This is a genomic window from Paraburkholderia sp. J63 (assembly GCF_905220245.1).
In the GTDB taxonomy this organism is placed as follows: Bacteria; Pseudomonadota; Gammaproteobacteria; order Burkholderiales; family Burkholderiaceae; genus Paraburkholderia.
Map to the genome: position 1 here is coordinate 1 of NZ_CAJMZF010000025.1, position 56,609 is coordinate 56,609.

54 protein-coding genes and 1 pseudogene (1 of these 55 running past the window's edge) are annotated in these 56,609 nt (G+C 65.4%); 25 read left to right on the plus strand and 30 right to left on the minus strand.

Annotated elements, in window-relative coordinates; genetic code table 11:
* Positions 1–85 precede the first annotated feature (85 nt).
* From U5775_RS24145 to U5775_RS24160, 4 genes are all read right to left on the minus strand, one after another.
* Entirely contained in the window at positions 86–1,414 is a 1,329-nt protein-coding gene (locus U5775_RS24145; protein ID WP_322060619.1) for an MFS transporter, read from the minus strand.
* A gap of 61 nt (positions 1,415–1,475) precedes the next feature.
* Positions 1,476–2,699, minus strand: coding sequence for a tricarballylate utilization 4Fe-4S protein TcuB (gene tcuB, locus U5775_RS24150; RefSeq protein WP_322060620.1), 1,224 nt, complete (start codon positions 2,697–2,699; stop codon positions 1,476–1,478).
* On the minus strand, positions 2,686–4,113 hold the full coding sequence (tcuA, locus tag U5775_RS24155) for an FAD-dependent tricarballylate dehydrogenase TcuA (protein ID WP_322060621.1): 1,428 nt from the start codon (positions 4,111–4,113) through the stop codon (positions 2,686–2,688). Before tcuA ends, tcuB begins: the two co-directional genes overlap by 14 nt.
* 74 nt (positions 4,114–4,187) lie before the next feature.
* Positions 4,188–5,129 carry a LysR family transcriptional regulator gene (locus U5775_RS24160; protein WP_322060622.1) on the minus strand — a complete coding sequence of 314 codons (942 nt, stop codon included), beginning with the start codon at positions 5,127–5,129 and terminating at the stop codon, positions 4,188–4,190.
* 257 nt (positions 5,130–5,386) lie between these two features.
* On the opposite strand from U5775_RS24160, the gene U5775_RS24165 reads away from it, so the two are divergent.
* Positions 5,387–6,445 carry a porin gene (locus U5775_RS24165; protein ID WP_322060623.1) on the plus strand — a complete coding sequence of 353 codons (1,059 nt, stop codon included), beginning with the start codon at positions 5,387–5,389 and terminating at the stop codon, positions 6,443–6,445.
* Between the two features lie 137 nt (positions 6,446–6,582).
* Positions 6,583–7,248, plus strand: a complete 666-nt coding sequence (locus U5775_RS24170; protein ID WP_322060711.1) for a GntR family transcriptional regulator — start codon at positions 6,583–6,585, stop codon at positions 7,246–7,248.
* A 60-nt stretch (positions 7,249–7,308) separates the two neighbouring features.
* Here the strand turns inward: U5775_RS24170 and U5775_RS24175 are convergent, their stop codons facing one another.
* The 8 genes from U5775_RS24175 to U5775_RS24210 all read right to left on the minus strand — a co-directional run bounded on the left by U5775_RS24175 (position 7,309) and on the right by U5775_RS24210 (position 14,307).
* On the minus strand, positions 7,309–8,496 hold the full coding sequence (locus U5775_RS24175; protein WP_322060624.1) for a porin: 1,188 nt from the start codon (positions 8,494–8,496) through the stop codon (positions 7,309–7,311).
* Positions 8,497–8,517: 21 nt separating this feature from the next.
* On the minus strand, positions 8,518–9,081 hold the full coding sequence (locus U5775_RS24180) for a flavin reductase family protein (RefSeq protein ID WP_322060625.1): 564 nt from the start codon (positions 9,079–9,081) through the stop codon (positions 8,518–8,520).
* Between the two features lie 58 nt (positions 9,082–9,139).
* The gene (locus U5775_RS24185) at positions 9,140–9,814 is read right to left on the minus strand and encodes a 4-carboxy-4-hydroxy-2-oxoadipate aldolase/oxaloacetate decarboxylase (protein ID WP_322060626.1); all 675 of its coding nucleotides are present in this window, start codon (positions 9,812–9,814) and stop codon (positions 9,140–9,142) included.
* Complete coding sequence (locus tag U5775_RS24190; protein ID WP_322060627.1) at positions 9,811–10,497, minus strand: RraA family protein; 687 nt, start codon at positions 10,495–10,497, stop codon at positions 9,811–9,813. Before U5775_RS24190 ends, U5775_RS24185 begins: the two co-directional genes overlap by 4 nt.
* Positions 10,498–10,500: 3 nt before the next feature.
* Complete coding sequence (locus U5775_RS24195) at positions 10,501–11,163, minus strand: RraA family protein (RefSeq protein ID WP_322060628.1); 663 nt, start codon at positions 11,161–11,163, stop codon at positions 10,501–10,503.
* A 16-nt stretch (positions 11,164–11,179) separates the two neighbouring features.
* Positions 11,180–12,184 (minus strand): protocatechuate 3,4-dioxygenase, encoded by a 1,005-nt coding sequence (locus tag U5775_RS24200; RefSeq protein ID WP_322060629.1) that lies wholly within the window; start codon positions 12,182–12,184, stop codon positions 11,180–11,182.
* 25 nt (positions 12,185–12,209) lie between these two features.
* Positions 12,210–13,223 (minus strand): amidohydrolase family protein, encoded by a 1,014-nt coding sequence (locus U5775_RS24205; protein WP_322060630.1) that lies wholly within the window; start codon positions 13,221–13,223, stop codon positions 12,210–12,212.
* Between the two features lie 121 nt (positions 13,224–13,344).
* A complete protein-coding gene (locus U5775_RS24210; protein WP_322060631.1) occupies positions 13,345–14,307 on the minus strand; it encodes a PDR/VanB family oxidoreductase in 963 nt (320 codons plus the stop codon).
* A gap of 214 nt (positions 14,308–14,521) precedes the next feature.
* On the opposite strand from U5775_RS24210, the gene U5775_RS24215 reads away from it, so the two are divergent.
* From U5775_RS24215 to U5775_RS24285, 15 genes are all read left to right on the plus strand, one after another.
* Positions 14,522–15,661: a glycosyl hydrolase gene (locus tag U5775_RS24215; RefSeq protein ID WP_322060632.1), complete on the plus strand. Its 1,140-nt coding sequence runs from the start codon at positions 14,522–14,524 to the stop codon at positions 15,659–15,661.
* Between the two features lie 130 nt (positions 15,662–15,791).
* Complete coding sequence (locus U5775_RS24220) at positions 15,792–17,009, plus strand: acyl-CoA dehydrogenase family protein (protein WP_322060633.1); 1,218 nt, start codon at positions 15,792–15,794, stop codon at positions 17,007–17,009.
* 13 nt (positions 17,010–17,022) lie between these two features.
* Positions 17,023–17,361 carry a hypothetical protein gene (locus U5775_RS24225; RefSeq protein WP_322060634.1) on the plus strand — a complete coding sequence of 113 codons (339 nt, stop codon included), beginning with the start codon at positions 17,023–17,025 and terminating at the stop codon, positions 17,359–17,361.
* A 69-nt stretch (positions 17,362–17,430) separates the two neighbouring features.
* A complete protein-coding gene (locus U5775_RS24230; protein WP_322060635.1) occupies positions 17,431–18,684 on the plus strand; it encodes a Rieske 2Fe-2S domain-containing protein in 1,254 nt (417 codons plus the stop codon).
* A 7-nt stretch (positions 18,685–18,691) separates the two neighbouring features.
* A complete protein-coding gene (locus U5775_RS24235; protein WP_322060636.1) occupies positions 18,692–19,486 on the plus strand; it encodes an amidohydrolase family protein in 795 nt (264 codons plus the stop codon).
* 25 nt (positions 19,487–19,511) lie between these two features.
* Positions 19,512–20,615, plus strand: coding sequence for a zinc-dependent alcohol dehydrogenase (locus U5775_RS24240; RefSeq protein ID WP_322060637.1), 1,104 nt, complete (start codon positions 19,512–19,514; stop codon positions 20,613–20,615).
* A gap of 58 nt (positions 20,616–20,673) precedes the next feature.
* Positions 20,674–21,522: an amidohydrolase family protein gene (locus U5775_RS24245; RefSeq protein ID WP_322060638.1), complete on the plus strand. Its 849-nt coding sequence runs from the start codon at positions 20,674–20,676 to the stop codon at positions 21,520–21,522.
* Position 21,523: 1 nt separating this feature from the next.
* Positions 21,524–22,276 carry a GntR family transcriptional regulator gene (locus tag U5775_RS24250; RefSeq protein ID WP_322060639.1) on the plus strand — a complete coding sequence of 251 codons (753 nt, stop codon included), beginning with the start codon at positions 21,524–21,526 and terminating at the stop codon, positions 22,274–22,276.
* 216 nt (positions 22,277–22,492) lie between these two features.
* Positions 22,493–23,542, plus strand: coding sequence for an aromatic ring-hydroxylating dioxygenase subunit alpha (locus U5775_RS24255; protein WP_322060640.1), 1,050 nt, complete (start codon positions 22,493–22,495; stop codon positions 23,540–23,542).
* 30 nt (positions 23,543–23,572) lie between these two features.
* Positions 23,573–25,144, plus strand: coding sequence for an FAD-binding protein (locus U5775_RS24260; protein WP_322060641.1), 1,572 nt, complete (start codon positions 23,573–23,575; stop codon positions 25,142–25,144).
* A gap of 57 nt (positions 25,145–25,201) precedes the next feature.
* Positions 25,202–26,575: an MFS transporter gene (locus U5775_RS24265; protein WP_322060642.1), complete on the plus strand. Its 1,374-nt coding sequence runs from the start codon at positions 25,202–25,204 to the stop codon at positions 26,573–26,575.
* A 107-nt stretch (positions 26,576–26,682) separates the two neighbouring features.
* Positions 26,683–27,819, plus strand: a complete 1,137-nt coding sequence (locus U5775_RS24270; RefSeq protein WP_322060643.1) for a mandelate racemase/muconate lactonizing enzyme family protein — start codon at positions 26,683–26,685, stop codon at positions 27,817–27,819.
* Between the two features lie 143 nt (positions 27,820–27,962).
* Positions 27,963–28,463: a hypothetical protein gene (locus U5775_RS24275; RefSeq protein ID WP_322060644.1), complete on the plus strand. Its 501-nt coding sequence runs from the start codon at positions 27,963–27,965 to the stop codon at positions 28,461–28,463.
* A gap of 20 nt (positions 28,464–28,483) precedes the next feature.
* Positions 28,484–28,672: a hypothetical protein gene (locus U5775_RS24280; protein WP_322060645.1), complete on the plus strand. Its 189-nt coding sequence runs from the start codon at positions 28,484–28,486 to the stop codon at positions 28,670–28,672.
* Positions 28,673–28,802: 130 nt separating this feature from the next.
* Positions 28,803–29,468, plus strand: a complete 666-nt coding sequence (locus U5775_RS24285; RefSeq protein ID WP_322060646.1) for a GntR family transcriptional regulator — start codon at positions 28,803–28,805, stop codon at positions 29,466–29,468.
* Positions 29,469–29,496: 28 nt separating this feature from the next.
* On the opposite strand, the pseudogene U5775_RS24290 reads toward U5775_RS24285, so the two are convergent.
* The 4 genes and pseudogenes from U5775_RS24290 to U5775_RS24305 all read right to left on the minus strand — a co-directional run.
* Positions 29,497–29,745, minus strand: a pseudogene (locus U5775_RS24290) (porin); the annotation flags it as partial.
* A gap of 37 nt (positions 29,746–29,782) precedes the next feature.
* The gene (locus tag U5775_RS24295; protein ID WP_322060647.1) at positions 29,783–30,385 is read right to left on the minus strand and encodes a HutD family protein; all 603 of its coding nucleotides are present in this window, start codon (positions 30,383–30,385) and stop codon (positions 29,783–29,785) included.
* Positions 30,382–31,311 carry an agmatinase gene (locus U5775_RS24300; RefSeq protein WP_322060648.1) on the minus strand — a complete coding sequence of 310 codons (930 nt, stop codon included), beginning with the start codon at positions 31,309–31,311 and terminating at the stop codon, positions 30,382–30,384. Before U5775_RS24300 ends, U5775_RS24295 begins: the two co-directional genes overlap by 4 nt.
* A 51-nt stretch (positions 31,312–31,362) precedes the next feature.
* Complete coding sequence (locus U5775_RS24305) at positions 31,363–32,682, minus strand: MFS transporter (RefSeq protein ID WP_322060649.1); 1,320 nt, start codon at positions 32,680–32,682, stop codon at positions 31,363–31,365.
* 199 nt (positions 32,683–32,881) lie between these two features.
* Between U5775_RS24305 and U5775_RS24310 the strand changes: the two genes are divergently transcribed.
* Entirely contained in the window at positions 32,882–33,835 is a 954-nt protein-coding gene (locus U5775_RS24310; RefSeq protein WP_322060650.1) for a LysR family transcriptional regulator, read from the plus strand.
* 46 nt (positions 33,836–33,881) lie between these two features.
* Here the strand turns inward: U5775_RS24310 and U5775_RS24315 are convergent, their stop codons facing one another.
* From U5775_RS24315 to U5775_RS24340, 6 genes are all read right to left on the minus strand, one after another.
* Positions 33,882–34,628: a glucose 1-dehydrogenase gene (locus tag U5775_RS24315; RefSeq protein WP_322060651.1), complete on the minus strand. Its 747-nt coding sequence runs from the start codon at positions 34,626–34,628 to the stop codon at positions 33,882–33,884.
* Positions 34,629–34,856: 228 nt separating this feature from the next.
* Complete coding sequence (locus U5775_RS24320) at positions 34,857–35,669, minus strand: IclR family transcriptional regulator (protein WP_322060652.1); 813 nt, start codon at positions 35,667–35,669, stop codon at positions 34,857–34,859.
* 9 nt (positions 35,670–35,678) lie between these two features.
* Positions 35,679–36,548, minus strand: a complete 870-nt coding sequence (locus tag U5775_RS24325; RefSeq protein ID WP_322060653.1) for an IclR family transcriptional regulator — start codon at positions 36,546–36,548, stop codon at positions 35,679–35,681.
* 139 nt (positions 36,549–36,687) lie between these two features.
* Positions 36,688–37,635: an alpha/beta hydrolase gene (locus U5775_RS24330; protein WP_322060654.1), complete on the minus strand. Its 948-nt coding sequence runs from the start codon at positions 37,633–37,635 to the stop codon at positions 36,688–36,690.
* The gene (locus U5775_RS24335) at positions 37,632–38,417 is read right to left on the minus strand and encodes an SDR family oxidoreductase (protein WP_322060655.1); all 786 of its coding nucleotides are present in this window, start codon (positions 38,415–38,417) and stop codon (positions 37,632–37,634) included. The genes U5775_RS24330 and U5775_RS24335 overlap by 4 nt, the downstream gene beginning before the upstream one ends.
* Before the next feature lie 69 nt (positions 38,418–38,486).
* Positions 38,487–39,059, minus strand: a complete 573-nt coding sequence (locus tag U5775_RS24340) for a nuclear transport factor 2 family protein (protein ID WP_322060656.1) — start codon at positions 39,057–39,059, stop codon at positions 38,487–38,489.
* A gap of 250 nt (positions 39,060–39,309) precedes the next feature.
* Between U5775_RS24340 and U5775_RS24345 the strand changes: the two genes are divergently transcribed.
* The 3 genes from U5775_RS24345 to U5775_RS39520 all read left to right on the plus strand — a co-directional run bounded on the left by U5775_RS24345 (position 39,310) and on the right by U5775_RS39520 (position 42,428).
* On the plus strand, positions 39,310–40,968 hold the full coding sequence (locus tag U5775_RS24345) for an NAD(P)/FAD-dependent oxidoreductase (RefSeq protein ID WP_322060657.1): 1,659 nt from the start codon (positions 39,310–39,312) through the stop codon (positions 40,966–40,968).
* The gene (locus U5775_RS24350) at positions 40,965–41,735 is read left to right on the plus strand and encodes an SDR family NAD(P)-dependent oxidoreductase (RefSeq protein ID WP_322060658.1); all 771 of its coding nucleotides are present in this window, start codon (positions 40,965–40,967) and stop codon (positions 41,733–41,735) included. Before U5775_RS24345 ends, U5775_RS24350 begins: the two co-directional genes overlap by 4 nt.
* A 156-nt stretch (positions 41,736–41,891) precedes the next feature.
* On the plus strand, positions 41,892–42,428 hold the full coding sequence (locus tag U5775_RS39520; RefSeq protein WP_415913641.1) for an MmgE/PrpD family protein: 537 nt from the start codon (positions 41,892–41,894) through the stop codon (positions 42,426–42,428).
* 221 nt (positions 42,429–42,649) lie between these two features.
* Here U5775_RS39520 and U5775_RS24360 read toward each other — a convergent pair whose 3' ends face one another.
* Positions 42,650–42,928 (minus strand): hypothetical protein, encoded by a 279-nt coding sequence (locus tag U5775_RS24360; protein WP_322060716.1) that lies wholly within the window; start codon positions 42,926–42,928, stop codon positions 42,650–42,652.
* A gap of 62 nt (positions 42,929–42,990) precedes the next feature.
* Between U5775_RS24360 and U5775_RS24365 the strand changes: the two genes are divergently transcribed.
* Both U5775_RS24365 and U5775_RS24370 read left to right on the plus strand, forming a co-directional pair.
* A complete protein-coding gene (locus U5775_RS24365) occupies positions 42,991–43,773 on the plus strand; it encodes an SDR family oxidoreductase (protein ID WP_322060659.1) in 783 nt (260 codons plus the stop codon).
* Positions 43,770–45,740, plus strand: coding sequence for an FAD-dependent oxidoreductase (locus U5775_RS24370; RefSeq protein WP_322060712.1), 1,971 nt, complete (start codon positions 43,770–43,772; stop codon positions 45,738–45,740). The genes U5775_RS24365 and U5775_RS24370 overlap by 4 nt, the downstream gene beginning before the upstream one ends.
* A gap of 208 nt (positions 45,741–45,948) precedes the next feature.
* On the opposite strand, the gene U5775_RS24375 is transcribed toward U5775_RS24370, so the two are convergent.
* From U5775_RS24375 to U5775_RS24400, 6 genes are all read right to left on the minus strand, one after another.
* A complete protein-coding gene (locus tag U5775_RS24375; protein WP_322060660.1) occupies positions 45,949–47,187 on the minus strand; it encodes a CaiB/BaiF CoA-transferase family protein in 1,239 nt (412 codons plus the stop codon).
* Between the two features lie 16 nt (positions 47,188–47,203).
* The gene (locus U5775_RS24380) at positions 47,204–48,370 is read right to left on the minus strand and encodes an acyl-CoA dehydrogenase family protein (protein ID WP_322060661.1); all 1,167 of its coding nucleotides are present in this window, start codon (positions 48,368–48,370) and stop codon (positions 47,204–47,206) included.
* A gap of 22 nt (positions 48,371–48,392) precedes the next feature.
* Positions 48,393–48,854 carry a MaoC family dehydratase gene (locus U5775_RS24385; RefSeq protein WP_322060662.1) on the minus strand — a complete coding sequence of 154 codons (462 nt, stop codon included), beginning with the start codon at positions 48,852–48,854 and terminating at the stop codon, positions 48,393–48,395.
* A gap of 29 nt (positions 48,855–48,883) precedes the next feature.
* Positions 48,884–49,771 (minus strand): CoA ester lyase, encoded by an 888-nt coding sequence (locus U5775_RS24390; RefSeq protein ID WP_322060663.1) that lies wholly within the window; start codon positions 49,769–49,771, stop codon positions 48,884–48,886.
* Between the two features lie 279 nt (positions 49,772–50,050).
* Positions 50,051–51,685, minus strand: a complete 1,635-nt coding sequence (locus tag U5775_RS24395) for a GMC family oxidoreductase (protein WP_322060664.1) — start codon at positions 51,683–51,685, stop codon at positions 50,051–50,053.
* Positions 51,686–51,735: 50 nt separating this feature from the next.
* Positions 51,736–53,232, minus strand: a complete 1,497-nt coding sequence (locus U5775_RS24400; protein WP_322060665.1) for an aldehyde dehydrogenase family protein — start codon at positions 53,230–53,232, stop codon at positions 51,736–51,738.
* 186 nt (positions 53,233–53,418) lie between these two features.
* Between U5775_RS24400 and U5775_RS24405 the strand changes: the two genes are divergently transcribed.
* The gene (locus tag U5775_RS24405; protein WP_322060666.1) at positions 53,419–54,342 is read left to right on the plus strand and encodes an AraC family transcriptional regulator; all 924 of its coding nucleotides are present in this window, start codon (positions 53,419–53,421) and stop codon (positions 54,340–54,342) included.
* A 71-nt stretch (positions 54,343–54,413) separates the two neighbouring features.
* Here U5775_RS24405 and U5775_RS24410 read toward each other — a convergent pair whose 3' ends face one another.
* Entirely contained in the window at positions 54,414–55,343 is a 930-nt protein-coding gene (locus U5775_RS24410) for a LysR family transcriptional regulator (RefSeq protein ID WP_322060667.1), read from the minus strand.
* Positions 55,344–55,560: 217 nt separating this feature from the next.
* On the opposite strand from U5775_RS24410, the gene U5775_RS24415 reads away from it, so the two are divergent.
* Positions 55,561–56,609, plus strand: partial view of an MFS transporter gene (locus tag U5775_RS24415; RefSeq protein WP_322060668.1) — the 5' portion only. It continues 334 nt past the right edge of the window; only the first 1,049 of its 1,383 coding nucleotides appear in the window; the start codon lies at positions 55,561–55,563; its stop codon lies off the right edge, out of view.

Sequence of the window (56,609 nt, forward strand, 5' to 3'; positions counted from 1 at the left end):
CGTGTCTTGCGAAACGGGCCGCCCGAAACCGGGCGGACGCCCGTTAGGCCGGCCCGTTGGGCCGATATCCTGGGGAGTGACAGCATCAAGTCCCGTCGATCGCATGTCGGGCTGCGCGCCGGGCGGTATCGCTTCGCCGGTATAGCGCGAGTGTGGCGGCCAGTCCGCAGACGGCCGCGAAGCTGAGCCAGTAGCCCGGCGCGGCCTTGTCGCCGGTCGCTTCGATCAGATAAGTCGAGACGGCCGGCGTAAAGCCTCCAAACACTGCGGTCGCCAGGCTGAACGCGAGCGAGAAGCCCGCAACGCGCACCTCGACGGGCATGATCTCCGCGAGCGCCGCGACCATCGCGCCGTTGTACATCCCGAAGAAGAACGAGAGCCAGAGCAGCACGGCGAGCATACGCCCAAAGCTCGGCGCGGCGCAGAGCCAGTGGAGCGCCGGATACGAGGTGCAGATGGCCAGCACCGGGATGGCGATCAATATCGGCTTGCGTCCGACGCGATCGGAAAGTGCACCGCCGATCGGCAGCCAGAGAAAGTTCGAGAAGCCTACGCAGACCGTTACGATCAGGCTGTCTGCAGTACTGAGTTTCAGGACGGTTTTTCCGAACGTCGGCGTGTAGACGGTGATGAGGTAGAAGGTAGTCGTTGTCATCGCAACTAGCAGCATGCCCGCGAATACCGCCCGCCAGTTTTTCAGCGTCGCGTTCCAGATTTCGCGCGTGCCGGGATGGCGCGGCCTGGCTTCGAATTCCGCGGTTTCCTTGAGGGTTCGCCGCAGCAGGAAGATGACCGGCACGATCGCGCAGCCGACGAAGAAGGGGATGCGCCATCCCCAGGCACCAATCTCCTGCGTCGTCAGCCAGTGATTGAGCAGGTAGCCGAGCGCCGCGGCGACGACAATCGCCACCTGCTGGCTCGCCGATTGCCAGCTCGTATAGAAGCCCCTGTGCCCAGGCGTCGCCATTTCCGCGAGGTACACGGAGACGCCGCCCAGTTCCGCGCCGGCCGAGAAACCCTGCAGCAATCGCCCGAGCAGCACGAGGGCGGGCGCGAGCAGGCCGATCGTGTCGTAGGCGGGCACGCAGGCGATCAGGATGGTCCCGCTCGCCATGATGGTGAGCGTGACGATCAGCCCTTTGCGGCGGCCCACTTCGTCGATATACGCACCGAGAACGATGGCGCCGAGCGGTCGCATGAGGAAGCCCGCGCCGAACACGGCGAAGGTCAGCATCAGCGAAGCGAACTCGCTGCTCGACGGAAAGAAGATGCGCGAGATATAGGTCGCGTAGAAACCGAAGAGGAAAAAATCGAACTGTTCGAGAAAGTTTCCGCTGGTCACGCGAACGACCGCGCCGAATGTCGACGATCTCGTGTGAGTCCCGCTTCGCGCGGCGGGCGTTGACGAATGCATGTTGTGTCTCCGTGGACTTCTTTATGGAACCGCAAGGCGGGGATGCCAGGCGCCTGGGCGCTCAATCCGGGCCGGTTTGCAGTCTGTTCGCCTGACGCTTTTCGATCGACGATTTGAGCAATGCCGCGCAGCGGTAGATGCCGTGTGCGAACTTGCCGTAAGGCAGCGTGGCGAAAAGCGCCAGGACCACGCCGAGGTGCACGGCGAGCAGCCACGCCATTGCCGGAGTGTCACGCCACGTGAGGAGGCTCAGGCCAGTGGCGCTCGTGAGCAGCAGGAGCGCGATGAACCCCCGGTCCATGGGGCGCTGCTTGGGATCGCCATGATCCGGATGGCGGCGCAGATTGAGCCAGAGCAGTCCCGCCGGTCCAATCAGCAAGCCGATGCCGCCTGCCGTACCGAGCAGCACCGGCAAGCTGAGGAACGGGTACGGGGCGCGCAGTTGCAGCACGTAGTCGTAGATCGTCGCAACGGCAGTGGCCGCGAAGCACAGCATAAAGCCATAGAACGTGAAGTGATGGAAGCGGCGCCGCGCGAGCGTGAACGCGTCGTTCGATTCGTTGCAGCCGTCGCCATGTCCGCCGTCGAGATAGGTCAGCGCAAGCGCGTGCTTCGTCGCTTCGGCGAGCGCGGGCGCACTCGGTGCACTGGGAGTGCCCGCCGACAAGTCGCGCCAGAACCGCGTCACGCCAACACCCAGCGCCAGCACCGCGAATCCGAAAACGGCGCCGAACATCGTCGCGAGCCAGTCGTGCGGAAACACGGCGTAGAAGTTGCCGCCCAGCGACTTGGCGAGCAGCGAGCCCTTCAGTGCGATGCCGAGCAGCAGGAACACCGCCAGCCCGACGGCGAGCGCGAGCGCGACGGTCAATCCGTTGCGCTTGTAGAGCACGCCCATCGCGGGAGGCCATGCGTACTCGGCGTAGGTTTCGGCGCGTACCTGGGCCATCGCTTTGGGGACATTCACGGCGAATTCGTGAGGCGGCGCGTACTGGCATGCGTGATAGCACGCACCGCAGTTGTGGCAGAGATTGGCGAGATAATTGACGTCCGCCTTGGCGAACTCGAGGCGCCGCGTCATCGCGGGAAAGACCGCGCAGAATCCTTCGCAGTAGCGGCACGCGTTGCATATCTGCATTTGACGTGCGACTTCGGCTTCGTTGGACGTGAGCGGAAGCACGCGGATGACGGCGGTTTCGGGCGCGCTCGTGAACGTACGACGAGAGGGGGACGAAGGCGAGGCGAGTTCCTGCGCCTCGCGAGTCAGTGCTTCAAGCTTGTGCACGTTGAGCTCCATGTGGTCGGGTGGCGGCCTGTGCGGTTTGCGCGGCCTTTGCGGCCTGGGTGCCGGCGATGCGTCCGAACGCAGTGCCGATCGACATGCCGACGCCCGCGGTATAGCCCTTGCCGAGCACGTTGCCGGCCATCATTTCTCCCGCCACGAAGAGGTTTTGGCTCGGCTGCCCGCTGAAATGCACTTGCGCCTTGTCGTTGACCTTGAGCCCGAGATAGGTGAACGTGATGCCCGGCCGCAGCGCGTAGCCATAGAAGGGCGGCGTATCGATGGGACGCGCCCAGTGGGTTTTCGCCGGGGTGAGCTGTTCGGTGTGGCAGTCGTCGAGCGCGGTGTGATCGAATGTGCCGATCCGGCACGCGGCGTTGTAGCCGGTGATCGTCTCGACGAACGTGGCCTCGGGCAGGTTCAGCCGTCGCGCGAGTTCCGGCAGCGAATCGGCTTTTTCGCCCGGGAAAACGGGCGGCATGAAGCGGCCGATCGCCTTGGAGTCGATGATCGAATAGCCGGTTTGTCCCGGCTGCCGGGCGACGAGCCGCCCCCAGATCGCATAGCGCTTCGGCCAGAAGTCTTCGCCCTCGTCGTAGAAGCGCCGGGCGTCGCGATTCACGACCACGCCGAGCGACACGCAGTCGATCCGCGTGCAGATCCCGCCGTCGTAGAGGGGCGCACGCGCGTCGATGGCCACGCAATGCGATTGCGACGGATCGCCGATGGCATCCGCGCCCGCGTCGATCATGTGCTTGAGCAGCACGCCCTGGTTGAAGCGCGTGCCGCGAATGAGGAAGTTGTCGGCCGGCCATTCGCCGCGCTCGTTTTGCCCCCACGCTTCACGCAGCCATGCGCGGTTCGATTCGAATCCGCCCGCGGCGAGCACGCAGGCGCGTGCTTCGAAGCGTTGCGCTCCGCTGCGCGCGGCGACGAAACGGGAACCATCGAGTTCGATCGAATCGACGGGGGTGTCGTAGCGGATCTGTACGCCGAGCGCCTGCGCACTACGGTAGTAGGCGTTGACGAGCGCTTTGCCGCCCCCCATGAAGAACGCGTTGGTGCGGGCCACGTGGAGGGCGCCGGATAGCGGCGGCTGGAAGCGCACGCCATGCTTTTGCATCCACGGCCGGCAATGCGACGAGGCGCGGATCACGAGCCGCGCGAGCGCTTCGTTCGTGATGCCGCCCGTCACCTTCAGCAGATCCTGCCAGTACTCTTCTTCGGGATAGGCGTCGACCAGAACGTCTTGCGGTGCGTCGTGCATGCAGCGCAGATTGCGGGTGTGCTGGGAATTTCCGCCGCGCCATTCGCGCGGCGCCGATTCGAGCAGGAGGACCGAGGCGCCAGCTTCGCGCGCCATCAACGCGGCGCACAGCGCGGCATTGCCTCCACCGATAACGAGAACGTCGACCATCTGAGTTGTCTCCTTTGAGACGCACTCTATAGAGCGACAGCCGGCGCCGCCATCAGGGAGGCGGCAAGAGGTCTTCAGGTTTTGTGAAGGGGCGCCTCGCGCAGTGTGGCGCCGGGCCAGCGGCCGGCACGCACGATTTCGCGCGCGACATCGGCCAGCACGACGCGGGCGGCCAGTCCCGCAGGCGAAAGTTCGTCGTCCGATACGCTCACGATCAGGTTGGGTCTCGAGGCTTCTTTGTCCGCGATGCGCACGCTTTGGAGTGCCTGGTTTTCCGGTCTCGCGAGCGGCGCGCCGGGCTGGATGGTGGCGCCCAGACCGCCGCGCACGGCGTCCATCAGCAAGGCAAGGCCATCGAGCTCGGCGGCGATGCACGGCCGGTAGCTGGTGCGCTTGAACACGGCATCCAGCAAGGAGCGCAGGCCATGCGATCCGCTTGGCAGGATCAGCGGAAGTTCGCCGAGTCTGGAGATACGCACCTGGGAGCCATCAGGCATGCCTGGCAGGGCGGGAGCGCCGATCACAAAAAGACGCTCGTCGAGCAGGGGCATTGCGCTCCAGCGCTGCGCGGGCTCCTCGTGGAACAGGATCGCGAGGTCGATTTGCCGTGCACCGAGCATCGGCGCCAGGTATCCGGACAGGCTTTCCACGATGCGCAGCCGCACGTCGGGATAGCGCTCGCGCATGGCTTTCATGAAGGACAGGCCCAGCACGCCCGCGGTGCTCGGCGCCAGCCCGACGCTCACGTGACCCGAGAGGCGAGCCTGACGGGCCGCGTGGGCCGCGTCGTCGATATGACGCAGCGCCAGTTGCGCCTGGCGCCAGAACGCGAGTCCGGCATCCGTGGGAACGACGCCCCCGGAGGTGCGTTGCAGCAGACGGGTCGAAAGCTCGCTTTCCAGCCGGCTGATCTGCTGACTCAATGCCGAGGTCACCACGCCAAGGTCCAGCGCGGCCTTGCCCATGCTGCCGTGCTCCACGACGCTCACGAAGTAGCGCAGTTGTCGAAGTTCCATTGAATGTCTCAGCGTTGAATGGGTCGATGGCGGCACGCGCCGCAATCGTATGAAGACAGGAGGGGCCGCGGCGAGCGGCGTAAACCACTACCCACGTCATTCTCCATTGACCGCCCAATCCGGATTGGCTACGATTAAAGTATTCAAAAAAGAATACTTTAGCAAAGTATGAGCCGCTGGCGTCACGGGAGCGGGCCGTCCTTTGATGGGCGTGTGGCGTCCAGTGTCCGGCAAAAATTCGGAGACAGGAGACGGAATTGCACAAGAAAATGGCGGGATGCATTATTGGCGCGCTGCTTCCCTGCGCGGCGCACGCGCAGTCGAGCGTGACGCTTTACGGCGTGGCCGATGTCTTTTACGGCTACTTCAAGAATTCGACCACGAGCGCCAGCAGTCTGAATTCCGGCGGCGCCGGCGGTTCGCGGTGGGGGCTGCGGGCGAAGGAGGATCTCGGTGGCGGGCTGTCCGCAATCGCGGTGCTCGAAAGCGGTTTCAACATCAACAACGGGACGTCGGGAGAGGGGGGCCGGCTGTTTGGCCGCCAGTCGTACGTGGGGGTCGATAGTCCCTGGGGCTCGCTGATCGCAGGGCGTCTGCAGACGGAGGGCTATACGTGGGGCGTGACGTTCGATCCCATTCTGATGGCCGCCGGATCTGTGCTGGGATCGATCACCGGAGAGGAGCCGAGGCCCTGGATCTTCAACCCCTTGCTGGACCCTGCGCGCGAGGACAACGCGGTGCAGTACGCCTCGCCCACATGGCGTGGCCTGAGCGCCACGCTGGGGTATTCGTTCGGCTCGAACGAGGGGGCCGACACCAACACGAAGTACGAGATCGGCACGCTCTGGTACACGAATGGCGGGCTGACCGCCAGTTATGGCCTGGGCCGCAGTCTAACGGTCGCGCCCGGCGCCGACAGCAATACCCTCGAACAGGCGCTCGGGGTGAAGTACGCCTTCAAGTGGGTCACGCTCTACGGCACCTATCAATGGCGCCGTAACAACCCGGGGTTCACCGACAAGGCCTGGCAAGTCGGCTTCAATGTGCCGACCGGCGTGGTCGGCGCGCTTGGGGTCGCCTATGGCGGGCTGAGCGACGAGAACGTCGCGCCGCCGGGCAACTGGAGCGTGCGCTCATTCGCGCTCAGTTATACCTACTTCCTGTCGAAATCGACGACGCTCTATGCGTTCTACAAGAAACTCCTGAATGGCGGCGTAGCGGTCCAGTCGATCTATCCGCCCGGCGGTTTGCCGCCTCCGACCATGCGCGACGAGAATGTCTCCGCCGTGGGTATCGGCATGCAGACCCGCTTCTGAGCATCGGGTGCTGCGTCGGGCCTTCCGGCGCAGCAGTGGGCGGTGCGATTCCTTGCCGGGCGTCACGCAAACGCATCCTGTCAGTCGGCAATCCAGATATAATTCCAGATTGTATAAAATTCGGACTGACGGGCATCGTGGCAACTGCAGAACTCAACGGGATCGACCTCCCCTCTCAGATCGCGGCGGAAACCCGCAAATTGATCAATCGCGGCACGCTGGCGCCGGGCCTTCAGTTGCGTCAGTCGGATCTCGCCGAGCGCTTTGGGATCAGCCGCGTGCCCGTGCGCGAGGCGCTCAAGCTGCTGGCGGCGGAAGGCATCATCGAGCACGACGCGAATCGCGGTTTCTTCGTCGCGCAACTCTCGAGCGACGAAGCGCGGCAACTCTATCGCATGCGCCATCTGCTGGAAGCCGAACTGCTTGCCACCGTCGTTTGGCCCACTCAGGCGCATCTGAAGCTGCTCGAGGCGATGGTGGAGGAACTGAACCAGTTGCTCGCCACGGGTGCGCGCGACGCCTGGATCGAGCGCCACCGGGCGTTTCACGACGCCATCTTCGACCTCTCGGAAAACAAGGTTCTCAAGCGCGAGGCGCTCAGGCTCATGCGCCTGACCGATCGCTATCGCTCCTTGGCCACGGATATCACGGCCCAGGGGGCGCACCTCGACGCGCGCATCGAAGAGCAGTTGATCAAGGCACTGGCAACGCAGAACCGGCAACTGCTGCTGGACGCCTACGACAAGGGCCGGGCCATCGTGCTCGCGGGCCTCATGGCGGTTCTGCAGGCACGCGGCGTCTGAGGGCGCGGCGGCTTCCGGCCGCGCTTGCCGCACGTGGGGCGCGCACTCGCGCCCCGCTCCTCAGAACCGGGCCAATATCCCCAACGCCACGACCGACTGAATATTGCCGGCCGCCACGGTGTTGCCGATTTCGGCCGGATAGGCGCCATTCGTGCGCTGGAACACGCCGGTCAGATAGATCGAGGTGAGCTTCGACAGCGCGTGCGTGAGTTGAATCGCAGCCTGATTGACGGTCACGTTCTTCAACTGGCTGTTGCCGTTCGAGTACGTGTACGCCACGCCCAGGTTCCAGTCGAACGTGAAGTCATAACCCACGCCCGTCGCCAGCGCGTAGATCCTCGCGCCGGTATAGGTGTTGCGCGCCTGGCTGTACATGGCGGTCAGCTTGAAGTCCGCGATTCGGGTGCGCACGCCGGCGAGCAGGTTGGCAATGCCGTCGTGACCGTCGTTCACCGGACTGAAGTTCTGCTCGGTGTAGACGATGGCGGCGCGCGTCTCCTGCGCGCGGTAGCTCAGCACGGCGCTCTTGCCCGAGCCGTTCGAAAAATCGCCGGCCATGCCGCCGAAGCTGTACATCGCGCCCACCGAAAAGCCCGCGTATTCGTCGGAGACCACCTTGATGGCGTTGGACATGCGCTCGCCGCCCACGCGGTCCCAGTTGATCGCCCCAAGGCCGGTCGGAACGCCGTTGGTGATGATCGGCGCGTAGGGGCCGTCGGCAATCGCGGCACCGATTTGCGCCGGCCCGTGCACGCCGAGCAGGTCCGCGCCGAAACTCCCGGTCCGGAAGTTCAGCATGCCGCCCGCGATGCCGGTAGCGGGATCGATGCCGCCAATCAGGAAATAATCGAAGCTGAAGTCGTTCTGCTGTCCCATCCGGATGCTGCCCATTCCAGTCTGCCGCAGACCGACCCACGCGGAGTTCTCGAACAACGCGCCATGCGATTGCGGAGAGAGACTGCCGTTGCTCAGGCCGATCATCGAGTCGAGGCTGAAATTGGCGCTCAGGCCGCTTCCAAGGTCATCGTTGCCGCGAAAGAAGATCTTGGTGGGGAAGATGGCGGAGTCCTGCATCTGGACGAGGCGCGAGCCGTTCGAATCGCGATAGCCCGCGACGCTTTCGTCCAGAAATCCTCCGATGGTGAACGTCGATTGCGCATGCGCCGCCGAACTGGTTCCGGCGATGGCGCCCGCTACGATCAGTACGCGCGCAAGCGGTTGTCTGCGCCACGTGCTTTGATGAAACATGGTGTCTCCTCACGGTGTCTTTTACTTCGTTTTTTGTCTGGACTCGTCGGGATCCCAGTTCGAGATCCAGAGGAGATCGGCAACCGGCATCGTCTGAGCCGAGGCAAACGAGCCGTACCCGCCCTGCGCATAAAGCAACGGCGCCCGATCCGGGTGCTCGATCCGGACGGCGCGGATGGCGCCGAACAACACGAGGTGCGTGCCCGCTTCGATGACGCGATCGACATGGCAGTCGAAGCTGGCCAGCGCGTTCGCGAGCACGGGTGCGCCCGTGCCGGGCGTGCTCCACCGGCCTTCGGCGAATTTGTCCTCGGGCGCGAGCGGACTGGCGAAGCGGTTTGCGAGCGCCGTGCTTTCCTTGCCGAGCACGTTCACCGCGAAACGCCCCGCGTCGCGGATCGCACCGGACGACGCGCTGCTGCGGTTCACACAGACCAGCAAGGTGGGCGGCTCCGCGCTCACCGAGCAAACGGCGGTCGCGGTCAGTCCACTGCGCTGGCCGTCGCCGGAGCAGGTGGTGACGAGGCAGACGTGCCCTGTGAGGCAGCGCATGGCCGCCTTGAATTGCGTGATGTCGATGGTCATGGTCGGAGCCGGCTTCACCCGATGCGGTGCGTCCGGCGAGCCTCGGTGCGGTGTGAGGTCATTCCCAGCCGAAAATGCCGAGCGTCGTTTCACCCGCCTTGAGGCGGCGAAGCTGATCGGCTTCGGCAGCCTCGCGCGCGTGGCCCGCGTCGATCGCGCGGGCGGCTTCGTGGCGCGCGACGCACACCACGCCGTCGTCGTCGCCGACGATCAGATCGCCTGCGTGCACGGTGACGTTGCCGAAGCGCGTCGGCGCGTTGATCCAGCCTCGCGCGCCGAAGTCCTTGCCCGTGCCCTGAATCGACAGGCCGCGCGCGAAGACCGGAAAGCCGATCTGTTCGAGCAGCGAGCGGTCGCGCACGCAGCCGTCGATCACGAGTCCGCCGAGCTGGCGCACCTGGCTTGCCGTCGACATGACCTCGCCCCAGTAGCCGTATTCGTAGGCATCGCCCACCGAGACGACGAGCACGTCGCCCGGTTGTGCGGCGTAGATGGCGCGGTGCAGCCAGAGGTTGTCGCCGCCGGGCGCGTGCACCGTGACAGCCGGTCCGCCAATCCGGAAGCCCGGCGCGACCGGCTTGATCGCCGCGGGCAGGGCGCCGCGCTTGCCCGCCGCTTCGTGCAGCGTGGCGCTGGGCAGTGCGCGGGCGGCCTCGACGACGGCCGCGGCCACGCGCGGAATATCGAGCCGGGTCGTCTCCGCGGGATCGAAACGCAGGCTGGCGGCGCTCATGCGACCTCTCCTTGCACGCCTTGCTCGCGCGTCTGCAACTGGTGGTACTTGTGCTGGTGGCGCGCCTCGTCGAGACGCATGCCCGACGCCACTGCCGCGCGAATCGCTTCTTCGGCTGCCTCGATCTCCTCGGCAACGGCGAGAATGCGCGCTTCGTGCTCGCGCGGAATCGCCACGAGTCCATCGGCGTCGCCGCGCAGCAGGTCGCCGGGCGCCACGCGCACGTCGCCGATATTGACCGGCACGTTCACGCCTTCGACCTGCACGCGGTCCTTGCCGGTGCGCATCCAGTGATCGCGCGAATACACGGGATAGCCGAGCGACAGGCAAAGCTGCACGTCGCGATTGATGCCGTCGATCACCGTGCCGGCCAGGCCCCGGCGATGCGCGATCTCGGTCATGATGTCGCCCCAGACGGTGGCGTCGGTGCGGCCGCCGTTGTCGAGCACGATCACCGCGCCGGGCGGCACGTCGTCGATGAAGTCGCCCACGGTGCCGGGCGGCGTGGCAGCCGGACCGTAGAGCACCGTGAAGGCGCGGCCCGCCATCCGGAATGCGCTGTCGCGCGGCTTGATCGAACGGCACTGCCCGTTGATCCCGAGGCGGTCCATTGCGTCGCTGAGTGTCGCGGTGTCGAGCCGCGCGGCGCGCGCAACGTTCTGGTCTTGCTGGAGCGTTTCCATGGTTCAGTCCTTGAGCATGAATTCGTAGTTGCCGCCCATGACCTGGCTCATGGGCGTATGCGCGAGCACGGCCTTGGCCATGCGGGCTTCGCGCGCGACGATGGCTTCCGCGCTCGCCAGCACGCGTTCGATGTCGGCGGCGCGGATAAAGATGACGGCGCTGCGGTCGGCCACGACGTAGTCGCCCGCGTCGACCGCCACGCCGAAGGCTTCGATCGGCACGTTGGTCGCCTTCTCGACAATGCGGCCGCGCGCGGTGCGTGCCGTGAAGGCGTTGGCGAAGAGCGCGAACTGCATCTCGCGGGCTTCGTCGATGTCGCGCACGGGGCCGTCCGCGATCACGCCGGCGATGCCCTTGACCTTCGCGCCGAGCGACAGCAGGCCGCCCCAGCTACCCGCTTCGATGCCGGTGCGCTGCTCGACGACGATCACGTCGTCCGGTCCGCCGAGTTCGATGGCCGTCGTGCCGAGATGGCGCGGTTCGCCCGGCGCGGGCGCGCCGGTGCCGAGCTTGACCGTGATGACGCGGCCCGCCACGCGCTTGTCGCCCGCGGCTTGCTGCACGCCGCTGACCACGCCGCCGAGCCCCAGTTTGTCGAGCGCGTCGGAGACGGCGCAGCAGTCGAGCCGGCGCAGGCGCCGGACGATTTCGCTTTCTTGTGTCATGGACGGGTCTCCTCGATCAGCATGGCTGTTGCGGCCGCCAGCACGCGAAGCCCATGGCATTGCCGGTGCCGGCTTCGGTGCGGTAGCAGGGGATGTAATCGACGCGTTCCATGTCGAAGCCGAGTTCGTCCATGGCGCCGGCGACCGGTATCCAGTTCTTGATCTCCGACGTGCCGGCCTGGAAGATGGCTTCGCCCATGGCCTCGATGGGCGCGGGATCGTGGGCCTGCATGGCGTTCAGAATCGTGTGGTCCACCCGTTCGTCGATGACGAAGTGGGTGAGGCCGCCCGAGGCGATCAGCGCCACGCGCTTGTCGCTTTCCCAGGACGCGATGGCGCGCACGAGCGCTCGACCGAATGCATAGCAGCGGCTGACGGTCGGCTGGTTCGGGGGATAGAAGGTGTTCACCAGCACCGGCACGGTCGGTATCACGCGGTCTTTCATCAGCTGGCGGAACACGAAGCCGAACGCGTGCGGCGTTTCCGTTTCGGAGAGCCGCTTGAGGGCGGCCACGTCGAACTGCCCGGCGATCGTCGATTCGATGATGTGGCGCGCGAGGGCGGGCACGCCGTCATAGCTCGCGGCGGCCGGCATGTAGCCGGGCATCGCGTGCGCCACGCCGGGTGGCAGCGCGGCGAGCTTCTGCTCGCTGATCATGTTGTTGACGATGGTTTCGCCCCACATGACGCTGAATGCCGGCACGCAGGTGTCGTCGAAAATCTCCATCTGATCGTTGCCGACGATGACGGCGATGTCAGGACGCGCGTCGGCCAGGATTTGCGACATGCGCTCGATCGCCGCGAGGCAGGCGGCGTGACGGGTGGCCCACGTCTCGGGCGTGATTTGCTCGCGCAGGTTTTCGGCGCGGCGGTATTCGACGAGCTCGTCGAACTGCCACTGCCGGCCTTCGAAATGGTGCGTGCTGCGCCGGTCGTCGGGCACGCGCGAGCCCCACGTATGCGGCGGCGTGACGAGCATGGGGCCGTGCGACGTGCCCATGCCCAATACGATCTTCGCCATCGATATGCTCCAGTTGGCGGACCGCTCAGCGATAAGCTGCGAGGTCGAGGTTGAACAGGTCGCGGGCGTTGCCGAAGAAGATCGCGTCCTTTTCTTCGGGCGAGAGCCAGTCGAAGCCCTGAATGAACGGTTTGATGTCGTCGAACGTCTTGCCGGTGGCGGGGTTCACGACCGAGCCCACGCCCGGGCATTCGGCGCCGAACAGGCAGCGGTCGGCGCCCACCGTCTTGATCAGCAGGCGCAGCGATTCTTCGGAGTACAGAACGGTGTCGTAGTGGAGATTGCGCATGCCGGCGAGAAAGTCGCGGCCCGCGCGCGCCGCGCCGGACTGGAAGCGGCCGATCTGGTAGGGGATCGATCCGCCGCCGTGCGACACGAGAATCTTCAGCTTCGGGAAGTCCTTGAAGACGTCGGAGTTCACGAGGCCGAACACGGCGATAGTCTCTTCGTTGATGAAGTGCACCGTGTACGGCGAGCGTGCCGAATGCGAGCCTGTCGCGTGGATATGCGCCGGCACGTCGAGTTCGCAGAGCTTCTCGTACAGCGGATACCAGTAGCGCTCGCCGAGCGCAGGCGCTTCGCTGCCGCTATTCTCGAACGGATCGGGGTTCAGCAGCACGCCGCGAAAGCCCAGTTCCTTCACGCAGCGCGTCAGCTCCGGCAGCACGTCTTCGATGGGCTCGCCCGCCACCTGAGGCAGGCCGCCGATGCCGATGAACCGCTTGGGCAGCAGCTTGACGGTGCGCGCGATGATGTTGTTCGTTTCCTCCGTGAACCAGTGCACGAGCTTGCCGGGCTTCTGGCTGTGCATCATCTGGAAGGGGCGCGGCGAGAGCAGTTGCACGGTGGTGCCGGCGCGATCGAGCATGTCGATGTGGCCGGCCGGTCCCATCTCCTTGCGATTGGCGTAGTGCAGGATTTCTTCGTCGCTGACCTCGGGCATCCTGCGGCCGTGTTCGCCGCGATGGGAAAGAATGTGCGCCTTGTAGACCCACAGCTCGGCTGGCGGGCTCACGTGGCCGTGGCAATCGATGATCATCAGATGTCTCCTTGGGAATGTCGGGGGAAATGCGCGGCCTGGCGTCCCGGCAGGCGCTTCGTGCCGCATGGCGATGGCCCGTCGCGCTTTCGAGGCGGGACGGGTGGGAAGGGCCGGGGGGCTACAGATCGAGGACCAGCCGGTCGCCCTTGCAGCCCGAGCAACAGATGATCATCGTGTTGTTGGCGGCCTTCTCCGGGTCGGAGAGGATCGCGTCGCGGTGGTCGGGCTCGCCCTCGAGCACGCGGGTTTCGCAGGCGCCGCATACGCCTTCCTCGCATGAGTACGCGACGTCGACACCGGCTTCGCGCAGCACGTTGAGAATGGTCTTGCCGCCCGGGACGGCAAACGTGCGTCCGCTGCGTTTGAGCTCCACCGTGTAGCCGCCGTCGAGCGCCGCTTCCTGCTTCGCGGTGAAGTATTCGACGTGAACCTGCGCGCGCGGCAGCGCCGCGGTCGCTGCCTCGAAGGCGGCGAGCATTGGACCCGGCCCGCAGCAGTAGAAGTGGGCGCCCGGCGGCTGCGCCTGCGCGATGGCGGCGAGGTCGAGCACGCCGCCGGCTTCGGCGTCGATGTGCAGATGCATGTCGGCGAAACTTTCCAGCTCCTCGACGAAGGCCGCGTCCACGCGCTCGCGGCACGAGTAGTAGAGCGTCATCGAGCGGCCGAGCGCCTTCAGCCGGCGCGCCATGCAGAGAATCGGCGTGATGCCGATGCCGCCGCCGATCAGGACCGTGTGCGCGGCCTGCTCGTCGAGCGGGAAGTTGTTGCGCGGCGCCTCGATCTGCACGAGATCGCCGGGGCGCAACTGCTCGTGCATGTATTGCGAGCCGCCGCGGCTTTTCGCATCGCGCTTGACCCCCACCTGATACGAACGCGGTTGCGCGCTGCCGTCGAGCAGTGAGTACTGCCGCACGAGGCCGTTGGGCAGATGCACGCCGATATGCGCGCCGGGCGCGCCGGACGGCAGCGGTGCGCCGTCCGGGCGCTCGAAGGCATAGGCCAGGGTGTCGCGCGCCAGATAGTGGATCGACGCGAGACGCAGCGTCATCAAATCGTCGGCACGGGCTTGGTGCTCATTCATGGCTGTCTCCAGTTCCAGTTGTCCGTTTCGAACCGCTTTACGCCGGCGGCCGGGTTCTTGGTTGACTCGAAATTCTTTTTTGAATATTATTTCGACTAACACGAAAAAAGTCAAAGGCTCCGAAGAAGGGAAATCCCGAGGGGCCGGAAAAGAGTCAACCGCGGTTTGGCGGAGATCGAGCCTCGCTGAGGCGCATCCACTGGAGGAGAAGGAATTGATCGCAATCCTGTCTTGTAACGGCGGCACGGTTACGCACGGCGAAGGTCCTGCCACGACGCTGCTGGTTGCGACCTTGCGGGGCATGCACGTGTTCGAGCGCGCGAGCGGCCACGAGGCATGGCGCTTGACGCGCACGGCGCTCGAGCATCTGCACGTGAGCGCGCTGCTTTATGAACCGGCGTCGAAGCTGCTGTTTGCCGGCGCGCATGGCACCGGCGGCTTGTGGGTGAGCGGCGACCTTGGCGTGACGTGGTCGCCGCGCGCCGAGGGCATCAAGAGCGCGCACATCTATACGCTGGCTGCGCAGCCGCGCGCACACGGCGTCGTGCTGTATGCGGGCACCGAGCCGTCCGCGCTGTACCGCAGCGACGACCTCGGCCGTAGCTGGACCGAAATCGCCGCGATGATGGGCGTGCCGGGCCAGGACAAGTGGACGTTTCCACCGCCGCCGCACGTCGCGCACGTGAAGAACATCGCGTTCCATCCGGACGAACCGGAAACGCTCTATGTCTGCATCGAGCAGGGCGCGCTGCTCAAGACGGTCGATGACGGCCGGACGTGGACCGAGCCGCGCAGCTACGAGTCCGAGAGCGACAAGTTCTATCACGACAACCACCGGGTGCTGATTCGCCGCTCGAATCCCGCGCAGATCTTCATGTGTGGCGGCGAAGGGCTGCACTACAGCGCGGATGCCGGCGAGAGCTGGACCCATCTCATGACGCGCGCCGACGCGATCGGCTACCCCGACGCCATGTTCATCGATCCGCGCGACGAGAACGTGCTGTACCTCGGCGGTCCCGGCAATGCGCCGCGCGAGTGGGCGGCCAGACGCAGCGCCGACGCGAAGGTGCTGCGCAGCGTCGACGCGGGCGTGAGCTGGCAACCGATCCGCAACGGCTTGCCCGACGAGATCATCGGCAACATCGAAGGCATGGGCCTTTATCACTGGGACGACCGGATCATGCTGATCGCCGGCACCGCGACCGGCGAGGTCTATGCGAGCGAAGACGACGGCGCGAGCTGGTATGCCGTCGCCACGGGGCTGCCGCCCATCTCCAAGGGCGGCCACTACCGCTGGTTCCTCGACGTGGCCGCACGCGAGAAGGTCGAGGACAGGATGCGCGCCGGCCAGTAGCGGCAAGAACCCGGCGGCCCGTGCGCACGCAAGTGCGCGCCGCCATCCGGCACAAGCAGCACCGCTGCCGTCGAAGGCGCCCGTTGCGCCGCGACGGACGGCTCTACCAAGCTCACCAAGGAGACAAACTGTGAGTACCTCCCCCGCAGCCCAACCCGCCGGTGCGCTGCCGCACCTCGCCAGCCATGAAGACGCCGTTGCGAAGGCGCGATCCCTGTACGACGTCATCCGCTCCCGCGCGGGGCGCACCGAGGCCGAACGGCTCGTGCCGGCCGAGACCATTGCCACACTGCGCGAGTCGGGCCTCTTCAATGTCGTGACGCCGAAGCTGTTCGGCGGCTCCGAGCTCGGCTTCGCGACGCTCGTGGAAGTGACCGCCGAGATCGCCTCGGCGTGCGGCTCCACCGGCTGGGTCTACGGCGTGCTCGCCGGCCATAGCTGGATGCTCAATCTCTTCCCGCTCGAAGCGCAGCGCGACGTCATGGGCGATGCGCGCACGCTGACCGCCACGGTGTTCCGGCTCGGCGGCACCGTGACCGAAGTCGAAGGCGGCTACCGCCTCGTCAACGGCGACGGACGGTTCTGCTCGGGCATCGATCACGCGCAGTGGGTGATCGTCGGCAATGCCGTGCAGCGCGAAAACGGGCCGCCCGAGCCGCGCTTCTTCGTGGTGCCGCGTTCGGACATCGAGATCGTCGACGACTGGCATACGGCCGGCATGCGCGGCACGGGCAGCCGTTCGATCCGGATTGCCGAAGCGTTCATTCCCGCTCATCGCTCGGTATCGGTGAAAGAGATGATGTCGGGACAGGCGCAGGCGGCGGGCTCGCTCAGGGCGCCGATTTACCGGATGCCCTTCCAGAACGTGACACCGTTCTCGCTGATCGGCGCGCCGCTCGGCATGGCGCGCGCCGCCATCCGTTCGTTCTCCGAAGGGCTTGCGCCGCGCCTCAAATCGTTCGACAGCGAGCAGATGGCGGAGCAGTCGGCCACGATGGCGCGGCTCGGTGTGGCGGCGGCCGAAGTCGATGCGGCATTCGCGCTGGTGCGCGAGGACGCCCGGCGCGTCGACACCGCAGACGATCCGAAGGCCATCACGGCGCTCGAATGGGCGCGCGTGCCGCGCGATTGGGCCTATGCGGCGCAGACGGCGCGCAGGGCGGTCAACAGTCTGTTCGAGGCGGCCGGCGGCACGGGCATCTACAACACGTCCGAGCTGCAGCGCGTGTGGCGCGACACGAATTCGGCGGCGCAGCACTTCGCCTTTACGTGGGATAGCGCGATGACGAACTATGGCCGCGCCGCGCTCGATCTGCCGCCGTCGAAGTTCGGCCCGAAGGGCCGCTGAGGCCGACACGGTCATGACACACCACGACACCCGCACGGATGCCGCCATGCACGCCGAAGACCTCACTTCCATCGACGACTACTCGGCCGCGACGCTGCGCGGGCTGGCCGAGCGGATCGGCTTGTCGAGCGAAGTCGAACACATGATCTACCGCGAATCGGAACTCGACGAAGTCTGGCGCCTGCTCGACGCCGACGTAGCGGGCGCCAGCCGCAACGGCCTTGGCGACGCGCCGCTGCAGCGTCTTTTGACGTTGCGCGAACTCGTCATCGAGGCCCATGACCTGATCGGCAACGACGCCGACACCGCGGGCGCCCGCGAACGGCTCGCGCGCGCCATCGCCCTGGTTTGACCGCGCTGCGCGGGGGTCTCCCCGCGGCGCTCCCCACATCCCGGATTGAATGCAGGCAAGGAGACAAACATGCTTTCTCGCGAAGACAACACCATCCTCACGCAGGTCGGCCGCGGCACGCCGACCGGCGACTTGATCCGCCGCTTCTGGATTCCGGCGCTGCTCGCCTCGGAGATCGGCGAGCCGGGCGGCAAGCCGGTGCGGCTGCGCCTGCTCGGCGAGGACCTCGTCGCGTTTCGCGACACTGACGGCAAGGTCGGCTTGCTCGACGAGCAGTGTCCGCATCGTCGCGCCTCGCTCGCGCTCGGCGACAACTCGGAAGGCGGTCTGCGCTGCCTCTATCACGGCTGGAAATTCGCCACGGACGGGACCTGTCTCGACACGCCCACCGAGCCAGCGGGCTCGGCATTCTGCTCGCGCATCCGCGCGCTGGCTTACCCCACGCGCGAGGTGGCCGGCGTGATCTGGACGTACATGGGCGATGCGGCGAATGTGCCGGCATTCCCGGAGTTCGAATTCCTCTCGTATCCGGTGGCAAACGTCGTACCGTTCAAGGTGCTCGAAGACTGCAACTACGCCCAGGCGGTGGAAGGCACCATCGACTCGGCGCACGCAGGGGTGCTGCACCGCGAGCAGCCGTGGAGCGCGCCGGCGAAGTATGACCACGAACGCGATCTGCAGCCGAAGATCGAGGTCGAGTACACGAAATATGGCCTGCGCTACGCGGGCGTGCGCAACTTCCGCGAGGAGGGCAAGCTGCACGCGCGCGTGACCGAAGTCGTGCTGCCGTTCTTCACGCTGATCCCGCCCGATGGTTTCGGTGTGCGAAAGAACCGGCGAATGGCGAACGCCTTCGTGCCGCGCGACGACGAATCGACGTGGCACATCCAGTGGTTTTTCGACGAGACGCAGCCGGTCGACGTGGCGTACCGCATCGAGGAGGGCGGCCACTGGGTCGACGAGCACTTCCGCAAGAAGCTCAATATCGACAACTGGTACGAGCAGGACCGCGAAGCCATGAAGACCGCATCGATGTCGGGCATCAAGGGCATTCTCACGCAGGATCACGCGGTCAGCGAAACGCAGGGCCGCATTCTCGACCGCACGAAAGAACATCTCGGCACCTCGGACGTGGCCGTGGTCGCCTGGCGCCGGCAGATGATCCGCACGGCAAGGGCGCTGGCCGAGCGCAACGAAATCCCGCCCGTGCTGAGTGCGCCGATTCCGTGGCAACAGATTCGCGCGGCCACGGTGATCTTCGCCAACGACCGGACCTGGAAACAGGAAGTGCCGCTCAATCCCGATGTGGCATTGACGGCCTGAGGCGGCGATGGTCGTCGATAGCCACGCCCACGTCTCGCCGTGCTGGTACGAACCGGTCGAAACGCTGCTGCATCACATGGACCGGCACGGCGTCGAGACCGCCGTGCTCACGCAGATGATCGGGCAGGTCGACAACGGCTATCAGCAAGCCTGCGTCGCCCGCTACGGTGCGCGTTTCGCAAGCGTCGTGTGGGTCGATGCGCAGGCGCCGGACGTCGGCGAAACGGTCGAGCGGCTGGCGGCCGACGGCGCGGCGGGCGTGCGCCTGCGTCCCGGCGCCTGCCTGCCCGACGGCACGCTGCCCAAGGTCTGGCGCGCCGTGCAGTCTTGCGGCCTGCCCGTGAGCTGCGTGGGATCGGCCGAGACGTTCGCCGCGCCCGCGTTCGCGGCGCTGCTCGCTGCCGTGCCCGACCTCCCGGTCGTGCTCGAGCATCTCGGCGGCACGAGCGCGCCCGTCGAGACCGATGCGGCGTGGGCGCTGCGTCGAGAGGTGTTCCGGCTCGCGCGCTTTCCGAACGTCATGGTGAAGCTGCCCGGCATGGGGGAGCTCATGCCGCGCGCCGCGACTGCGCTGCGCGACGGCGAGCCGTTCGGCGGCCGGGTCCATCCGCTCGTCGGGGAGGCGCTCGAGGCGTTCGGTGCGAACCGGATCATGTGGGGCAGCGACTTTCCGGTCGTGAGCGCGCGCGAGGGCTACGGCAACGCATTGAAGCTGGCCAGGGCGAGTCTCGCGGGGCAGCCCGCGGCGGTGCTGGACGCCATTTTCTGTCGCAACGCGCAGCGGCTTTTCCGCGCGCGTTGAGACCGGTTGGAAACGGAGACAAGCGATGACGAAGAAAGTATGGGCGGCGGTCAAGACCGCTGCGGAGACAACGGAATTGCGGCAGTTCGACTATCCCGAACTGAAGTCCGACACGGGCATCCTGCGCGTGGAGGCGAGCGGTGTCGGCGGCAGCGACCCGGAGCTGTACCGCAAGCCCGATCACGCGCCCCTGATCATGGGGCACGAAAACGTGGGAACGCTGGAGGCTGTCGGCTCCATCGCGCAACGGCGCTGGGGAGTGAAGGCCGGCGACCGCGTCGCGCTGCACGAATATCTGCCGTGCTGGCATTGCGAGTGGTGCATGAAAGGCGATTTCCGTCTGTGCATGGAGGTCGACTTCTTCAACGTGAAGGACCGGCTGAACACCTTGCGCTTCGGCATGTCGACGTGCGAGATCGCGCCCCACCTGTGGGGCGGCTACGCGCAGTACATGCATCTGCCGCTGAACACGGTCATGCACCGGATCCCGCAGGACCTGCCGGCCACGCATGCGACGCTGGCCGTGCCGTTCGGCAATGGCGTGCAGTGGGCCTGCAACGACGGCGGTGCGGGACCCGGCAAGACGGTGCTCGTGTTCGGTCCCGGCCAGCAGGGGCTCGGGTGCGTGCTCGCTGCGAAGGCGGCGGGCTCGCTCACGGTCATTCTCGCGGGCATGACGCGCGACCGCAGCCGCCTCGATCTGTCACTGCGCCTGGGCGCCGATCATGCCGTCGACGTCCAGGACCAGAACCTCGAAACGGAGGTCATGCGCATCACGGGCGGGCGCGGCGTCGACGTGGTGGTCGATACCACGGGCGACCCCGACGGCTCGGTGGCCGCGCAGGCCATCGCGCTGGCCGCCAAGGGCGCGTATCTGAGCCTGAACGGCCTTCAGCAGCAGGTGCCGATCGGCGAGATCAAGAAGCGCTACCTGACTGTGCGCGCCCCGCGCGGCCGCAGCTATGGCGCCGTGGAGCTGGCCTTGCGCTACATCGCTTCGGGCAGATACCCGCTCGATGAGGTGTGCTCCCACACGTTCGGTCTCGCGCAGACGCATGAAGCAATTCTCGCTACGGCCGGACGCGGCGTCGAAGGCGCGGTCCATGTTTGCGTGGACCCGTGGCGGTGAGCCATGCGGGACTAACCGCACCAGACCCAATTGAACACCTGGATATCAAGGAAACCTGATGATAGATAGCCACGCCCATCTGATTGCTGCCGATGCGGGCCGTTACCCACCGTCGCCGTTGAGCGGCACGCTCGAAGACGGCGCCCTCGACAATCCGGTCACCGCCGAACGGTTGATCGCGCTGCTCGACGCCCATGGCGTGGAGCGCGCGCTGGCCGTGCAGCGCGCGCACATCTACGGATTTCACAACGACTATGTCTGCGACGCGGCGACCGCTTACCCTGAGCGCTTGCGCGCCTTGTGCATGGTCGACGCACTCGCGGACGACATCCGCGAGACGGTGCGCCACTGGGTGCGCGAGCGGGGCTCGGTGGGCATCCGCCTGACCGAACCGCACAAGGGAGCGGACCCGGGCTGGTTCGCTTCGAAGGCCGCTCTGCGCGCGTGGGAGACGGTCGCGGAGCTGGGCGGCTCGGTGCGCCTGCACTTCTACCGCTGGAATCGCGAGGCCGCCCTGAAGGCGCTGCTGCCGGTGCTCAAATCGTTTCCGGATACGCCCGTCGTGCTCGACCACTTCTCGAACATCGCAGGCGAGTCGGGTGCGCCGGACTATGGCGTAGACGAACCGCTGCTCGCGCTCGACGACCAGCCAAACGTCTATTTGCTGTACTCGATGATCAACCTCGGCAAGCTGGCTTCGCTGGATCTTCCCGCGGCGCCCGTCGTGGCCCGCGTCGTGCGTGCGTTTGGGGCGCAACGGGTCATGTGGGGCTCCGACGTTGCGCAGTCGAAGGGCAGCTATGCCGATATGGTGGCGCTCGCAAAGGCGTCGGTCGCATCGTTGTCGTCGGTGGAGCAGCAACAGGTGCTTCACGACACGGCTCGGGCCGTGTACTGGGAGCGCTGACATGCTGCGCGGCGCACGCATCGCCGGAGATCGAAGCGCGTGTTCCGGCGAGGGCGCGCGACCGGACGACTGGTCGTCGGCGGCCGGTCCGCCTGCCTTGCCCGGCCGCAGGGCGCCCGACCTGCCGTCGCAGATCGCAGCGGGCATCCGCGAGATGATCAATGACGGCGTGATCGCTCCCGGGGCGCCGCTGCCGCAGCTCCAGCTCGCCGGGCGCTTTAACGTGAGCCGCGCGCCGGTGCGCGAAGCCTTGAAGCTGCTCGTGGCCGAAGCGGCCGTGGAGCATGACCCGAATCGCGGCTTCCAGGTGGCGCTGCTTTCGAGCGTCGAAGCCCGGCAGATCTATCAGATCCGCCGCCTGCTCGAAACCGAGCTGCTACGCACGCTGCGCTGGCCGACCGCCGAGGAACTGCAGGACCTGCGGACCGATCTCGAGATCCTCGACTCGGGGCTCGCCATGGCGGCGCGAGCCGACTGGTTGCGCGCGCATTGCCGGTTTCACACGTTCGTCTTCGGACTCTCGCCCGAGCGCGTGATTGCGCGCGAAGCGATGCGTCTGATGCGTCAGACCGATCGCTACCGGGCGCTCGCGCCCACTTCTTCGTGGGGCGCCGGCTTCCCGGCCACGCCCGAACACCATCTCGTCGATGCCCTCGCGACACGCGATCGCGAGGGCCTGCTGGCCCGCTTCCTCGCAGACCGCCGCGAGGTCGAGCGGCGCCTGCTTGCCTCGCTTGAAGCGCGCGGGCTCTGAGCGCCAATGCGTTCCGGGTATACCCACCGCCCGGAGGCCTTGTGCCTCGCGGAAACTGAGAATAATATGATGCATACTAAATTGAATACTATTTAGCCTTTTTCGAGGATTGCCCCAGTTGTCGTAACCGCAGCCGTGCGCCGCACGCGTTCGACGCAAAGCCTGGGTGCTGGATACGCCGGCCAGTTGGCCGCATCAATCGATCAGGAGACAAAGATGTTTCTTCGGAATTGCTGGTACATGGTGGGTTGGGCCGCGGACTTCTCCGCGGAGGCGATCGTGCCGTTCACGGTGATGGACGAGCCGCTCGCGATCTACCGCAAATCGGACGGCACGCTGGCCGCCCTGGAAGATCGCTGCCCGCATCGCCTCGTGCCGCTCACGGTCGGTCGCAAAGAGGGCGACGAACTGCGCTGCATGTACCACGGCCTGAAGTTCGCGGCCGACGGCCGCTGCACCGAAATTCCCGGCCAGGATCGCATCTCGGCCAGGGTCTGCGTGCGCGCTTATCCGATCGAGGAGCGCCACGGCGCGGCGTGGGTCTGGATGGGCGACCCGCAGAAAGCGGACGCGTCGCTGATCCCGCCGATCATCGGACCCGACGACGCGGACTGGGCCATGGTCTGCGCGAGCTTCGACATCGACGCGAACGCCGAGCTCATCTCCGACAACCTGCTGGACCTCTCGCACGCCCCCTTCGTGCACGAATCGACCTTCGGCGCGAGCGACATGAAATCGCTCAAGCTCATGAAGGAAAGCGAAACGAAGCGCGGCATGGAGATACTCGAGCGCGGCGTTCGGGCGGACCGCTGGCACTCGGGGCGGCAGTCGAATCCGTATTTCGGCGCGGTGCCGTCCGACGACCGCGTCGTGAGCACCTTCCTCGTGCCTGGCGTGTTCATCCTGACGATTCATTCTTACGCGCCTGGCATTCAGGCGCGCAGCGGCAACGGCACGGTGACGGAAGCACCGATCTTCGCGCGCTGCACGAACCAGATGATCACGCCGGTCAGCGCGACGAAGTCGAAGTTCTTCTACAACTTCGGCCCTTGGGCGAAGGCTGCCGAACTCAAGGCGCATTGCTTCAGCATCGCCGACGAAGCATTTCAGGAAGACAAGGCCATCATCGAAGCGCAGCAGGATCTGATCGACCGCTCGCCGGACCGCAAGATGATCATGCTCGCCATGGATGCGCCGGTGCTTCGCTACAACGAGATCTACGACCGTTTGCGTTCGGCCGAGCAGCTGGTTACCGAAGCCGCATGAGTGCGCCCTCCGTACGTAGCGAGAAAGACGATGCAGAGCAATGAATTGACGGTGACGTGGTCCTCGCCCCGCTGGGATCTGGAAGCCGATATGGTGGTCGTGGGCTATGGCGGTGCCGGCGCGACCTTCGCCTTGAGCGCGGCCGAGCTGGGCGCCGACGTGCTGGTGCTCGAGAAGGGCGAGCGCGGCGGCGGCAACTCGGTGTGCGTCGCGGGCGGTTTGATCATGACGTCGAGCGACGAGAAGGCCACGTTCGACTACATGAACTGGCTGTGCGCAGGGCAAACCGACGAAAGCGTATTGCAGCACTTCGTGCAGGGACTCAAAGCGATTCCTGCGTTTCAGCACAAGCTCGGCTTGCCGTTGAAGGACAACCCGAAACCGTTCAGCGCACCGGGCTTCTTCCCCGAGTTTCCCGGTGCGCCGGGAAGCGAAAGCGTGCAGGGCATGAGCGTGGTGTCGGCCCCCGGCGGGGCGGGCCTGTACAACGCGATTGCCGCCGTGGCCGAGCAACGCGGCGCGCGCGTGCGCTGCAATACCACGGTGACGCGCCTCGTGCAGCATCCGGTGACGCGTGAAATCCTCGGCGTCGAGGCGCGCACGGCCGACGGCGAAACGGTGAGCGTCAAGGCGCGCAAGGCGACCGTGCTGGCGAGCGGCGGCTTCGAAGCCGACGATGCCATGTGCCGGCAATTCATCACGCCTTGCCCGATCTATTTCCTCGGCAGTCCGAATCTCACGGGCGACGGCATTCGCATGGCGCAGACGGCAGGCGCGCAGCTCTGGCACATGAACGCCGTGGCGGGGCCGCTGAGCTGGGGCATCAAGTCGAAGCGCGGCCACGTGTACGTTACCTACGACCTGAACCGCATCGCCGGATTTGGCTACAACTCGGGGGCGTTCAAGGATGGCGGCAGCCTGCTGTGGGTCGACCGGAACGCACGGCGCTTTCACAACGAAACGACCGACACCGCGGAAGTGCGTCATGGTCTGGCCAACCGGGACACGTGGCTCGCCACGACCGCGGACGGGCCGCAATTCAGCCACGTGCCGGTGTTCCAGATCTTCGACGAGAAGGTCAGGGCAGGCGGCGCGGCCATGACGACGCTGAACTCGCGAACGCCGCCGTGGAGCGCGGACAACCTCGCGGAGCTGGAGGAAGGTTCGATCATGCGCGCGGAAACGATCGAGGAACTGGCGCTGAAGTGCCGCTGGCCCGACATCCCGGGCGTGGCGCGTGCCGGCCATCTCGATCCCGAGGTGCTCAAGGACACCGTCGCGCGCTACAACGCGCAGTGCATGCAGGGCCACGACCCGGACCACGGGCGCAGCACGTTTCTCGTGCCGCTGGACACGGGCCCGTACTACGCGATCGGCCCGATGTTCCCGACGTATCTCAACACGCACGGCGGTCCGAAGCACGACGCTCGCCAGCGCGTGCTCGACCACGAGGACCGGCCGATTCCGCGCCTCTATGCGATCGGCGAGTGCGGCTCGCTGTGGGGCCCGTACTACAACTCGATGGGCGATATCGCCGAGTTCATCGTGTCGGGCACGACGGCGGGGCGCGCGGCAGTCGAAGAACGCGCGTGGGACCAGTAGGCCTCCCCGCAACAGAAGCAGGCGACGAAAAAGAACACCGCTTCAAAGGAGACAGCAATGTATGAGAACCCGACGGCGCACGATGCGCCGCCTCGCGCCGCCGATCGCCCAGGCAGCGCGCAGGACTCCTCCCTATCGGGCCGTGGGGCGGTTGCCGCCGGCGGCTGGCCGCTGCTCGCGATACTCACGATCGTGTATGTCGTGTCGTTCATCGACCGCGGGGCCATCTCGCTCGTGGTCGGTCCGATCAAGCAGGATCTCGGCGTTTCGGATCTGCAGGTGAGCTGGCTGCTGGGGCTGTCGTTCATGCTGCTCTATAGCGTGCTGGGCATTCCGGCCGGGTATCTCGTCGACAACTGGCACCGCAAACGTCTGCTCGGCGGTGCGATGCTGTTGTGGTCGACCGTGCAGATTCTGTGCGGCCTGAGCCAGACCTACGTCCTCCTGTTCCTGACGCGTATCGGCCTCGGTGTCGGCGAAGCGGTGCTGCCGCCGGCCGCCGCGTCGATGATTCGCGACGCCTTTCCGCCCGAGCGCCGCGGTCTCGCGTTCGGCATCTACAACATCGGGCCGTTGCTGGGCACCGGCCTCGCGCTCGTGCTCGGCGGCTATCTGCTGAAATTCGCGGCGGCCGGACATCTGGCCGGGATTGCGCTGCTGGGTCTGCTCAAGCCATGGCAGTTCGTGCTGGTGGTGCCGGGCCTGCTCGGCATTCCGCTCGCCCTCATGCTCTGGCTCGTGCGCGAGCCGGCGCGCAGCGACGCAACGAGCGCCGACAAAGTCACCTACGGCGACGCGCTGCGCTTCGCGTGGGCGCGCAAGGGCGTCTATCTGCCGCTCTGGATGGCGATCTGTCTGTACGGCATCGCCATCGGCAGCCAGATGGCGTGGCTGCCGGAGATCGTCGCGCGGACGATGGGGTTCGGCCGCCCCGTCATCGGGCAGGCACTGGGCGCGGTCGGGCTGGTGGCCTCCCCGGCGGGGCTCCTGTTGTGGGGCGGTGTGGCCGATCGTCTGCGCAAACGCGGCATGGTCGATGCGCCGGTGCGCGTGGCCATCGCCTCGACCGCCATTGCCGCGCTGGTCACGGCCACGTTCCCGTGGATCCGCTCCGCGCCGTTGGGCCTCGTGGCGTATGCGGCGCAGACCTTCTTCTTTGCCGTGTTCGCCGTGGCGGGCGGCGCGACGATGGCCAACCTCACGCCCGGCAACATGATGGGCAAGCTCACCGCGCTCTACTACCTCGTGACCAACCTGTTCGGGCTCGCGCTCGGGCCCACGGTGGTCGCCCTCGTGGCGCGGTTGATGTTCGCCGGTCCGAACGCGCTCGGCCATGCGTTCGTCGCCTGCTATGTGGTGGCCGTCGTGCTGGCGATCGTCTTGCTGATGCGCGTCAGCCGATCGATTCGCCTGCGCCCGGCCGAAGCCTGATTCCCCGATCGCGGCGTGCTGTCCTGGCTCGCGCGCCGTCGCCATTCGAACCCCGCTCTCTTTTTCGCACCATGAAAATTACCCGAGTCGAATGCATTCCCCTGTCGATGCCGCTCAAAAAGCCGCTTCGCCTGCCGAACGTGACGATCACGTGCCTGAATACCGTGTTGCTGCGCCTTTATGCCGATACCGGCCTCGTGGGCGTGGCGGAGTCCGGCGACACGTCGTCGTGGTATCGCGGCGAAAGCCAGGCATCGATCGTCAGCATGATCTGCGATGTCTTTGCGCCGCGCATTCTGCTCGGTGAGGATCCTCGCAACATCGAGAAGATCGTCGGTGCGATGGACACGCTGGCGCGCGACAACAACCAGGCCAAAGCGCTGGTCGATTGCGCCCTGCACGACCTCAAAGGCAAGGCGCTGGGCGTACCCGTCTATGACCTGCTCGGCGGCCGCACGCGCGATGCGGTGCCGCTGGGCTGGGTGCTGTCGGCCGGGGAGCCGGAACAGGTCGCGAGCACCGCCGTGGCCGCGCAGGAGGCGGGGTACACGGCCTTCAAACTGAAGGTTGGCCGCGGCACGTTCGACAACGACGTGGCGACCGCGGCCGCCGTGCGCGCGGCGCTCGGCGACGGCGCGCGCATCATGCTCGACGCCAATGGCTCATGGAACTACGAAGCGGCGCTGCGCACGATACGCCGGCTCGACCGGTTCCATCTCGACTTCGTCGAGCAGCCGCTGCCGCACTGGGATCGCGATGGCATGTCGCGTCTGCGCGAACGCATCGAAACGCCGCTCTATGCGGACGAGGGCGCGCAGGAACTGCATCACCTGCGCGAGATCGCCGAGCGGCGCAGCGCCGACGGCGTGATCCTGAAGGTGCAGAAGGTCGGCGGCCTGCTCAAGGCCCAGCGCTTTCTGGCCGTGTGCCGCATGTACGACTTGCCGGTGTTCTGCAGCACGCTGATCGGCTCCGGCATAGAGGCGTGCCCCAGCACCCATCTTTGGGTCGCGGACCAGTGGGCGTGCCAGTTCATGAGCGAAAGCGCCGGACCGCTGGCGGTGCACGCCGCGTGGAACAGCGAGGACATCCCGGCGGGCGAGGACCTCGCGCTGGGCGCCCAACGCTTTCATCGCGGGTACGCGTATCCGAACGAGCGGCCCGGCTACGGCGTGGAGATCGACGAGGCCCTGCTTGCGCGCATCGGGACGCCGGGACGACCGGCCGTCAGCGTGGGGGAGTAGGGCGGCAACCAGGTTCGCTGGAGAGCGGTGCCGGCAGGCTCGCGCGGCTCTTCACGAGCGCCTTGCCGGAGTATGACGTCGCACGAAGCGGCGCTCACGACCGGAGTTTCGAGTTCTATCAACGAGCATTCAGGAGACATTGCATGAACAGCGCCAGTCAGTCGCCATGGAAGTACGTCATCATGTGGTTGCGGCTCTACTTCGGAGCCCACCTCTTTTTCTCGGGCATCCGCTACATCACGACCGGCTACGTTCCGCCGATCCCGGGCGTCGGCGGCGCCTACGTGGCGGCGGCCACGACGATCCATCTGTATCCCGCGGTCAAATACATGGAGTTCATCTTCGGAACGATGCTTCTGACGAACCGCTTCGCGACGCTCGCACTCATTCTGGAGATGCCGACCACGGTCACGATCTTCTGGCTCAACACGTTCATTGTCGCGACGCCGAGACAGCTCTTTTCGGGGCCGCAGGAACTGCTGATGAACGGCTTGCTGCTGCTGGCCTATAGCGGATACATGGCTTCGGTCTTCCGCCCGACACTCAAGCCCATGTGGCTGTGGGACGGCTGGAAAGGCCATTTTCAGAACGAGGCGGACGAACGGGTCGCCGCCCGGCCGCTGCCCGCTGCCCAACATCGATAAGCATCAGCCTGGAGAGTGATATGAAAAAGGATACGTGGATTGCAGTCGGGATCTGTTTGCTGCTCACGGCTGCAGCGTGCATCGGGTCCACGGGACTGGGCTTCGCCGAGTTCAGGCCGCTGCGCAATTTCGACTATTTTGGACTGGGCGTGTCGTGGCTGATGTTCATCATCTTCCTGATCCGCGATAGCCGGGCGGGGAGCGTCTGATCCGCACCCCGGTCGGCGTCTGCCCGCAGGTCATCGCGCCCGGCGGGCAGACGCGATTGCGCTGCCATAGAATAGCGGCTGTGACGTGCGAACATCGGCGCACGCAACGGCTAAAGAGACGACGATACCCGTGAGCAAAATCGAACTGAAGGACATCGATATCCCCGCGCAGGTTGCCGAGGATATCCGCAAGCTGATCAATCTGGGCGTGCTTTCGCCTGGACAGCAACTGCGGCAGTCCGAGCTGGCGGAGCGCTTCGACATCAGCCGGGTGCCGGTGCGAGAGGCGCTGAACCTGCTCGCCGCGGTGGGTGTCATCGTGCACGACCCGAACCGCGGTTTTTTTGTCGCGCCGCTGTCTTCGAGCGAAGCGGCGCAACTCTACCGCGCCCGCTTCCTCATCGAGCGGGAGTTGTTCCAGTCGATGGCGTGGCCGGACGAGGCGCAGACGGCCGCGCTGAACGCGATGCTGGCGAGGCTCGACGACTATCTGGGCGGGCGCCAGCGGGCTGCGTGGATCGAGGAATACTATGCGTTCTACGCCTGCCTGTTCGACTTGTCGCCCGAGAAGATCATTCGTCGCGAGGCCCTGAGGCTGATCCGGCTAACCGATCGCTATCGCGCGCTGGCGACCGAAGCCAATCGCCCGGGCGAGTCGGCGAATGCCCATCTCGAACGTGCCTTGTTGAACGCGATCGCGAAGCGGGATCGCGAGCAATTGATGGATACCTGCACGGTTGAGCGGGAACGCATCAAGGACTCGGTGATGACGGTGCTCGCGGCGCGGGGACTGTAATCGCCGGCCCCCACGCTTTCTCTCGACCTCAGAAGATGTGCCGGATCCCCACGTTGCCGCCCACGGTCGTGCCCTGCGTGCCGTAGAGCGCGCTGTCGACCGCGTTTCCGTCGACGTCGGGCCCCGTGTTCATCGCGCCGTGATTGTTGACCACGCCGAATTGCGCATAGAGCGTGGTCCTGCGCGAAAGCAGATAGTTCGCGCCGACGGCCGCGAGGATCAAATGATTGCCGGTATCGTGACGATCGCTCGTGAACCACGCGCCGCCATTCAGCTCGAATTCAGTCCTGACGTCGGCGTGCACAGAGCATGCCTCACTCGCGCCAGCAAAAATCGACCAGAAGCGCAACCGATGCGCCTACCGTCGTAATGTATTCCGCGCCCCTCGGCTCGACGAAACCGGATTCCTCCAGCACGAGCGCGCTGCCGTCTTCGAATACGATGCGCGCCTGTCCCTGCGCAACGAAGAGCAGGCAGCAATTCAACGCGGGCACGGTGCGCGAGTGCTCGACGATCCTCACGGCGGCCGTCGCCGTGTCGCGGCGAACCATCACATTGAAATCGAGGATGGGCCCGTCGAGCAGACGGCCTTCGAGTGGCCGCTCGCCCGCGAATGCGACCGATGAGTAGCGCCCACGGAGCGCATGACAGACAGCACCGGTCGGCACGTCGATCAATTCCATGCCCGAGCCGCGCAGAATCGCGAGGATTCGATCGATGCCGGGGTACGTCGAGAAGCCGGCATCGCAGTCCATGTTTGCGATACTGATACGGAGTGCGAAATCATCGGGATTGCCGGGTGCGGCAATCCTGAGCAACTCGCGCGTGATGCCGTTGCCATTTTTCCAGCGCGTCGCCGGGACGTCGCCAAGACGGGCCGGCGCAGGGTGCGCTGCCTTCAGGTGCGCTGCCTTCAAGCGGCCAGCCTGCGCGCGCTGAAGCCCAGCACGTTGGTCAGGAGACGCGTGATCGTCAACGCGGTCATCTCGCGGACATCGAGCGCCGGATGATACTCGACGAAATCAATGCCCGCGAGTTGCGTGGTCGTGCACAGATGCTTGAGGATGCCGCGCGCCTGATGAAACGTCAGTCCGCCCGGCAGCGGTGCGATCACGCCCGGCGCCACGCCGGGGTCCAGTCCGTCGACATCGAAGGTCACGAACCAGGGCGCGTCGTCCACCAGATGGCGGGTGACGGCCTCGATGCCTTCGTCTAGCACGGTTTCCGCGGGAACGATCACGTTGCCCGAGCGCAGCGCGTCATCGACATCGCTTGCGCGGGCGCTGCCGCTGCCGCGCAGGCCGACCTGCACGATGCGCTTGACGAATGGCATTTCGCGAATGCGCCGGATCGGGCTCGAATAGCCGTGCCGCTCGCCGTTCACTTCATCGCGGAAATCGAGGTGGGCATCGAACTGCAGCACGTTGAGCGGCCCGAGCGATTCGAATGCGCGCACGCAAAGCGGAGGAATCGAATCGTCGCCGCCGAGCACAATCGGAATTGCGCCACGTTCCAGCAGCGCGGCGATGGCCGAGGTGACGGCCGCCGCATTGCGGGCAACGTCCAGCGTACCGGGAACGTTGCCGCAATCGACGCCCGACGCGGCGGTGTCGCCGAACAGCGTCCCCTGGAGGTCGAAGTCATAGTGCCCGGCTTGCCGCCCGTAGCGGAAACTGCGCTCGCGAACCTTGTCGGGCGCATTGGACGAGTCGCAGTGCAGCAGGGCCGGCCCGTAAGGCACGCCGTATGGCGCGCCGATCACGGCGAACGTGGCGGAAACCTGGCTCAAATCCGCTTCGACGGGAAAGGCGAGAAACGGGACCTTCGGTGAATCGCAAAGCATGTTGACCTCAAGGAGAAAAGCGCGCGAAAAGCGGAAGCGGTAGCTGGCCCGTCAATCGGCGATGACGTGTTCGAGCACGTCCGACCGGATTGGCCCGAGCGCAAAGATGTAGATGAGGCATCCGGCGATCGCGACGATCGACGCTGAAACGAGCCCCGGCGTGAACGATCCCGTCGCGTCCTTCAGGAAACCGATGACCGCGGGGCTCGCGATGCCGGCGAGATTGGCGATGCAGTTCTGAAATCCGGCGACGGTCCCGGCCACGGAGCGTTCGCCGCGTGTGGACATGTCGGCGGGCAGCGCGAGGATGCTCGACGTGGCGACCGAGACGCCGAAGAATGCGATGGACAGCAGCAGCAGCGCGACCCAGGCCTGCGTGACGATGCCGGCGAGGCCGATGGTTGCGCTCAGCGCCATCCCGACGACGATGCAGGCCTTGCGCGCGAAATTGAGGCCGTACCGGCTCGCGGCGAGCTTGTCGGAGATCCAGCCGCCGAACCACGAGCCGACCAGTCCCGCGATGCCCGGCAAAATGCCGTAGAAACCGAGCTGGAGCAGGGTAAAGCCACGCGCCTTCACGAGGTAGGTCGGATACCAGGTGATGAAGAAATAAATGACGTAGCCCTGGCAGGCAAAGCCCAGCGACATCGCCCAGACGACTTTGGAGGTGAAGAGTTTCCCCCACTTGATGCGAACCGTGGACTTCTGCGGCGTGGGCGAGCCGCCTTCGATATGGCTTGCTTCTGCTTCGTTGACGAAGCGGTTCTGCGAGGGAAATTCGCTCGCCACGAGGAGCCACACGACGACCCACACGAGCCCGACTGCGCCCGTGAAGAGGAACGATGCCTTCCAGCCATAAGCCGTGATGATCGCGGTACAGATGGGCAGCGCGATCAGCGTGCCGCCGCGTGCGCCGCAATCATAGATGCCGGAGGCGAGTCCGCGCTCGGTCGAGGGGAACCACCGTTCGACGAGCTTCGTCGCGGCGGGAAAGGCGCCGGCTTCGCCCACGCCCAGCAGAAATCGCAGGCCCAGCAAAGAGGCGGCGCCGCGCGCGAGGCCCGTGGCCATCGTGAAGGCCGACCACCACACGACGGCGGCGGCAAACACGGCCTTCGCGCCCAGCCTGTCGACGAGCATGCCCGCGGGAATCTGGAATGCCGCATAAGTCCAGAAGAACGCCCCGAGGATCAGCCCCGATTCGCCCGCCGACAAATGCAGATCGGTATTCATGTACGGCAATGCGACGGCCAGGTTCGCGCGGTCCATGTAGTTGGTGACGATCGCGACAAACGCGAGGAACACCATGAACCATCTGAACTTCGTGGGCTTGCCCAACTGTGTACGCTGCGATTTCTGAATTGTTTGCATGGTTTGTCCCCTGGCTCTCGACGAGCCTCCTGTCATCTTGCGAGTGGCCGCAATGTCGGCGCGAAATGCGCACGTGCGCCAATATGGTGAGTGACTGAAATTTCAACGCAAAACGCATTGGTACGCCAATACATTGTTGGGCACGAGTCCATAACCGTGGGTTATGCTCTGAGCATTGCGCGGATTCATCGGAGGAAACATGGCACGCCCGACGCTCAACTACCACCAGGTCGAGTTGCTGTACGAGGTGGTCCGGTGCCGGACACTGACGGCTGCGGCGCAGAACATGCACATCTCGCAGCCCGCGGTGACGAAGCAATTGAAGGCGCTGGAAGATAGCCTGGGCGTCAAGCTGTTCAAGCGCGAGAAGGGCCGGTTGTTGCCCACGGCAGAGGCCATCTTGCTCTTCGATCAGACCGAGCGGACGAACGCAAGCTTACGTGCCCTCAACGAGCTCGCCGATGGCTTGCGAACCGGCACGCTTGGCCGCCTGAGCATCTGCGCTTATCCCGCGGTAACGGAACGATTGCTGCCCGAAGCGATTGCAGCGTTCCAGATGGAATTTCCAAAGGTATTTGTCGAGGTCACCATCGAGAACGCCGAAAAGATGCTGGACCTGGTGGAGAGTCAGCAAGTCGACTTGGGCATCTGCACGCCTTTTCGGGAAATGAGAAATGTGACCGAGCAGCATTTGCTGGATTCGATGATCGTCTGCGCGATGCTGTCGAACGATACGCTGGCGACGCGGCGTTCGGTGACCGTTGCCGAGATGGGCGATATCGCGCTGACGACGGTGGGTGCGCTAGAGAGCATTCCTGAATTGCACGCGCAGCTTTCGTCGGCCGAGCGTAGCCGGATGATTCATGCGCGCGTGTCGAGCTCCGCGCTGGCCTGCCGGATGGTGCAGTTGACGGGCCGGCGCGCGATCGTCGAGAGTCTCACGGCCGCATCGATCGATGTGAGCGGGCTGGCCTTTGTTCCGCTCGAAGCGATTCCGCCGCGCCGTATTTCCGTACTGCGGCCATCGTTGCGGCCTGGCAGTTCCTTTGTCGATGCCTTTTGCGAGATTCTCTCGGCGCTGGCGAAACGGCTGGGGGTCGAGATGGTGAAACGGGGCCGTACGCAGGGGCGCGCGAAAATAAGGGGGCGTTGATACTTGGCCGATCGAGCGCGACCGGCGTTACCACGCTTGAGTCGCGTCAGCGCATACCACCACTCGCGACGATGTGTTCGCCCGTAAGCCAGCCCGAGTCGTCCGACGCGAGGAACACGGCAATCGATGCGATATCGTCGGGCTGACCCACACGGCCCAGCGGCGTCTGGCTCACGGCCATCGTTTCAAAGTCCGATCCGGCGATCCCGGCCGCGTGCGTGCCTTCCGTGTGCACGATGCCTGGATTGATTGCGTTGACGCGGATCTTTCGCGGCCCCAGTTCGCGCGAAAGCACGCCGGTAATCGCATCGACGGCGCCTTTGGTACCCGTATAAACAGCGCTCCCCGGCGGCGTAATGGTGGTCACCACGGAACTCACATTGATGATGCTCGCCCCCTCGTCCAGATGCTTCAAAGACGCTTGTGTCGTGAGCAGCAGGCCAAGCACGTTGATATTGAACTGACGATGGAATTGCTCTTCGGTAACGTCTTCGATCGGCGCCAGCTCATAGACCCCCGAATTATTGACGAGAATGTCGATGCGCCCATAGGTTTCGATTGCTGTGTCGATGATGCCTTGCGCGTCTGCGGCCTTCGACACATCGCCACCCACGGCAATCGCCTTTCCGTTGGCCGATGTAATCGCTGCGACGACAGCATCGGCGCCTGCCTTGCTGCTTGCGTAGTTGACAACCACCGAAGCGCCTTCGTGCGCGAGCGCCTTGGCGATCCCTGCGCCGATACCCTTCGATGCGCCAGTGACGACGGCGACTTTGCCTGCGAGCTTGCCCATATCCTTTTCTCCAGTCGATTCGATGCCATTAAGCGGATCCGGCGGCTAGTCGAGCCAACCGGTCTGCTGTGCGATCAATGTAGACAGTCGCTGCACCGCGATAAAGCGGATCAAGGCGAATTGACTTGCAGGATCTGGTGAACAATCCCGTTTCGCGCCTGCGCGTCGGGCAGGCGTGGTGGGCAGGCATCAAGGACTGGAATCGCCGCTAATCGCTACTCGACGGCATCACGGCCCATAACGCACGTCGCGAAGCACGCACTCGAGATCGCGCGCGGCCTGCTTGAGCGCCGGCACGATGCGCTGCCGGATGGCGTCGATATCGGGGTGGAACTTGATCGCGCCGCAGCTCAGCGACATCGGCGTGGCCGAACCGCCCACGCTGACCGGCAAAGCGATGCCGTACGCGTTGCGCTGGAACTCGCCGTACGACATGCAAACGCCGTTCTCGCGAAGATCGTCGAACGCCTTTTCGATGCCGCTGCGAATTGCCTCGCGCTGCGGGCCCGCGGCCTCCAGCAGTCGCGCGACATACGACTGCCGCTCAGGCTCCGGCAGCCCCCAGAGCCATGCGCGCCCGATGGCGGTCAGGCACATCGGCAGCAGCGAGCCGACCCCGAGCCGCAGCGTCGAGATTCGCGAACTGGTTCGGTGTGCGATATATAGCATGTCGAGTCCGTTGGGCGTGGCGAGTGCAACGGAAACGTCGAGCTGGTCGGCGAGTTGCTGCATCAGCGGATGCGCGAGCCGCGTAACGGGATTGGTTTCGAGGTACGCATGCCCGATGCCGAACACGCCCGTCGCCAGTTCGAATCGCGCGCCGCCCGCGACACGGCGGATATACCCGAGTTGCATCAGCGTCGAGGTCAGGCGGGAAATAGCGGACTTCGACATCCCCGTGCGATTCGCGAGTTCCCCGTTGGTCAGCGGCGCGCGTTCGGCGTGAAATGCGCGCAGTAGCTGCAGGCCGCGATCGAGCGTCAGCGTGACGGGGGCGGACTCGGGCGCCGGGGCCTTCGCATGATTCGACGGATTCGTCATCGTGATCGTTCAGACGGGTGTCGGCACGCGCTCGCGCAGCGTTTGCGCGATCGCGACGAGCCGCGGACCCAGCTCGCGTTCGAGCCGGGCTTGCGCGAGGCGAGCCGTGCGGCCGACGCAGCCGAGCACCCAGGGCGGGCGATCGGGCAGCAGCACGGGCGCCGCGACGCACGCAAGTTCGGGCTCCCAGTCGCCGTGCAGCATGCCGAAACCCAGTTCGCGCACCTGGGCGATTTTTTCGTGCATCCGGCGCCCGATGGTGGGCCAGTTATCGTCGGGCCGCCGCTCGAGTTCGCTGAGCAGATAGTTGCGCTCCGATTCGGGAAGCACGGCGAGCAGCGCCCAACCCATCAGCGAATAGGCGATGTGCATGCGCATGCCCGGTTGCAGCCGCAGATCGAGCACGGCGCGGCTGCCGATCTGGGTGTCGAGAATGAGGATGTCGAACCGGTCGCGCGTGCCGAGCAGCACGTAGGCATCGGTTTCCTCGGCGAATTTGCGCATTTCTACGCTCGCGAGCCGCTGCAGGCCGGGATCGGAAACGGCCGCGTAGCCGAGCGCCAGCGAAGCGGCGGCCAGCGAATACTTGCGGCTTGCCTTGTCGTGATGCAGATAGCCGAGCGCGACGAGCGAGCGCAGCAGCCGCAGCACGGTCGGCGCGGGAATGCCGGTCGCCTGCGCGATTTCCAGATTGCCGAGCCACGCCTTGTCCGGGCCGAACACCGAGAGAATCGCGAGCCCGCGCGCGAGTGGCGTCACCATCGCGCTGCCGGGCGCGCGCTCGCCGCGCGGCGGCTTCGGCCATGCGGTGTCGAGGCCATGGGGGCCATTGCCGGACCTCGCATCGACGTGCGTCGGCAAGGATCTACCGGGTTGCATGCGTGTCTCCGTCTGTTGTTTCGATGCCGGGCCGCGATCGGGCCTCGTGCTTTGCTTCTGTTCAAGCGTACTAGCATCGCGCCGGTCGCGACGCTGGGGTGTGCCCGGAGTATCGCCACTGGTGCGCGAGGGCGGCGCGTCAGCGCGACGATCGCGCGACCAGGCGGCGCAGCCGCTCGCAGATGAAGCGAAGGCCGCTGCGGCTGCCGGGCAGCACGCCGATCATCATCAGGAAGCCATGCATCTGCCCCTGCGCACGCAGATGATGAACCGGCACGCCGGCCTGTTCGAGGCGCTGCGCGTAGGCCTCGCCCTCGTCGCGCAGCACGTCGTGCTCGGCGGTCACGACGATCGCTTCCGGCAAGCCCGAGAGGTCGGCTTCGCGCAGCGGAGAGGCGAGGCTCGACTGCCGGGTCGCGTCGGTTGGCGCGTAGTGGGTCCAGTACCACGCCATTGCGTCGCGGGTGGTCAGGAGCTGATTCTCGGGCGCGACGTACGACGGTCGATCGAATACGCAGTCGGTCACCGGATAGACGAGCAACTGGCCCGCGAGCGGCACCGTGCGCTCGCGGCGGGCGAGCAGCGTCACCGCGATCGCGAGGTTGGCGCCCGCGCTGTCGCCCCCGACGAGCATGGGCAAGTCGGCGGGCAGTTCGGCGCCGGGCAGCGCGGCCCGTTGCGCGGCGAGCCACTGCGTGGCCTGCCACGCATCGTGTACCGGTCCCGGGAACGGATGCTCGGGCGCCTTTCGGTATTCGACGAGTGCGACTGCGACACCGGCGCCCACCGCGATCTCGCGGCAAAGCGGCGTGAATTCGTCGACTCCGCCCACGACCCAGCCGCCGCCATGGAAGTACACGAGCAGCGCTTGCGGGCGTTCGTCGGGCACGAACAGGCGCGCACGAAGCGTGCTGCCATCGACGGGGATCTCGAGCGCCACCGAGGCGCATTCGGCACCGGCGGAGAGGATCGTGCCGATGCGCGCGAACGCGGTACGCGCCTCGTCCGGCGTCATCAAATGGCGCGGCTTCGAGGCCGCCGCGGCGAGCTTGTCCATGAACGCGCGGGTTTCGGCGGCGAGGCTCATGACGGCAATCCGGCCAGCACGGCGTCCACGCCGCCGAACAGGTTCCAGCCCAGCGCCGCGGTCGCGCCCGCATCCACGACGAGGTTGGTGCCGGTAATCGCGGCCGCCGCATCGGAGAGCAGGAATGCAATCGGTCCGGCCAGCTCGCCAGGCGTGATCACGCGACCGAGCGCGGTCTGCCGCGCCATCACGGCGGGATCGCGTTCGCCGCGCGCATAGCTGGCTTCGATCACGGGCGTGCGCACGGGCCCCGGCGAGACCGCATTCACGCGAACGCCCTGGCGGCCGAGATAGACGGCGAGCGCGCCGGCCAGATTGATCATCGCGGCTTTCGACGGGCCGTACGCGAGGTGCGGGGTCGGCATCATGCCGGCCAGCGACGAGAGCATCACGATGCTGCCGCGTCCGCGCGATGCCATGCGCAGCCCGACCGCGCGGCAGACCGCGTAGGCGCCGCGCGCGTTGATGTCGAGGATCCGGTCCCAGACCGGCAGGTCGGCCTGCAGCGGGCCCTGCGCCGGCGGGATGATGCCGGCCGCGAACACGAGCGCGTCGATCTCGCCGCAATCGCGCTCGATGGTGTCGATGCACGGCTCGATGGCGTCGACGTCGCCGACGTCGAGCGTATAGGCACGGCCGCCCGTTTCGGCCGCCACGCGTTCGGCGGCCTCGGCGTCCCGGTCGGCCACGATCGGGTTCCAGCCCGATGCGAGCGCGGCGCAGCATGCCGCGCCGATGCCACCGGCGCCGCCCACCACGAGCACGTTTCTGCGCAATGCCATGAATTCCTCCGTTGAATGCTTTGTTTTAGGCGCAGCGGGACAGCGGGCGCACCGGTTGCACCGGGCGCGTCAGCCCAGCCCGGCTTCGGCGCGCGCCGCGAATACCGGATCGTCCTGATCGCGGCGGCCGAGCGTCCATGCCGGATCGAGCGTGTTCCCGGCCGGATCGACGAGTTGCGACTGGATCGCGTCGAACACCGTGCGGCGCCGCGCGATACGCCACTCGCTGTCGCGCTTCTCGAAGCGGTCGACGTACCGGCCGAAGACCTCGACGCGGCTGTTGTGCGTGCTCCCGGCATGCTTCGCGTCCAGCATCGCGCGGTGCTCGCTGGCCTGCGGCGCGAGCTCCAGCCGCGCGAAGAAATACGTCTCGACCGCGGCGATGTTGTCGGACGCGAATTCCACGAGGCAATTGCCGAGAAAGTGCGTGGATTTCAGCAGGCCCGGCGCATCGTGGCGCTGCCTGACCCACGCGATGAAATCGTCTCGCGTGCCCTTGAAATCGGCGTGGTCGTCGTGGCCATCCTCGAAGAAAGCGGCGCGCACGAGCGCCCAGTCGCGGCGGTCGACACCGCGTGCGTAACGCAGCATCACGTCGCGAATCAGGTCCTTGTCGATCAGGTGTTGCATGGCGGCAGACACGGCAGCGCGCTCCTTTCGTTTGACGGCATTAACGATGAAGAGCGGGTCCCTGTCGTGTCAACGCGGATCGCGCGCGTCTGCCGTACTTTGAAATTTCTCCATCGGCGCGAGCGCGTGAGCCGGTGCTGCATCGATTTCAAAGTACGGCAAGCCATCGTCGTCGCCATTGATGCGAACTGGCCTGCGGTCATTCAATAGATTCCTGCGAAGGGCCATTCAATTCACCGGAATTTCTCAGGAGACAACCCTCATGAACCCACACCACGACGTGCTGGACGCCGTTGTCGTCGGCGCCGGCTTTGGCGGACTGTATGCGATCAAGCGCCTCACCGACGCGGGTTTCCGCATTCAGGCATTCGAAGCCGGCGACGGCGTCGGCGGCACCTGGTACTGGAATCGCTATCCCGGTGCCCGTGTCGATCTCGAATGCTGGGACTACTCGTATTCGTTTTCGCCGGAGCTTCAGGACGAATGGGACTGGCCCGAGCGCTATCCGACGTCCGCGGAACTGATGCGCTACCTGAACCACGTCGCCGATCGCTTCGATCTGCGCCGCCACGTGCGCTTCAATACGCGGGTCGAATCCGCCGTGTTCGACGAAACGCGCAATCTCTGGCGCGTGACGACCTCGGACGGCAAGGTCACGAACGCACGTTTTTTCGTGCCCGCAACGGGCGTGCTCTCGGTGCCGAAGCCGCCCGAAATTCCCGGCATCGAGACGTTCGCCGGCGAAAGTCATCACACGGGGCGCTGGCCGCATCATGAAGTCGATTTCAGCAATAAGCGCGTGGGCGTGATCGGCACGGGTTCGTCGGGCATTCAGGTGATTCAGGCGCTCGCGGGAAAGTGCCGGCACCTCACGGTGTTCCAGCGCACCGCCGTCTATGTGGTGCCCGCGAAGAATCATCCGCTGACGCCCGAGATGCGCGCACGCGTGCGGGCGACCTATCCGGAACGGCGCGCGGTCAGCCGTCTTACGCGCTTTGGCATCGCGGTGCCGTTCCCGGTGGAGTCGGCGCTCGACGCGACGCCCGAAGAGCGCCTGAAGAAATACGAGAACGCGTGGGAAAACAGCCAGTTGCTCGGCTTTCGTATGTGCTACGGGGACATTCTCTCGAACGAGGCCGCGAACGAGACGGTCGCCGAATTCATTCGCGACAAGATCCGCGAGACGGTGCAGGACCCGGCGGTCGCGGAGAAACTGCTGCCGCGCGGCTTCCCGTTCGGCACTAAGCGCCCATGCCTCGGCGACACCTACTACAGCGTGTACAACCGCGATGACGTGACGCTCGTCGACCTGAAACAGACGCCGATCGATCGCGTGGTGCCCGAGGGCATCGTGACGAGCGACGGCCTGCACGAGCTCGACGTGCTGATCTACGCGACCGGTTACGACGCGCTCACGGGCGCGCTCTCGCATATCGACGTGCGCGGCGTGAACGGCCGCGCGCTGACCGACAAGTGGGCGAGCGGCGCGAAGACCTATCTGGGCCTGATGACGAGCGGCTTTCCGAACCTGTTCACCGTCACGGGGCCGGGCAGCCCGGGGCCGCTCGCGAACATGTCGATGAGCATCGAGCAGCACGTCGACTGGATCGCGCGCTGCATGGCCGATCTGCGCGAAGCGGGCATCGACCGGATCGACGCGCAACCGCAGGCGGAGGAGGACTGGATGCAGCACGTTCAGGACGTCGTGGCGAAAACGCTCTATTTGAAGGCGAACTCGTGGTACGTCGGGGCGAACGTGCCGGGCAAACCGCAGGTATTCCTGCCGTATCTGGGCGGACATGGCAACTACCGCAAGAAATGCGACGACGTCGCGGCGGCTGGCTACACGGGATTCGTGCTTACGCGCGCCAATGATCAGGATACCGTATCAATTAACGAAACGATTGGAGACGTAGCATGAGCGCAAACACGGGACGCCTGGCCGGCAAGGTTGCCTTCATCACGGGCGCGGGGGCGGGAATCGGGCGCGCGGCGGCCGAGCTGTTCGCGCACGAAGGCGCGAGCGTCGTCGTCGCGGAGTTCAATGCCGAAAGCGGGCAGGCCACGGTCGATGCGATTCGCGCGGCGGGCGGGACGGCGACGTTCGTGCGAACCGACGTCACGAGCGAGGACAGCGTGCGCGAATCGATCGCGGCCGCGATCGAATTCGCGGGGCGCATCGACGTGCTGTACAACAACGCGGGCGGCTCGACCGCGGTGGACGCGCAGGTGACCGATTGCCCGGCCGACGAATTCTGGCGCGCGGTCAAGCTCGATCTGTTCGGCACCTGGATCACGTGTAAATACGGCATCGCCGCGATGATGAAGTCAGGCGGTGGCTCGGTCATCAACAGCAGCTCGGTGTTCGCGCTGGTCGGCACGCGCGGCAAGGACGCGTATACGGCCGCGAAGGGCGGCATCTCGGCGATCACGCGCTCGATGGCCGTCGAATATGCGGCGCATCGCATTCGCGTGAACGCGGTGGCGCCCGCTGTGACGGTGACGGCGCGCGTGGCCGGCCTGCTCAAGTCGCAGCCCGACGTGATCAACAAGACCGGCGAGCGTCAGTTGCTGGGGCTGATCGACCCGAAGGAAGTCGCGTTGACGGCGCTCTATCTGGCATCGGACGAATCGAAGACGACGACAGGGCAGATCTTCCCGATCGACGGGGGATTTTCGATCTCCTGACGAAAGCATATGGAGTGGCCGTCCATAAGTGACGATTATGCTTTTCATAAGCCTGGAGGTCTTTCCCGCGGTCGGGCTTACGAATGTAATAGGTGCGATTGACTAATGCGATGGTTGCCCCCGGCGGCCACCCAGGCCATAACAACGGAGACAGCCATGAGCACCCTTGTCGAGCAGTTGGCGGACTTCAGCACGGGAACGCGATTCGAAGACATTCCTGCCTCTGTTGTGGACGAAGCCCGCCGATTGATACTCGACTCGATCGGATGCGCGTTTGCAGCAGTCGACCATCCGCGGGGGCGCATCGGCAAGGCCATGGACTATTTGCGCGACATGAAAGACGGCCAGCTCGACACGCCAAAAGTCTTCGGTTTCGCGAGCACGGTTTTCGGGGCGACGGCGGCGATCAAGTACACGATGGCGGCGCTGGTGCAGTCCGCCATGCTGGCCGCGCACATGGGGCAGATGGGCCATCGCGGCGACTTTCAGTTGCTGGACGACGCGGAGCATGGCTATGCCCGCTTCATCGGCACCCGGCGCTGGGCGCCGGAAAGAATCACGGCGGGTCTCGGCGACCAGTGGGGCTTCGTTTCCGCATCGCCCATGGCATGGCCATCGGCGCGCACCGCTTGCCGCCGGGACGCGAATGGCAGGACCCGAAGCACGTGTTCAGCCCTTCCGTGCTGGGACTGATGAAGAAAGTCCGGCACCGGGTGCATCTAGATTACCTCAAGGAATTATCGTCCGACGGCTCGGCGCGTCCGTCGCGGGTCGAAGTCAAGGCGCGCGGCCAAACGTTTGTGGCCGAGCGCCTCTACCCCTAGGGCAGCCCGTCGCCCGATTCTTCGAACCGGTTTTTCACAGGAGAACTGATCGACAAGTTTCATCGCAACGCCGACGGCGTGGTGCCGTGTTCAAGCGCCGATGCCATCGTCGATGCGGTGATGGAACTGGATCGCGGTGGCAACGTTGCCGCGTTGATGGCTTTGGCGGCTCCGGCTCCGGTTGCCGCATAGCGCCCCTATCGGGCAGGTGGCGGGGGCGCCGGTCCCGCGCGCCAGTTGGGGCGCACGCGCATTGGCGCAGCACGCAAAAAAACATGGCCGACGTTCCAATGTACGGATCAAACGTTGCAGCCCGTTGATTCGACCGTCGTGCCGGGCGTTCAATGTCAAGAAGTGGTAAATGGTCATCGTGCGCTGTGCTCACAGCCGGGGTCGCCACTGCATAACTCATATCAGGAAGGAAAACCGCAATGGACATGAAGCTTGCGGGCAAGCGGGCGCTGATCACGGGCGCATCGCAAGGGATCGGCGAAGGTCTCGCGAAGGCGTTCGCCAGCGAGGGCTGCCATCTCGCGTTGACGGCACGTTCCGCGGACAAGCTGGAAACCCTGGCCGCGAGCCTGCGCGCCGCGCATGGCGTGCGGGTGGACGTGCTGGCGCTGGACATGACGGGCCCCGGCGCGATCGCGGACATCGTGGCCTTCGCGGGCGATGCCGACATACTCGTGAACAACGCGGGCGCGATTCCGGGCGGCACGCTCTGGGAGATCGACGAAGACGCCTGGCGCAAGGGCTGGGAATTGAAGGTGTTCGGCTATATCAATCTCACGCGCGCGATGTACGCGCAGATGAAAGCGCGCGGCGTCGGCGTGATCCTCAATAACATCGGCAACGGCGGCCAGAACTTCGACTTCAACTACATCGCGGGCTCGACGGGCAATGCCGCGCTCATGGCCTTCACCTGCGCGCTCGGTGGCCGCAGCCTCGAGGACGGCATCCGCGTGCTGGGCGTCAACCCCGGCCCGGTGGCCACGGAGCGGATCGGCAAGGTGCTCCGGAACCATGCGGCGCGGCTGCTGGGCGACGAGGATCGTTCAGGAGAGCTGATGGCCGGCTATCCGCTGGGCCGCGCCGCCAAGGTGGAGGAAGTGGCCGACCTGTTTGTCTATCTGGCATCGCCGCGCTCGGGCTATACCAGCGGCACCATCGTCACGGTGGACGGCGGCATTACCTCGAAGCGATCGGTGGCCTGAACATGTACGAACGCATTTTCTCGCCGATCCGTATCGGCGCCGTCGAAGTGCCCAATCGTATCGTGCGCACCGCACACGCCACGCGTCTCGCCAACGGGTATGTCAACGACGACCTGATCGCCTATCACCTCGCGCGGGCCAAGGGCGGCGCGGGGCTGTCGATCATCGAAAGCACGTCGGTCCATCCCTCGTCGACCTTTTCCCTGAGCGCGGCCGACGAAGGGGCGATCGCGCCGATGCGCAGGCTCGTCGATGCGATCGCGCCGACCGGCATGAAGCTGTTCACCCAGCTCTGGCATGGCGGCTACACTGACCCCGCGGCGGACGGTGGCCTGCCCTGGGCGGTGACGGCGCTGCCGGGACGCTATTCGGTGGCCCCGCCGGTTTCGATGACGACCGACCAGATCGGCGAGCTGATCGAAGCCTACGCGCGCGCGGCCACCCGCATGGAGGAAGCGGGCCTGCACGGCGTGGAAGTGCTCGCCGGAGCGGGTTATCTGTTCTCGCAATTCTTTTCGCCCGTGCTCAACCAGCGCACCGATGCCTATGGCGGCAGCTTCGAAAACCGCATCCGGGCGCTGCTCGAGACGCTGCGCGCGATTCGCGCGGCCACCTCGCCGGGCTTCGCGCTGGGCGTGCGCATCGGCGGCAGTTCGGACCCGCGCATCCTCGCGGACGAGGACGTGCATGCCATTGCGCTGCGCGCGCAGACCGAGGGGCTGATCGATTTCGTGAACATCACGCACGGCGATTACTACTTCCATGTCGATCGCTACGCGGGCATGGACCAGCCGGTGGGCTATCAGTCGCCGCACGCCGAACGCATTGGAGAGGGACTGACGGTCCCGCGCATGGTCGTGGGCCGCTATGCCACGCTCGACGACGCCGAGCAGGCGCTGAAAACGGGGCAGGCCGAGATGATCAGCATCGTGCGCGGCATGATTGCCGATCCGATGCTCGTGGTGAAGGCGCGCGAGGGGCGTGGCACGTCGGTGCGTCCCTGCATCGGCTGCAACCAGGGCTGCATCGGCGGCGCGTTCAGCGGCCGCATGGGCTGTGCCGTGAACCCGGCTGTGGGCAACGAACGCACGCTCTCGGACGAGACCATCGCCCACGCGGCCAACCCTCGCAAAGTGCTGGTGGTGGGCGGCGGCGTCGCCGGCATGGAGGCCGCGCGCGTGGCCTTGCTCGCGGGGCACCAGGTCACGCTGGTCGAAGCCACCGCCGATCTGGGCGGCCTGCTGAACTACGCGAGGCACCTGCCCAAGCTGCACCCGATCGGCGACATCGCCATCTGGCTGGAACGCGAGATTTACCGTCTGGGCGCCGAGGTGCGGCTTTCCACCTACATGGACGCGGACGACGTGCTGGCCGAGCAGCCCGACGCCGTCATCGTGGCCACGGGCGCGCAGCCCGTGGACCTGAGCGAATTCCGCCAGACGGCCGACCCGGCGGCGCAATTGCCGATTGCGGCGGACGCGAGGGTGCTGACGCCGCTCGATCTCGCGGTGGCGCCCCCGCAAGACCTCGGCCGCACGGCGCTGGTCTTCGACGACGTGGGCCACTACGAAGCGATCGGCTGCTGCGAAGCGCTGATCAACCGCGGGGTCGAGGTGACCTATGTGACGCGCCATCTGATGTTCGCGCCGGCCGTCGAGGCCACGGGCCGCACGCAGGCCGCGTTGCGGCGCATGCACGCGGCGGGGCGGCTGCGCATCGTCACGCAATCGGCGCTGGTTTCGATCGGCAAGGGCAGCGTGGCGATCAGGCCGCTATTTGGCACTGCTACAGAAGACGTCCCGGCCGATACCGTAGTGCTGGTCGGCTACCGGCAGTCGCAGAACGAAATCTGGGAGGCGTTGCGAGGGCGCGTGGATCAGCTCCATCTGGTGGGCGATGCGCGGTCGTCGCGCGATATCCAACCGGCGATACGCGAAGGCCACGTGGCTGGGCGGTCGATCGTGTGACGATAGAGGTGGAGTAGATGCCGATAAGCGACGCGCTGGCCGAAGTGCGCTACGCCTGTTACTTCGAGCCCGTTACCGGGGTTGTCCGAAAGCAGGGCAGTTCCTGAGCCGGGCTCCGATGAACGCGTCGGCTTGCTCGATCAACGCCATCACCCTCCGCACGGCGGAGGGTTTTTTTTCGGGTCGACGCGGCCGGGTTACGCCCGTATCAGATGACCCCCTGATCGTGCAACTGCGCGAGTTCGGCTTCGGAGAGCTTCAACAGATCGCGGTAAATCTCGCTATTGGCCGCACCCAGCGCCTGTGCCGGCTGATCGAACTGCACCGGCGTTTTCGAGAACTGGATGGGCAGACCCATCCCCATCGCGTCGATGTCCGCGAGGCCGGGGTGCTCCAGCTTGACCACGGCGCCGCGCTCCTTGAGCACGGGGTCGTGCAATACCTCGTGAGGCGAACGCACCCGCGCCGCGGGCACACCGCGCTTTTCCTGCAGCTCGTGGATGACTTCGGCGCTGGTGTGCTGCTGCGTCCACGCTTCGATCAGCGTGTTCAGGCCGGCCGCGTGCTTCATGCGCGGGCCGCGCGTGGCGTAGCGCGGGCCATTGGCCAGCTCGGGCTGCCCCATTGCCTCAGTCAGGCTCTGGAACCAGTCCGGCTGAAAAGCGACCAGCGCGACGTGACCGTCCTTCGTGCCGTAGACGCCGAACGGCACGAGGCGATCATGGAAGTTGCCCGAGCGCTTGGGGTAGCCATGGGCCTGAAAAACGTCGAAATGCTCCTCGGCCACCATCGACGCGAGGCAGTCGAGCATCGAGACTTGCACCCGTTGTCCTTCGCCCGTCTTGCCGCGATGGATCAGCGCCGAGAGGATGCCGTTGACGGCGAAGAGCGGCGCAATCAGATCGGCCATCGGCAGGCCGATGCGCGTAGGCGGGCCGTCGGCAAAGCCGGTCACGTCCATGATGCCCGAGAGCGCCTGCACGATGATGTCCATGCCCTTGAGCCGCGGGTAGGGGCTGGGCTCGCCAAAGGCCTTGACCGACGCATAGATGATCCTCGGGTTGGCCTCGCGCACGCTTTCGTAGTCCACGCCCAGGCGCGCGGTGACGCCTTCGCTGGCGTTCTCTATCACCACGTCGCACTCTTTCACGAGGCGCATGAAGATGGCTTTGCCCCGCGGCGATTTCAGATCGAGCGTAATGCTCTTTTTGTTGCGCGCGCGGTTGAGCGTGGTGAGCGACACTTCGTGATCGTGCCGGACGCCGAAGTGAATGCCGTCTTCGCCCACATAGGGCGGGTTGTTGCGTGCGATGTCACCGCCGCCCGGCGCTTCGACGCGGATGACTTCCGCGCCCAGGCCGCCGAGCAGCAACGAGCCGTAGGGCCCCGCGAGCGCCACGGTCAGATCGAGGACGCGCAGTCCTTCCAGCGGTTTGGTAGCTGACATGTTTGGTCTCGTCTTGTCAGTAAGACTTCGGCAAACCGAGCTTGCGCTCGGCGATGTTCGAGAGGACGAGCTGCGGAGTGACGGGCGCGATATAGCCGATCCACGCCTCGCGCATGAAGCGCTCCACGTGATATTCCTTTGCATAGCCGAAGCCGCCATGCGTGAGGATCGCGGTCTGGCATGCCTGCATGCAGGCCTCGGACGCCAGCAGCTTCGCGGCGTTGGCCTCGGATCCGCAGGAGAGCCCCTTGTCGTAGAGCTCGGCTGCGGCAAGCATCATGTGGTTGGCCGCCTCGAGCTCGGCCCAGTTGCGCGCGAGCGGATGCTGGACACCCTGGTTTTGCCCGATCGGACGACCGAAAACCACGCGATCCTTCGCATATTGCGTCGCCAGCTTGAGCACGGCGCGCCCCATGCCGACCTGCTCGGCGGCGACGAAAACGCGCTCGGCGTTCATGCCGTGGAAGATATAGCTGAGCCCCTTGCCTTCCTCGCCGATCAGCGCGTCCTTCGAGACCGGCAGGTTGTCGATGAAAAGCTCGTTGGTATCGACGGCGGCGCGCCCCAGCTTGTCGATCTCGCGAATCTCCACATAATCGCGATCGAGTTTCGTGTAGAACAGGCTCAAGCCCTCGCTGTGCTTCTTGACCTGCTCGATCGGCGTGGTTCGCGCGAGGATCAGCATGTGGTCGGCCACCTGCGCGGTCGAGATGAAGACCTTCTTTCCCGAGATCAGGTAGCTGCCGTCGGGCTGCTTTTTGGCCGTGACCTTGAGCTTGGTGGTGTCGAGCCCCGTGTCGGGCTCGGTGACCGCGAAGCACGCCTTATGCTCGCCGCGGGCGAAAGGCGGCAGCCAGGCCTTCTTCTGCGCCTCCGAGCCGAAATGCACGGCCGGTTGCAGGCCGAAGATATTCATGTGGATGGTCGAAGCCGCCGCCTGGCCGCCGCATTCGGCAGCGGTACGCAGAAAGAGGGCGGCTTCGGTCACGCCCAGATTGGCGCCACCGAATTCCTCGGGCATGCAGATGCCGAGCCAGCCGCCGCTTGCCACGGCCTCGAAGAATTCGTGTGGAAACGTGTGGTTCTTGTCCTTGTTGCGCCAGTATTCAAGCGGGAAGTCCGTACAGATCTTTTGTGCCGCATCGACGAGGGCGTGCTGATCGGCGCTGAGTTGGTAGTTCATTGCTAACTCCGGTAGGGCGAAATCAGGCCTTGTCGGCGGGACGCAGCATCATGAGGCCGCTGCGCACCGCCGTGCAGACGATCTCGTCGCGCTGGTTCTTCGCAACGTGCCTGAAGGTCACGATGCCAGAGTCGTTGCGGCTCTTCGAGAGACGCGTTTCGACGATCTCGGTTTCGACGCGGATGGTGTCGCCATGGAACGTGGGCTTGGGAAACGCGATCTCGCCGAATCCCAGGTTGCCCAGCGTAGTGCCGAGCGTCGTTTCGTATACCGTAATGCCGGCTACGAGCGCCAGCAGGAACATGCTGTTCACGAGGCGCTGACCATACAGACTGCTCTTGCTGTATTCGGCGTCGATATGCAGCGGCGCGCAGTTATAGGTCATCGCCGAGAACAGGACGTTGTCGGTCTCGGTCACGGTGCGGCGGATGGCGTGCTCGATCACCATGCCGGGCTTGAATTCTTCGAAGTAAAGGCCTGCCATTTTGATTGTCTCCTGTCCAGGGATGTTGATCAGCGGTTGAACGACTGCGCGAGCGCGATGATTTCGCGCGCCGTTTTCACGTGGGCAATGTCGATATGCTCGCCGTCGTAGATGCACGAGGCGCGGCCTGCGGCCTGGGCCTGGTCCAGGGCGTCGATCATTCCCCGGTAAAACGCCACTTCTTCCTCGGTGGGGCTATAGGTCTTGTTGACGATCTCGACGTTCGAGGGATGCAGCACCAGCTCGCCGCTCATGCCCAGTTGACGGTCGTTGGCCGACGAGACCTTGAGCCCTTCGAGGTCGTGCACCTGCTGCCAGACGCCGCCGATGGGCAGCTTGCCCGCGGCGCGCGCGGCCATGACCACGCGCGACTTCAGGTACTGCGTCTCGCGGCCTTCGAGCGACCAGACGGTCTTGAGCGCGCGGGCCACGTCGGCATTCTTCGCGGTGGCGCCCACGATGGCGGGCACGCGCTCGTGCTGGGCGATTTCATAGGCCAGTTGCAGCGAGCGGGCCGTCTCCAGCAGCGGAATCACTTTGGTGTGGCCCACTTCGACGCCCGCGCGGCACTCGGCCTCGGCCAGCATCGACGCAACGGTATGGATATCTTCGGGGCCGCAGGGTTTGGAGATCACGATGCCTTCGATCACGGGGCTCACGATCGCGAGGATGTCGTCGAAGTCGTACAGGTGCGCGCTGCGGTTGATGCGCACCCAGATCCGCTGCTTCTGTTCGGCGAGCCAGGCCAGCTTCGACTTGACGATCTCGCGGGCTTCGGCTTTCTGCGCGGGCGGCACGCTGTCTTCGAGATCGAGGATCAGCGCATCGGCTTTGGAATGAATGGACTTCTCGATCCAGCCGGCTTTGTTGCCGGGCACGAAGAGAAAGGAGCGGATGGGTTTCATTTGCGTCGACATGATTGCGTATGCCCTGCCAAATTCGCCTGCGGCGTGTATTGATTAGTTATCCATATATATCGGCGGAGCGATGAGACGGCCCTGACCTGTCACCGACCGACCGCTCGCGTCACCCTGCTGGCAACTATTACATTCGCAAGACGGGCGGCAAGAAAGGCATCGAGGCTTATGAAAAAAATAAGCAGGACTTATGCGGAGGGGAAATGGACGGGATAAAGAGGCACGGCACCGCCCGGCGGGAACCGGGCGTCAGCGCCCGATCCCCGCACTGCTTGCACTTCAGACGCTACTGCGAGCGTCCTCGATGATCATGTCAGCGGCTTTTTCGCCGATCATGATCGCCGGCGCATTGGTGTTGCCCGACATGGCAGTCGGCATGATCGAACAGTCGGCCACGCGCAGATTGTCCGCTCCACGCAGCCGCAGACGGGCATCGACCACGGACAGCGGATCGCTTTCGGGCCCCATGCGGGCCGTGCCCATGTGATGGAACGCGGTGCCGCCGGACTGGCGCACGAAATCGAGAATCTCGTCATCGGAGTTGCCCACGGAGTTGCCGGGGAAGCTTTCGTCGACGAAGAGCGGGGCGAACGCCGGTGAACGCATGAGCCGCCTTGCCATGCGGATGACCTCGACGATGGCGGCGCGGTCGGTATCGGTGTCCAGGTAGTTCGGCTGGATTTCGGGCGCATCCTGAACCCGGGTCGAGACCGCACGCACATACCCGCGGCTCTCCGGCCGCTGCTGGTAGCCGCCGATCGTCATGCCGGGATACGCGTCGAGCTTCCCGGTTTCCCCTCTCTTGAAGCTGGCGGGGGTGAACGACATCTGCAGATCGGGCACGGCCATTGCCGGATCGGTGCGATGAAACAGGCGCAGCGGCACCGGCCCCAGCGACAGCACGCTGGGGCGGCCGATCAACCATTTGAAGACCTCGAACACCAGCGGCAGACCCGATGCACGTTCGTTCAACGTGCGTACGCCCTGCAGATGCGCGGACAATCGGACCTGGTAGTGGTCGGTGAGGTTGGCGCCGACGCCGGGCGAGTGAATCAGCACCTCGCGGCCGATCGCTTGCAGATGGGCGCCGTCACCCACGCCCGAGATCTGCAGCAGACGCGGCGTGTTGATCGCGCCTGCCGAGAGGATGACCTCGCGTCGAGCCATGACCGATTGACGCTGACCGTCTGCGCCGCCGCGAATGTAACGCACGCCCACGGCTCTGCGCCCCTCGAACAGGACTTCTTCGGCAAGGCAGCCGGTGCGGACCGTCACGCGCCGGGTGCGCCTCGCCTGCTTGAGGAAAGCCACCGCGGTGCTGATTCGTCGACCGGGACCACGGCTCGTATCGATCGTGAACTGGAAGTCGCCGACACCGTCCTGGGCTGCGCCGTTGTAGTCGTCGGTAAAGTGGATGCCCTCCGCAGCGGCGGCCGCAATGAAGCGGGCGTAGAGCGGACTGGGATAGTAAGGATTGCTGACCGTCATGGGGCCGCTTCTTCCCCGGAAGGCATCGTCTCCTGCTCCGAGGCGGCGCTCGGATCGACGGAAGTAGGGCAGCACGTCCGTGAAGCTCCAGCCCGGATTCCCCATCGCGGCCCAGGCGTCGTAGTCTTGCGGCTGGCAGCGGTTGTAGACCATGCCATTGATCGAGCTGGATCCGCCCAGCACCTTGCCCTGCACCAGCGGCACGGACCGGCCGTTGATCCCCGGCACCGGGGCGCTATGGAAACCCCAGGTCAGGTTGGGATTGGATACCGCGTGGATGAAGCCCGCGGGCACGTGGATCATGAGGTTGCGATCGGCTGGGCCGGCTTCGAGGACACATACGCTGTGGCCAGCCTCGGCCAATCTCAGTGCAATGACACAACCTGCGCTGCCTGCCCCCACGATGACGTAGTCGAACGATTCCATATTGGTTTTCCTTGACCGCATGCGATGTTGCGTGTGTTGCGTATGGCCTTTTAATCGGCCATGTTGAAGTTCACGGTTTTGAGTTCGGTGAAGGCTTCGATCGAGGCCCAGCCGCCTTCACGTCCGATGCCGGATCGGTGGATGCCGCCCATCGGCGCATGCGGCGAGCTCGCGTAGCCGTTGATGCCTACCGAGCCGGTGCGCATCGAGCGCGCCACGCGCAGCGCACGCTTGATGTCCTGGGTATAGACACAGCCGGCCAGTCCGAATGGACTGTCGTTGGCGAGGCGTATGGCCTCCTCTTCGGTATCGAAGGGAATGACGGTCAGCACCGGGCCGAAGATTTCTTCCTGGGCGACCCGCATCCGGTTGTTCTCGACGAGAAACAAGGCGGGGTTGACCCAGTTGCCCGCGTCCCATTCGCCGCCGGGCCGATCGCCGCCGTGCAGCAACTGTGCGCCTTCCTCGCGGCCGATCCGCACATAGTCCAGCACCCGTTCCATCTGGCGCCGCGATGCCAGCGGGGCCGAGGTGGTTTGCGGGTCGAAGGGATCGCCGAAGCGCACGCTCCTGAGCTGCTCGCCCGCGTGGTGCAGGAACGCGTCGAGCACCGAGCGGTGCACCAGGGCGCGGGTCGGCGTGGAGCAGATCTGCCCGGACAGAAAAGTCGAGCAGAGTCCCATCAACGTCGTGGCGGTCGCGGCGATGTCCGCATCGGGGAACACCAGCGCGGCGCTCTTGCCGCCCAGCTCCAGCGACAGGCGCTTCATATTGCTGCCGCTCGCGCGCACGATGGCCTGTCCCACGCCCGTGCTGCCCGTGAAGCTGACCTTGTCGACGCCGGGGTGGCTGGCGAGCGCGGCGCCGGTGGCGCCATGGCCGGTGACCAGGTTGACCACGCCTCGCGGAAGTTCGCTATCCTGAAGAATTCTTGCGAGGCGCGAAACCGCGAGATTGGTCAGCTCCGAAGGCTTGATCACAACGGTGCAGCCACAAGCGAGTGCGGGCGCCACTTTCATCGCGAAGGTCAGGACCGGTCCATTGAACGGCAGGATCGCGGCGACCACGCCGACCGGCTCGCGATACGTCATGTAATCGATCGGCGCGCCGCTGGCAAAGCGTGGGTAGGTCTCGCCCGTGATCTTGTCGGTCCAGCCCGCGAAGTGATCGAACACGCGTGCCGCCGCCGAAGGCGAGACACGCGTGCTACGGCTGAAGTGCCAGGGGATGCCGTTGTCGAGCGTCTGCAGCGCGGCCAGCTCGGCCTCCTCGGCAAAGATCCGCTCGATGATGGGCTGCAGCAGGCGGCGGCGATCCGCAGCCGCGATGTGCGGCCACGGCCCCTCGTCGAAGGCATGGCGAGCCGCGGCAACGGCACGATCGACATCCGCCTCGCTGGCGTCGGGGAAGGTCGCCATGACTTCCTGGGTCGCGGGATGCACTTGCTCGAAGCGCGCGCTGTCGCCGTCCTGCCACTGGCCGTCGATCAAAAGCTGACCGGGCTGCACGCCCAACTGGTCACGCATCGGTAAAAGGCTCAGGGCCATGAGGTTGTCTCCTTTCTGGGTCTTTTGTTGGTCTCGGGCTGCCTTGGCCGCGGCTTGCTGCGGTTCTGGATCGGGGCTGCGCAGAACGCGGGGGCACTTCCGGAGAGAATGTAAAGACCGCAGTCGGGACGTACAATGCGTAGCAATCTTGAATTAATTCGCAATCGTCTTGACAGGCAGCCTTGAATGTCGATGGATCCCCTTTCCGAAATCCTGACGTTGTCGCGACCGCGCAGCACCCGGACGGCGGCGCTCGATGTGGCCGGTCCCTGGTCGTTGCGGTTCCCGCCCGATGAAGGCGTCCGGTTCTGCGCCGTTGAACGCGGGGATTGCTGGATCAGGACCGATCACGACACGCAATGGCAGCCATTGACGCCCGGCGACTGCTATCTGGTCAGTCAGGGAAGTGCGTTCGTGCTGGCCAGCGATCCGAGCCTGGAGCCGGTGGAAGCCGCCACTCAGATCACGCTCGGGCACCGCGGATTGAAGTCGATCAGAGGGGGCGGCGACTACATGATCGTCAGTTGCCTGTTCGAGTTCGCCGCCGACCAGGTGGCGAGGCTGCTCCATCCCTTGCCGGGCGTATTCAGTGTTCCTGCCGAAAGCGAGCAGGCCTCTTTCTTGCGCCGCGCGATGGGACGTCTCGCGGCCGAGCTGGTGTCGCCACGTCCGGGCACGGCCCTGGTGGCCGAGCATCTCGGGCATCTGATGCTGGTGGAGATGCTGCGCCTGTTCCTGGATACACCGCATTCGACGCTCACGCCGGGCTGGCTGCAGGCCGCAGCGGATCCGCAGATTGCGCAAGCCATCCGGGCAATGCACGACGCCCCGGCGCACCCGTGGCAGCTACAGCAACTGGCCGCCGTGGCCGGCATGTCGCGCGCCGTATTCGCCCAACGCTTCAAGCAATTGATGGGGACACCGGCGATCGAGTATTTGACTCGCTGGCGCATGCTGCTGGCCGGGGCAAAACTGAGCTCCAGTCAGGAAAGCATTGCCGCTATCGCGGCCCACGTGGGTTACGGATCGGAGTATGCGTTCATCACGGCATTCACACGGGTCATGGGCTGCTCCCCTGGACGCTATCGGCGCGAGGCTGGACGGCACTAGTCCGTGCCGGCGTTCCGTACATTGGTGAATGCTTGTGGAGCGATGGGCCAGGACGTGGCCAAAGTTGTGGACTAGCGTGGCTTTGGCTTGCGCGACCTCGCAGCCTCGGCGGCCTGGGTCCAGTTGCGATAAGCGACCTCGACCAGCTTGCGCAGCCATATATGGCTGGCGTCGCCCTGAAACCGCTCGTGCCAGATCATGCGGGTCGTGAGCGTTCCCACCTCGAAAGGCAGCGCCTGGATCTGAACGGGAAACAAGGCCGCCAACTGCTGCCCGGCCGGTTCCCCCACGGTGCAGATCGCATCCGTTTTCACCACGGTCTGCGCCGCGACGAAATCGCTGGAGACGGTAACCACCGCATTGCGTTGAATGCCCGTGACCCTCAGGCGTTCCGATATCGGGTCGGTGCTGTCCACGAGCCGATGGACGGCCACATGCCGGCCATCGACATAGTCTTGCAGCGTGAGCGGCGTATTGGCCCATCTCCCCTGGGCGGACACCATGCAAACCATGTGATGCTCCGCGAGCCGTTGCTGGCGCAGCGACGGCGCGGCGTCTGCGAGGCTGCCGGCCGCGAGATCCACTTCGCCTTGCTCGAGCATGGCGAGCAGCCGCGAGTGGTGCACCCGTATCCCTCGAATACGACAGCGCGGCGCATGCTTCGCGAATTCGGCCGCCACGCAAGGCAGAACGGCAAACTCGGCCACCTCGGACATGCAGATGACGAACTCCTGGTCCGCGGTATAGGGGTCGAAGCCTTCGGGCGGCCGCGAGAGCATGTCCAGATCGCGCAGCAGCCGCGCAATGACGGGCTGCAGCGCCAGCATGCGCGGGGTGGGCTGTAGCTGGTTGCCGCTGCGCACAAACAGCTTGTCGCCAAAGTGCTCGCGCAGCTTGCGCAGGTTCTGGCTGATGGCGGGCTGCGTGACGCCGAGGGCCACGGCCGCCCGCGAGGCATTGCCCGTATCGAGTATCGCCTGCAGCGTTGCGACCAGGTTCATGTCGATGCGGGGCGATCGGCCCGATGGCCCTGGCTTATGCGAAGGCATAAGCGACGATTATGTTTTTCATAAGCATGGTTGCCTTTCTTGCCGCCGGGCTTGCGAATGTAATAGGTGCCGTGAGCACGATTGTCGAGCAATTCGCAGACTTTAGCATCAGGGTATCTGCGCGTGCCGCCCGGAAAACAACCATCACAGAGACGGAGACAACAAGGACATGCGCGAGATCGATCTACAAGCGGTAATCGACAAAGCTCGATTCAGCCGCCTTCACATCACCATTATTTTCTGGTGCACCCTGGTCATGGTGCTCGACGGTTATGACCTGGCGATCGTGGGTATCTCGCTGCCGTTGATCATGAAGTCCATGCAGGTGACGCCGGCTCAAGCCGGCATCATGGCGAGCGCGAGCCTGCTGGGAATGATGGTCGGCAGCGTCCTTTTCGGCCGCGTGGCCGACCGCGCCGGCCGCAAGCCGGCAATGATCCTGTGCGTGGCGATCTTCAGCGTTTTCAGTGCCGCGGCGGGCGTGACCTCGAGCCCCGTTGCATTCAGCATCGCGCGTTTTCTGGGCGGCCTCGGGATGGGTGGCGTCGCGCCGGTTGGCACCGCGCAGATGACCGAATTTTCGCCGCGTAGCGCGCGCAGCACGCTGGTATCGCTGATGTTCGCCGGGTACTCCGTGGGCGGTGTGCTAGCCGCCGTGCTGGGCAAGAGCGTGCTGGAGCGTCATGGCTGGCAGTCTGTCTACCTGGTGGCGGCGGTGCCGGTCATTTTTATCCCCGCAATGTGCAAAATGCTCCCGGAATCCTTGTCGTTTTTGATGGCAAAAGGTAAGGAGTCCGATATTAAAGCCATCCTGCGCAAACTCGTTCCCCACCATGAACTTCAGCCGAACGACAGGATCGTCATGCAAAAGGCGCAAAACGAATCGGGCGGACTGCTGGGCGGACTGTTCAAGAATGGCCTTGCCACCAGTACGCTGATGTTCTGGATAATTTGTATGACTAACCTGTTTGCCGTGTATGGCCTCAGTTCATGGTTGACCCGACTCATGGCGGCCGCGGGCTATAACCTGGGTTCGGCGCTGATTTTTGTCCTGTTCCTCAATCTGGGCGCCGTAGCCGGTGCGATCGGCGGCGGCCGGCTTGCCGACCGCCTCGACATCCGGTACGTGCTCGTTGGCATGTATCTGATCGCGGCCGTGTCGATTGCATTGCTCGGCTATCACGCGTCAACGGGCGTGCGGTACTTGCTCGTCGCGGT

What these genes read in the sequence shown, in the direction of transcription:
- U5775_RS24145 (WP_322060619.1), bottom strand. Translation starts at nt 1,414, where the DNA reads ATGCATTCGTCAACGCCCGCCGCGCGAAGCGGGACTCACACGAGATCG.
- tcuA (WP_322060621.1), bottom strand. Translation starts at nt 4,113, where the DNA reads ATGGTCGACGTTCTCGTTATCGGTGGAGGCAATGCCGCGCTGTGCGCC.
- U5775_RS24160 (WP_322060622.1), bottom strand. Translation starts at nt 5,129, where the DNA reads ATGGAACTTCGACAACTGCGCTACTTCGTGAGCGTCGTGGAGCACGGC.
- U5775_RS24175 (WP_322060624.1), bottom strand. Translation starts at nt 8,496, where the DNA reads ATGTTTCATCAAAGCACGTGGCGCAGACAACCGCTTGCGCGCGTACTG.
- U5775_RS24180 (WP_322060625.1), bottom strand. Translation starts at nt 9,081, where the DNA reads ATGACCATCGACATCACGCAATTCAAGGCGGCCATGCGCTGCCTCACA.
- U5775_RS24185 (WP_322060626.1), bottom strand. Translation starts at nt 9,814, where the DNA reads ATGAGCGCCGCCAGCCTGCGTTTCGATCCCGCGGAGACGACCCGGCTC.
- U5775_RS24190 (WP_322060627.1), bottom strand. Translation starts at nt 10,497, where the DNA reads ATGGAAACGCTCCAGCAAGACCAGAACGTTGCGCGCGCCGCGCGGCTC.
- U5775_RS24195 (WP_322060628.1), bottom strand. Translation starts at nt 11,163, where the DNA reads ATGACACAAGAAAGCGAAATCGTCCGGCGCCTGCGCCGGCTCGACTGC.
- U5775_RS24200 (WP_322060629.1), bottom strand. Translation starts at nt 12,184, where the DNA reads ATGGCGAAGATCGTATTGGGCATGGGCACGTCGCACGGCCCCATGCTC.
- U5775_RS24205 (WP_322060630.1), bottom strand. Translation starts at nt 13,223, where the DNA reads ATGATCATCGATTGCCACGGCCACGTGAGCCCGCCAGCCGAGCTGTGG.
- U5775_RS24210 (WP_322060631.1), bottom strand. Translation starts at nt 14,307, where the DNA reads ATGAATGAGCACCAAGCCCGTGCCGACGATTTGATGACGCTGCGTCTC.
- U5775_RS24225 (WP_322060634.1), top strand. Translation starts at nt 17,023, where the DNA reads ATGACACACCACGACACCCGCACGGATGCCGCCATGCACGCCGAAGAC.
- U5775_RS24230 (WP_322060635.1), top strand. Translation starts at nt 17,431, where the DNA reads ATGCTTTCTCGCGAAGACAACACCATCCTCACGCAGGTCGGCCGCGGC.
- U5775_RS24235 (WP_322060636.1), top strand. Translation starts at nt 18,692, where the DNA reads ATGGTCGTCGATAGCCACGCCCACGTCTCGCCGTGCTGGTACGAACCG.
- U5775_RS24240 (WP_322060637.1), top strand. Translation starts at nt 19,512, where the DNA reads ATGACGAAGAAAGTATGGGCGGCGGTCAAGACCGCTGCGGAGACAACG.
- U5775_RS24245 (WP_322060638.1), top strand. Translation starts at nt 20,674, where the DNA reads ATGATAGATAGCCACGCCCATCTGATTGCTGCCGATGCGGGCCGTTAC.
- U5775_RS24250 (WP_322060639.1), top strand. Translation starts at nt 21,524, where the DNA reads ATGCTGCGCGGCGCACGCATCGCCGGAGATCGAAGCGCGTGTTCCGGC.
- U5775_RS24255 (WP_322060640.1), top strand. Translation starts at nt 22,493, where the DNA reads ATGTTTCTTCGGAATTGCTGGTACATGGTGGGTTGGGCCGCGGACTTC.
- U5775_RS24260 (WP_322060641.1), top strand. Translation starts at nt 23,573, where the DNA reads ATGCAGAGCAATGAATTGACGGTGACGTGGTCCTCGCCCCGCTGGGAT.
- U5775_RS24265 (WP_322060642.1), top strand. Translation starts at nt 25,202, where the DNA reads ATGTATGAGAACCCGACGGCGCACGATGCGCCGCCTCGCGCCGCCGAT.
- U5775_RS24270 (WP_322060643.1), top strand. Translation starts at nt 26,683, where the DNA reads ATGCCGCTCAAAAAGCCGCTTCGCCTGCCGAACGTGACGATCACGTGC.
- U5775_RS24275 (WP_322060644.1), top strand. Translation starts at nt 27,963, where the DNA reads ATGAACAGCGCCAGTCAGTCGCCATGGAAGTACGTCATCATGTGGTTG.
- U5775_RS24280 (WP_322060645.1), top strand. Translation starts at nt 28,484, where the DNA reads ATGAAAAAGGATACGTGGATTGCAGTCGGGATCTGTTTGCTGCTCACG.
- U5775_RS24300 (WP_322060648.1), bottom strand. Translation starts at nt 31,311, where the DNA reads ATGCTTTGCGATTCACCGAAGGTCCCGTTTCTCGCCTTTCCCGTCGAA.
- U5775_RS24305 (WP_322060649.1), bottom strand. Translation starts at nt 32,682, where the DNA reads ATGCAAACAATTCAGAAATCGCAGCGTACACAGTTGGGCAAGCCCACG.
- U5775_RS24310 (WP_322060650.1), top strand. Translation starts at nt 32,882, where the DNA reads ATGGCACGCCCGACGCTCAACTACCACCAGGTCGAGTTGCTGTACGAG.
- U5775_RS24315 (WP_322060651.1), bottom strand. Translation starts at nt 34,628, where the DNA reads ATGGGCAAGCTCGCAGGCAAAGTCGCCGTCGTCACTGGCGCATCGAAG.
- U5775_RS24320 (WP_322060652.1), bottom strand. Translation starts at nt 35,669, where the DNA reads ATGACGAATCCGTCGAATCATGCGAAGGCCCCGGCGCCCGAGTCCGCC.
- U5775_RS24325 (WP_322060653.1), bottom strand. Translation starts at nt 36,548, where the DNA reads ATGCAACCCGGTAGATCCTTGCCGACGCACGTCGATGCGAGGTCCGGC.
- U5775_RS24330 (WP_322060654.1), bottom strand. Translation starts at nt 37,635, where the DNA reads ATGAGCCTCGCCGCCGAAACCCGCGCGTTCATGGACAAGCTCGCCGCG.
- U5775_RS24335 (WP_322060655.1), bottom strand. Translation starts at nt 38,417, where the DNA reads ATGGCATTGCGCAGAAACGTGCTCGTGGTGGGCGGCGCCGGTGGCATC.
- U5775_RS24345 (WP_322060657.1), top strand. Translation starts at nt 39,310, where the DNA reads ATGAACCCACACCACGACGTGCTGGACGCCGTTGTCGTCGGCGCCGGC.
- U5775_RS24350 (WP_322060658.1), top strand. Translation starts at nt 40,965, where the DNA reads ATGAGCGCAAACACGGGACGCCTGGCCGGCAAGGTTGCCTTCATCACG.
- U5775_RS39520 (WP_415913641.1), top strand. Translation starts at nt 41,892, where the DNA reads ATGAGCACCCTTGTCGAGCAGTTGGCGGACTTCAGCACGGGAACGCGA.
- U5775_RS24360 (WP_322060716.1), bottom strand. Translation starts at nt 42,928, where the DNA reads ATGACCATTTACCACTTCTTGACATTGAACGCCCGGCACGACGGTCGA.
- U5775_RS24365 (WP_322060659.1), top strand. Translation starts at nt 42,991, where the DNA reads ATGGACATGAAGCTTGCGGGCAAGCGGGCGCTGATCACGGGCGCATCG.
- U5775_RS24375 (WP_322060660.1), bottom strand. Translation starts at nt 47,187, where the DNA reads ATGTCAGCTACCAAACCGCTGGAAGGACTGCGCGTCCTCGATCTGACC.
- U5775_RS24380 (WP_322060661.1), bottom strand. Translation starts at nt 48,370, where the DNA reads ATGAACTACCAACTCAGCGCCGATCAGCACGCCCTCGTCGATGCGGCA.
- U5775_RS24385 (WP_322060662.1), bottom strand. Translation starts at nt 48,854, where the DNA reads ATGGCAGGCCTTTACTTCGAAGAATTCAAGCCCGGCATGGTGATCGAG.
- U5775_RS24390 (WP_322060663.1), bottom strand. Translation starts at nt 49,771, where the DNA reads ATGTCGACGCAAATGAAACCCATCCGCTCCTTTCTCTTCGTGCCCGGC.
- U5775_RS24395 (WP_322060664.1), bottom strand. Translation starts at nt 51,685, where the DNA reads ATGGAATCGTTCGACTACGTCATCGTGGGGGCAGGCAGCGCAGGTTGT.
- U5775_RS24400 (WP_322060665.1), bottom strand. Translation starts at nt 53,232, where the DNA reads ATGGCCCTGAGCCTTTTACCGATGCGTGACCAGTTGGGCGTGCAGCCC.
- U5775_RS24405 (WP_322060666.1), top strand. Translation starts at nt 53,419, where the DNA reads ATGTCGATGGATCCCCTTTCCGAAATCCTGACGTTGTCGCGACCGCGC.
- U5775_RS24410 (WP_322060667.1), bottom strand. Translation starts at nt 55,343, where the DNA reads ATGAACCTGGTCGCAACGCTGCAGGCGATACTCGATACGGGCAATGCC.